The 57671-nt window shown below is 45.1% G+C and carries 48 protein-coding genes (1 of these 48 running past the window's edge); 24 read left to right on the forward strand and 24 right to left on the reverse strand.

What is annotated here, in order from left to right; translation table 11 throughout:
- Window positions 1-479: 479 nt before the first annotated feature.
- On the forward strand, window positions 480-1283 hold the full coding sequence (locus tag R8N28_RS13585) for a MetQ/NlpA family ABC transporter substrate-binding protein (protein ID WP_017633488.1): 804 nt from the start codon (window positions 480-482) through the stop codon (window positions 1281-1283).
- 95 nt (window positions 1284-1378) lie between these two features.
- Here R8N28_RS13585 and R8N28_RS13590 read toward each other — a convergent pair whose 3' ends face one another.
- Window positions 1379-1654 carry a hypothetical protein gene (locus R8N28_RS13590; protein ID WP_005379716.1) on the reverse strand — a complete coding sequence of 92 codons (276 nt, stop codon included), beginning with the start codon at window positions 1652-1654 and terminating at the stop codon, window positions 1379-1381.
- A 223-nt stretch (window positions 1655-1877) separates the two neighbouring features.
- Entirely contained in the window at window positions 1878-2597 is a 720-nt protein-coding gene (locus R8N28_RS13595; protein ID WP_005379714.1) for an SIMPL domain-containing protein, read from the reverse strand.
- Window positions 2598-2830: 233 nt separating this feature from the next.
- On the opposite strand from R8N28_RS13595, the gene R8N28_RS13600 reads away from it, so the two are divergent.
- The 5 genes from R8N28_RS13600 to dhaR all read left to right on the forward strand — a co-directional run bounded on the left by R8N28_RS13600 (window position 2831) and on the right by dhaR (window position 11090).
- Window positions 2831-4594 carry a lysophospholipid acyltransferase family protein gene (locus R8N28_RS13600; RefSeq protein ID WP_170893671.1) on the forward strand — a complete coding sequence of 588 codons (1764 nt, stop codon included), beginning with the start codon at window positions 2831-2833 and terminating at the stop codon, window positions 4592-4594.
- Between the two features lie 595 nt (window positions 4595-5189).
- Window positions 5190-7142 (forward strand): PTS mannitol transporter subunit IICBA, encoded by a 1953-nt coding sequence (locus R8N28_RS13605; protein ID WP_005379710.1) that lies wholly within the window; start codon window positions 5190-5192, stop codon window positions 7140-7142.
- A gap of 111 nt (window positions 7143-7253) precedes the next feature.
- Window positions 7254-8402, forward strand: coding sequence for a mannitol-1-phosphate 5-dehydrogenase (locus R8N28_RS13610; protein WP_062730758.1), 1149 nt, complete (start codon window positions 7254-7256; stop codon window positions 8400-8402).
- An 86-nt stretch (window positions 8403-8488) separates the two neighbouring features.
- Complete coding sequence (locus R8N28_RS13615; RefSeq protein WP_206959309.1) at window positions 8489-9019, forward strand: MltR family transcriptional regulator; 531 nt, start codon at window positions 8489-8491, stop codon at window positions 9017-9019.
- A gap of 145 nt (window positions 9020-9164) precedes the next feature.
- Window positions 9165-11090 (forward strand): dihydroxyacetone kinase operon transcriptional regulator DhaR, encoded by a 1926-nt coding sequence (gene dhaR / locus R8N28_RS13620; protein WP_262635426.1) that lies wholly within the window; start codon window positions 9165-9167, stop codon window positions 11088-11090.
- Between the two features lie 80 nt (window positions 11091-11170).
- On the opposite strand, the gene ptsP is transcribed toward dhaR, so the two are convergent.
- From ptsP to dhaK, 3 genes are read right to left on the reverse strand one after another with little or no spacing between them, the layout of a single operon-like run.
- Window positions 11171-13570, reverse strand: coding sequence for a phosphoenolpyruvate--protein phosphotransferase (ptsP, locus tag R8N28_RS13625; protein ID WP_262635427.1), 2400 nt, complete (start codon window positions 13568-13570; stop codon window positions 11171-11173).
- Between the two features lies 1 nt (window position 13571).
- Entirely contained in the window at window positions 13572-14207 is a 636-nt protein-coding gene (gene dhaL / locus R8N28_RS13630; RefSeq protein WP_258457429.1) for a dihydroxyacetone kinase subunit DhaL, read from the reverse strand.
- 15 nt (window positions 14208-14222) lie between these two features.
- A complete protein-coding gene (gene dhaK, locus R8N28_RS13635) occupies window positions 14223-15281 on the reverse strand; it encodes a dihydroxyacetone kinase subunit DhaK (protein WP_258457430.1) in 1059 nt (352 codons plus the stop codon).
- Between the two features lie 352 nt (window positions 15282-15633).
- On the opposite strand from dhaK, the gene R8N28_RS13640 reads away from it, so the two are divergent.
- Window positions 15634-16716 carry a glycerol dehydrogenase gene (locus R8N28_RS13640; protein ID WP_005379703.1) on the forward strand — a complete coding sequence of 361 codons (1083 nt, stop codon included), beginning with the start codon at window positions 15634-15636 and terminating at the stop codon, window positions 16714-16716.
- Window positions 16717-16798: 82 nt separating this feature from the next.
- On the opposite strand, the gene glmS is transcribed toward R8N28_RS13640, so the two are convergent.
- A complete protein-coding gene (gene glmS / locus R8N28_RS13645) occupies window positions 16799-18631 on the reverse strand; it encodes a glutamine--fructose-6-phosphate transaminase (isomerizing) (RefSeq protein WP_033906046.1) in 1833 nt (610 codons plus the stop codon).
- A gap of 110 nt (window positions 18632-18741) precedes the next feature.
- Window positions 18742-19503, reverse strand: a complete 762-nt coding sequence (locus tag R8N28_RS13650) for a DeoR/GlpR family DNA-binding transcription regulator (protein ID WP_005379701.1) — start codon at window positions 19501-19503, stop codon at window positions 18742-18744.
- A gap of 433 nt (window positions 19504-19936) precedes the next feature.
- Between R8N28_RS13650 and pykF the strand changes: the two genes are divergently transcribed.
- Window positions 19937-21349, forward strand: a complete 1413-nt coding sequence (gene pykF / locus R8N28_RS13655) for a pyruvate kinase PykF (protein WP_005392243.1) — start codon at window positions 19937-19939, stop codon at window positions 21347-21349.
- A gap of 157 nt (window positions 21350-21506) precedes the next feature.
- Window positions 21507-22193 carry a GntR family transcriptional regulator gene (locus tag R8N28_RS13660; protein WP_206959325.1) on the forward strand — a complete coding sequence of 229 codons (687 nt, stop codon included), beginning with the start codon at window positions 21507-21509 and terminating at the stop codon, window positions 22191-22193.
- 54 nt (window positions 22194-22247) lie between these two features.
- Here R8N28_RS13660 and R8N28_RS13665 read toward each other — a convergent pair whose 3' ends face one another.
- From R8N28_RS13665 to R8N28_RS13700, 8 genes are all read right to left on the reverse strand, one after another.
- Window positions 22248-24128 (reverse strand): GGDEF domain-containing protein, encoded by a 1881-nt coding sequence (locus R8N28_RS13665; protein WP_005379698.1) that lies wholly within the window; start codon window positions 24126-24128, stop codon window positions 22248-22250.
- Between the two features lie 110 nt (window positions 24129-24238).
- Entirely contained in the window at window positions 24239-24733 is a 495-nt protein-coding gene (gene ilvN, locus R8N28_RS13670; protein ID WP_005379697.1) for an acetolactate synthase small subunit, read from the reverse strand.
- 1 nt (window position 24734) lies between these two features.
- Entirely contained in the window at window positions 24735-26459 is a 1725-nt protein-coding gene (locus tag R8N28_RS13675; protein ID WP_005379695.1) for an acetolactate synthase 3 large subunit, read from the reverse strand.
- A gap of 449 nt (window positions 26460-26908) precedes the next feature.
- Window positions 26909-28717: an AMP-dependent synthetase/ligase gene (locus R8N28_RS13680; protein ID WP_005379694.1), complete on the reverse strand. Its 1809-nt coding sequence runs from the start codon at window positions 28715-28717 to the stop codon at window positions 26909-26911.
- Between the two features lie 293 nt (window positions 28718-29010).
- On the reverse strand, window positions 29011-29970 hold the full coding sequence (gene calR, locus R8N28_RS13685) for a LysR family transcriptional regulator CalR (protein ID WP_005379693.1): 960 nt from the start codon (window positions 29968-29970) through the stop codon (window positions 29011-29013).
- 555 nt (window positions 29971-30525) lie between these two features.
- Complete coding sequence (locus R8N28_RS13690; RefSeq protein ID WP_005379691.1) at window positions 30526-31572, reverse strand: MJ1255/VC2487 family glycosyltransferase; 1047 nt, start codon at window positions 31570-31572, stop codon at window positions 30526-30528.
- Between the two features lie 3 nt (window positions 31573-31575).
- Window positions 31576-32124, reverse strand: coding sequence for a phosphatase PAP2 family protein (locus R8N28_RS13695; RefSeq protein WP_033906038.1), 549 nt, complete (start codon window positions 32122-32124; stop codon window positions 31576-31578).
- A 152-nt stretch (window positions 32125-32276) separates the two neighbouring features.
- Entirely contained in the window at window positions 32277-33074 is a 798-nt protein-coding gene (locus tag R8N28_RS13700; RefSeq protein WP_203345701.1) for an SH3 domain-containing protein, read from the reverse strand.
- A 519-nt stretch (window positions 33075-33593) separates the two neighbouring features.
- Here R8N28_RS13700 and leuA point away from each other — a divergent pair.
- From leuA to R8N28_RS13725, 5 genes are all read left to right on the forward strand, one after another.
- Complete coding sequence (gene leuA / locus R8N28_RS13705) at window positions 33594-35141, forward strand: 2-isopropylmalate synthase (RefSeq protein WP_005379685.1); 1548 nt, start codon at window positions 33594-33596, stop codon at window positions 35139-35141.
- Window positions 35142-35223: 82 nt separating this feature from the next.
- On the forward strand, window positions 35224-36315 hold the full coding sequence (gene leuB / locus R8N28_RS13710) for a 3-isopropylmalate dehydrogenase (RefSeq protein ID WP_005383068.1): 1092 nt from the start codon (window positions 35224-35226) through the stop codon (window positions 36313-36315).
- Between the two features lie 110 nt (window positions 36316-36425).
- Window positions 36426-37826 carry a 3-isopropylmalate dehydratase large subunit gene (leuC, locus tag R8N28_RS13715; protein WP_167415662.1) on the forward strand — a complete coding sequence of 467 codons (1401 nt, stop codon included), beginning with the start codon at window positions 36426-36428 and terminating at the stop codon, window positions 37824-37826.
- Between the two features lie 11 nt (window positions 37827-37837).
- The gene (gene leuD, locus R8N28_RS13720; protein WP_318183386.1) at window positions 37838-38440 is read left to right on the forward strand and encodes a 3-isopropylmalate dehydratase small subunit; all 603 of its coding nucleotides are present in this window, start codon (window positions 37838-37840) and stop codon (window positions 38438-38440) included.
- Window positions 38441-38775: 335 nt separating this feature from the next.
- On the forward strand, window positions 38776-39558 hold the full coding sequence (locus tag R8N28_RS13725) for a DUF547 domain-containing protein (RefSeq protein WP_170893667.1): 783 nt from the start codon (window positions 38776-38778) through the stop codon (window positions 39556-39558).
- Window positions 39559-39699: 141 nt separating this feature from the next.
- Here R8N28_RS13725 and djlA read toward each other — a convergent pair whose 3' ends face one another.
- Window positions 39700-40554: a co-chaperone DjlA gene (djlA, locus tag R8N28_RS13730; protein ID WP_005383076.1), complete on the reverse strand. Its 855-nt coding sequence runs from the start codon at window positions 40552-40554 to the stop codon at window positions 39700-39702.
- A 266-nt stretch (window positions 40555-40820) separates the two neighbouring features.
- Between djlA and lptD the strand changes: the two genes are divergently transcribed.
- From lptD to apaH, 6 genes are all read left to right on the forward strand, one after another.
- Entirely contained in the window at window positions 40821-43166 is a 2346-nt protein-coding gene (gene lptD / locus R8N28_RS13735) for an LPS assembly protein LptD (protein WP_005379673.1), read from the forward strand.
- A gap of 59 nt (window positions 43167-43225) precedes the next feature.
- The gene (gene surA / locus R8N28_RS13740) at window positions 43226-44509 is read left to right on the forward strand and encodes a peptidylprolyl isomerase SurA (protein ID WP_053306855.1); all 1284 of its coding nucleotides are present in this window, start codon (window positions 43226-43228) and stop codon (window positions 44507-44509) included.
- Window positions 44499-45497 (forward strand): 4-hydroxythreonine-4-phosphate dehydrogenase PdxA, encoded by a 999-nt coding sequence (gene pdxA, locus R8N28_RS13745; RefSeq protein ID WP_262635428.1) that lies wholly within the window; start codon window positions 44499-44501, stop codon window positions 45495-45497. Before surA ends, pdxA begins: the two co-directional genes overlap by 11 nt.
- Window positions 45494-46303, forward strand: coding sequence for a 16S rRNA (adenine(1518)-N(6)/adenine(1519)-N(6))-dimethyltransferase RsmA (gene rsmA / locus R8N28_RS13750; protein WP_005379669.1), 810 nt, complete (start codon window positions 45494-45496; stop codon window positions 46301-46303). The genes pdxA and rsmA overlap by 4 nt, the downstream gene beginning before the upstream one ends.
- 75 nt (window positions 46304-46378) lie before the next feature.
- Complete coding sequence (gene apaG, locus R8N28_RS13755; protein ID WP_005379668.1) at window positions 46379-46759, forward strand: Co2+/Mg2+ efflux protein ApaG; 381 nt, start codon at window positions 46379-46381, stop codon at window positions 46757-46759.
- A 15-nt stretch (window positions 46760-46774) separates the two neighbouring features.
- On the forward strand, window positions 46775-47575 hold the full coding sequence (gene apaH, locus R8N28_RS13760) for a bis(5'-nucleosyl)-tetraphosphatase (symmetrical) ApaH (protein WP_262602495.1): 801 nt from the start codon (window positions 46775-46777) through the stop codon (window positions 47573-47575).
- 269 nt (window positions 47576-47844) lie between these two features.
- Here the strand turns inward: apaH and folA are convergent, their stop codons facing one another.
- From folA to rplU, 6 genes are all read right to left on the reverse strand, one after another.
- Window positions 47845-48324, reverse strand: a complete 480-nt coding sequence (gene folA / locus R8N28_RS13765) for a type 3 dihydrofolate reductase (RefSeq protein ID WP_053349694.1) — start codon at window positions 48322-48324, stop codon at window positions 47845-47847.
- Window positions 48325-48333: 9 nt separating this feature from the next.
- On the reverse strand, window positions 48334-48807 hold the full coding sequence (locus tag R8N28_RS13770; protein ID WP_005379665.1) for a threonine/serine exporter family protein: 474 nt from the start codon (window positions 48805-48807) through the stop codon (window positions 48334-48336).
- A complete protein-coding gene (locus R8N28_RS13775; protein WP_005379664.1) occupies window positions 48807-49607 on the reverse strand; it encodes a threonine/serine exporter family protein in 801 nt (266 codons plus the stop codon). Before R8N28_RS13775 ends, R8N28_RS13770 begins: the two co-directional genes overlap by 1 nt.
- Before the next feature lie 196 nt (window positions 49608-49803).
- Window positions 49804-50979 (reverse strand): Obg family GTPase CgtA, encoded by a 1176-nt coding sequence (gene cgtA / locus R8N28_RS13780; protein WP_262602494.1) that lies wholly within the window; start codon window positions 50977-50979, stop codon window positions 49804-49806.
- A gap of 212 nt (window positions 50980-51191) precedes the next feature.
- Window positions 51192-51449 (reverse strand): 50S ribosomal protein L27, encoded by a 258-nt coding sequence (gene rpmA, locus R8N28_RS13785; RefSeq protein WP_005383095.1) that lies wholly within the window; start codon window positions 51447-51449, stop codon window positions 51192-51194.
- A gap of 20 nt (window positions 51450-51469) precedes the next feature.
- Window positions 51470-51781 carry a 50S ribosomal protein L21 gene (rplU, locus tag R8N28_RS13790; RefSeq protein WP_005383096.1) on the reverse strand — a complete coding sequence of 104 codons (312 nt, stop codon included), beginning with the start codon at window positions 51779-51781 and terminating at the stop codon, window positions 51470-51472.
- A 256-nt stretch (window positions 51782-52037) separates the two neighbouring features.
- Here rplU and ispB point away from each other — a divergent pair, with 256 nt between their 5' ends.
- On the forward strand, window positions 52038-53009 hold the full coding sequence (gene ispB / locus R8N28_RS13795) for an octaprenyl diphosphate synthase (protein ID WP_262635429.1): 972 nt from the start codon (window positions 52038-52040) through the stop codon (window positions 53007-53009).
- Window positions 53010-53102: 93 nt separating this feature from the next.
- Here the strand turns inward: ispB and R8N28_RS13800 are convergent, their stop codons facing one another.
- Entirely contained in the window at window positions 53103-53294 is a 192-nt protein-coding gene (locus R8N28_RS13800; protein ID WP_005379661.1) for a hypothetical protein, read from the reverse strand.
- A gap of 113 nt (window positions 53295-53407) precedes the next feature.
- Window positions 53408-54343 (reverse strand): malate dehydrogenase, encoded by a 936-nt coding sequence (gene mdh, locus R8N28_RS13805; protein WP_005379660.1) that lies wholly within the window; start codon window positions 54341-54343, stop codon window positions 53408-53410.
- Between the two features lie 359 nt (window positions 54344-54702).
- On the opposite strand from mdh, the gene argR reads away from it, so the two are divergent.
- From argR to R8N28_RS13820, 3 genes are all read left to right on the forward strand, one after another.
- Complete coding sequence (argR, locus tag R8N28_RS13810; RefSeq protein WP_005379659.1) at window positions 54703-55173, forward strand: transcriptional regulator ArgR; 471 nt, start codon at window positions 54703-54705, stop codon at window positions 55171-55173.
- Between the two features lie 405 nt (window positions 55174-55578).
- On the forward strand, window positions 55579-56547 hold the full coding sequence (locus R8N28_RS13815) for a TAXI family TRAP transporter solute-binding subunit (RefSeq protein WP_005379657.1): 969 nt from the start codon (window positions 55579-55581) through the stop codon (window positions 56545-56547).
- A 291-nt stretch (window positions 56548-56838) separates the two neighbouring features.
- Window positions 56839-57671, forward strand: the 5' portion of a protein-coding gene (locus tag R8N28_RS13820) for a TRAP transporter permease (protein WP_262602493.1). It continues 1747 nt past the right edge of the window; only the first 833 of its 2580 coding nucleotides appear in the window; it begins with the start codon at window positions 56839-56841; the stop codon falls past the right edge of the window.

Genomic DNA, 57671 nt, shown 5'->3' on the forward strand with positions numbered 1-57671 from the left:
TCTACATTTTCTCGTCGGCGTCGTCGTACTAATCACAGCCAACAATTCCCGACGGTGACGTCAGTAAAATCATGCGGGTAATCAGGTGGTGTGATTTTGCTGGTGGATTTAGGCGTGATTCGGAGCAGGGTTTCTATGTTGATTGTGCAGTGATATTGCGTCAGACCTTCGCTCATAATCGATTGGTCCGCAGTTCAAGTCTGCGAGGGGCCACCATATTCCGAAAGGCGTAGCAGGTTAATACCTACTACGCTTTTTTTGTATCTTATATCTTTGGGTACAATTTCGGTTGCGGTAACTCGTCATTAACCTCGTAATAGCTTTTCCTCTTCCCCTTTTCTTTAACTATTATCTGGCTTTCTATATGTAGCAATGAAACAAAATGTCCGCTCGTGATTTAAACCATTGACCCTCAGACAACTTCTGATAGGATGGACATACAAACGTATGGACGTCTAAAACAAAAAAATGGAGCTACAATGAAAAGTATTGGTCACTTAAAGAAACTAGCTTTGATTCTCACGGCAGTAGTCGGCTTAAGCGCTTGTGGAGAAAAAGATGACTCTGTCATTAAAGTGGGCGCGACAGTTGGGCCACATGCACAAGTAGTCGAGGCGGTAGCGAAGGAGGCAGCGAAGCAAGGTTTGAATGTCGAAGTCATTGAGTTTTCTGACTACGTGACACCTAATGCCGCTCTTAGCGATGGTAGCATCGATATTAATAGCTATCAGCACCAGCCATTTTTAGACAACTTCAACAGTAGCCATAACGCCCAATTAGTATCAATTGGTCAGTCCATTCTTATGCGTATGGGGCTTTATTCCAATAAGTATCGCTCACTGCAAGAGCTTCCAAACAATGCACGTATAGCGCTTCCAAATGACCCTACCAACGGTGGTCGTGGTCTGTTGCTACTCGCCGATGCAGGTTTAATTGAGCTGAAACAGGGTGTTGGCCATAAAGCCGCCCTAACTGATATCACAAAAAACGCAAAATCATTTGAATTTGTCGAGGTAGATGCCGCTCAGCTACCAAGAACATTAGATGATGTGGACGCGGCTGCGATTACAATGAACTACGTAATGTCTTCTGGTTTAGATCCGAAGAAACAAAGTATCTATCTTGAAGCAAAAGACGCCCCATTAGCAGTCATGGTCATCGCCACTCGTGACGCAGACAAAAATAATGAAGCGTATAAAAAGTTCGTTTCTATTTATCAATCTCAAGCGATTCGTGATTATCTCGATCGCACTTTCAAAGGCACAATCGAAGCAGCTTTTTAATCAATAAAGCAGCGAATACTTTGCCCCACGAATCAGATAGAAAAGAGGCTAATGTTTTCTCATAGCCTCTTCTTTTCATTACTCACTAAATCGACTCATTGTCGACTTTCAGCCTCTAACTTCATTGCCAAATAAGCTTGATCAGCAGAAACCAATTCAGGGCGGTTAATCAACTTCCAGAGGAAGTATGGTGGGATTAAAAATACGATGAAGTAGAGAGATTCATGGAAAAAAACATCGGCTATCGTTTGCTGATGCTCCCAAAGTGCCGTCAGTGCGAAGAGCTCTAACATCACGCCTAATACGCCAAAGACGACAGAGACAACAATCGCTAAACCCAGTAGTTCTCTAACAAAGTGCTTGTATGCCATGATACTAATTCCTTCTAGCAATAAGTCATACTAACTTACGCTCATAAGAAACAAGTGAGCTTGATTATTATCAAACTCACCTCATCACTGTTAAGAACTTAGTTTTATAAAAAAGTACTTGTATATAGCGTCAGCGAAGACTGATTTCCCTATCACAGAGCATAGATACCTCTACAAATAGAAGGTGATGGAACGACCAACTATTGACTATATGAGCGCAACTTTAATCAGATAAGTAATATTGAACCGTCGATACCACTCGTACTTTCTTAATGTAAGGCGTGTTGCTGTCTCGGTCATAAATCGAGAACTGCCCTTGAGTTGCACGTTTGATCTTACCCAGTGAACTCTGTGAGTCTTTCGCAAATTTCTCAGCCACTTCACGCGCATTCTTAGTCGCTTCTTCGATCATGTCTGGCTTCACATCATTCAGCTTAGTAAAGCTGTACTCAACACGATTTGCATAAGGATCTTGGTTAAGCAAAACACCTTGTTTTCCTAGCTCACCTATTTCATTGATTGCCGCTCGAACAACATCAACACTCTGGCTGTAAACCGTAACGGTTCGCGAGGCCAAATAACGATACTCAATGTCTTGCTCGCTCCCATATTGCTGTGCTTTTCTGTCAATGACCGCTGGGGAAGAAAGGGAAACGCTGGTTTCAGGAAGCCCTTTGGCACTTAGAAAGTCCAAAATCAAACGGGTTTGCTGGTCAATTTCATCAAACATGGCTCCCATATCATTACTCGCCAGAGTAAATTGAATCGGCCAAATCACCGTATCAGCAGGATACTCACGCTCCGACAAACCTTTTACTGTAACGACTCTTTCATAGGCTCGGTATTTCACCGCCGTCTGCTGCATAAAATAGCCAAGGATGCCAAGACCAAGTATCAAACTTAGCCCAATCCAAAGTGCTGCTTTATTGGAAACTCGTTCCATTATTTCCCCCTGATAAATATCAACTTAGCTTAATCTTTGTTCTAGATAAGATAGCCTATCTATTGTTTTAAGAGGGAGACATAACGCGAGTTTTGATTCATAGCACAGTGATATACCGTTTTCTTTAGTCAATAAAGCTTCATTAGTTTGTCACCAAAGGCTCATGCTTTTGCCTCTGAACTGTCATCTGTAATTTCTACTATCCAATCAGCAACTTGTACGCTGAGGTAAATATGGATAGTTCAACCCCTTTTCGTCTCCCTCGTAAAACGCCGTTTGGCATTGGTGAAAACGTTGCTGAATGGGCAACCGGTTTAAACCAACTTGATAAGTTCTACGCTCAACGCCCCGTTAATGCCGATATCAAAACTTTTCTCCGCTTCACGCTGGATATCTTAGGTATCGATTATCGCATTGCTCATGGTTCACTCGACTCAGTACCTAAACAAGGAGCTACCGTCATTGTGGCGAACCACCCGCTTGGTTGTGTGGAAGGCGTCATCTTGGCCGAACTCTTGTTGATGGTACGAGACGATATCCAAATTCTAGCCAATCAATACCTGAAAACCGTACCAGAGTTAGATCAGCTCTTCATTGGTGTCGATGTGTTTGAAGGCAGAGACGCCGTCAAATCGAATATGAAGGCCCTCAGAGCGGCTAATAAACACCTCGCAAGTGGCGGCTTATTGCTTGTCTTTCCTGCCGGTGAGGTTTCCCAGTTAGTCGATGCCAAACAGCAACGCTTGGAAGACAAAGCGTGGAGTCGAAGCGTAAGTAGCCTGATCCGCAAAAACAAAGCAACGACAGTTCCAGTATTCATCAGTGGTCAGAACTCGAAACGCTTCTATATGGCAGGGAAAATCCATCCACTTTTGCGTACCCTAATGCTCGGGCGGGAGCTACTGAACAAACATGCACAAACCATCAACTTGTCTTTTGGCCAAGCGATTAAATTCAAAGAGCTCAACACACTTAACGATGATCAAGTGGTGAACTATTTGCGGCTCAACACTTACTTGCTCAATCGTGAAACCCAATCAGTTAAGCCTTCTTCTTCATCAGAACTGCTCTCTCCAATAGCGGCAGGGTTACCCGTAGGCGAATTGCTTGAAGAGCTGAACAACTTACCAAAAGAGTCCAAGCTGCTAACAAGTGGTGAGTTCGATGTTTACTGCACGGAGTCGCAGAGTATCCCTTCCCTACTGCATGAAATTGGTCGCCTACGTGAGCTCAATTTCCGACAAGTTGGCGAAGGGACTGGACTAGCAATAGACATTGACCATTTCGATCATGATTACCTGCATCTGTTTGTGTGGGACAGAGAGAACCAATGCTTGGTGGGCGCGTATCGTTTAGGTCTGGTTGATCAACTGATTGAAAAGCGCGGCGTAGCAGGTCTGTATTCACGAACGTTGTTTAACTATGACCAACGCTTTATCGACCAAATGGGTAAATCCATTGAGATGGGGCGCTCTGTGATTGCACAGCAATATCAAAAGAGCATGAGCGCGCTACTGCTACTGTGGAAAGGCATCGCAACGTTCGTTCATCAAAACCCAGATTACACGCACCTATTTGGTCCGGTAAGCATTAGCAACGATTATAGCGATACTGCACGTCAATTACTGGCTCAATCAATGACACTGCACCACTACGACAACAATTGCGCAGAGTACGTCACACCTTCTAACCCACTTCCTGAGCACCACCGTGACTGGAACACCAGCATGCTCACTGCTCTGGGTGATTTACAGCTATTGTCACGTGTCATTGCCAGAATCGATGAAGGGAAAGGAGTGCCCGTTTTGCTGCGTCAGTACTTAAGCCTCAATGGCAAGCTGGTATGCTTCAACGTCGACCCTGCATTCAATAACGCTCTAGATGGATTGATTATGGTGGATTTGCGCGATGTTCAAGAAAAGACGTTGGCAAGGTATATGGGACGCGAGCAAGCTCATGACTACCTCGTCTATCATACTAATAGCAACGATGATTAAGAACAGTGATTAAGTAGAGAGTTGGGAATCACAAGAAGAACCGTGTGGCGACTCTCTTTATTTACCCTTTAATCAACTAATTAGGCGTGCTCCGTGAAGTGCGCCGAAAAGACTCTTATAGATACAATCTATCGAAAGATCTAGATAGCATTTATCTCACCAATTCCGTCACAAACTTTCACAAAAAACAAAAGCAGACCCAAGTCACACTTTAAATCCACCACAACTCAACACAAAACGTGATATTGATCATCGCAAGTATTTAATTCGAATTTCAAAAAAAATCAAAAGTGATCAAAGTCACAAAGTATTTTGATTTTAAATTTGTCAGAAGATCGGATTGATCACTAATATTTTTATTGACAGATTTAAAAGTGGCTTTTTGTTATTAAGTTACAAGTTAATAAGTTGAACTTGGTCACTTAAAAACCGTTTCTCAGCCTAAGAAATGCGGGCGTAGATCACGAAAAACCCGTTGTCAGTTCCAATTGGAAAATGTGTGGTAAATTGATTGGGTACTAAGCAATCAAACAAACGGTTTTGGCGAACCGTTTACTACAACAAGATTCATCAGAACATCGAACGGGGAATTGTTATGATATCACCAGATGCCAAGATCAAGATACAAAATTTTGGTCGTTTTCTGTCAAACATGGTAATGCCAAACATCGGCGCGTTTATCGCGTGGGGCTTTATCACTGCTCTATTTATCCCAACTGGATGGCTACCAAACGAAACGTTAGCCTCTATGGTTGGCCCAATGATTACCTACTTGCTGCCACTACTTATCGGTTACACCGGTGGTAAATTAGTTGGTGGCGATCGTGGTGCGGTAGTCGGTGCAATCACAACAATGGGTGTGATTGTCGGCACAGACATCCCAATGTTTATGGGGGCAATGATGGTCGGCCCAATGGGCGGCTGGGCTATCAAGAAATTCGATAACTACATCGATGGTAAAGTAAAAAGTGGCTTCGAGATGTTGGTTAACAACTTCTCTGCGGGCATCATCGGCATGCTATGTGCGATCCTTGCTTTCATCTTTATCGGTCCATTCGTAAAAATTCTTTCTGGTGGCTTGGCGGCCGGCGTTAACTTCCTAGTTTCTGCTCACCTACTACCACTGACTTCAATCTTCGTTGAACCTGCGAAGATCCTTTTCCTAAACAATGCGATCAACCACGGTATTTTCTCTCCACTGGGTATCCAGCAAGCGTCTGAAACAGGTCAGTCGATCTTCTTCCTAATCGAAGCAAACCCAGGTCCTGGTCTAGGTATCCTGCTAGCTTACATGGTGTTTGGTAAAGGTACGGCTCGTCAAACTGCAGGTGGTGCATCAATCATCCACTTCTTCGGCGGTATCCACGAGATTTACTTCCCATACATCCTAATGAACCCTCGCCTAATCCTTGCGGCTATCGCAGGTGGTATGACTGGCGTATTCGTTCTAACTATCTTTAACGCAGGTATCGTTTCTCCAGCATCACCAGGTTCAATCTTTGCAATCTTGTTGATGACTCAGAAAGGCTCAATCGTTGGTGTTCTAGCGTCTATCGCAGCAGCAACAGGCGTGTCATTCGCCGTAGCAGCACTGCTAATGAAGACTCAAACGTCAACAGAAGAAGACGGTGATGAAGCAGCACTAGAAAAAGCAACATCACAAATGAAAGACATGAAATCTGCATCTAAAAACGATGCGGTGGTAAACAGCCAAAGCAAAGGTGACGTAGACCTAGCGACAGTACAAAGCATCATTGTCGCTTGTGATGCGGGCATGGGCTCGAGTGCAATGGGCGCGAGCATGCTACGCAAAAAGGTTCAAGACGCAGGTCTGAACATCCACGTAACCAACCTTGCCATTAACAGCTTACCAGAGAGTGCAGATATCGTGATTACTCATAAAGACTTAACGGATCGTGCACGTAAGCATGCTCCAAACGCACACCACATTTCATTGACTAACTTCCTAGACAGCGAGATGTACAACCAGCTAGTCACCAAACTACTAGCAGCGCAAAACCAATCCGCAGCCAATGACGACCAAATGGTAAAAGTTTCGCTCGTGGCAGCAAACGACGACAACTTCGAGCCACAGCAAACGTCGGTGTTCCAAATCCAGCGTGAAAACATTCACCTAGGTTTGAAAGCTGCCAACAAAGAAGAAGCGATTCGCTTCGCGGGCAACAAGTTGGTCGAACTTGGCTACGCAGAACCAGAATACGTAGACGCGATGTTTGAGCGTGAAGCATTGGTTCCAACTTACCTAGGCGAATCTATCGCAGTGCCTCACGGCACGGTAGAAGCGAAAGACCGCGTGAAGAAAACCGGCATTGTAATCTGCCAATACCCATCGGGTATCCAATTTACTGAAGACGACGATGATGTAGCGAAACTGGTTATCGGCATTGCCGCTAAGAACGATGAGCACATCCAGGTGATTACCACCATTACGAACGCGCTCGATGAGCCGGAGGCAATTGAGAAGCTAACCAGCACCAACGATGTGGAAGAGATTCTGAACATCCTTGGCGGTCAACAAGCGGCTTAATTACCCCTTTAATTTGCTCCTGAGGCAAATGAGGTCAGCTGTCACCCCCTATGCGGTTGGCCTCCCCCTAGTTTCGTAAGTCAACATTTTAGACATTGGTAGGTAAGAATTATGAAAAACGCAGTTCATTTTGGCGCAGGTAACATTGGTCGTGGCTTCATCGGAAAACTCTTAGCAGATGCAGAAGTCGAGGTCACATTTGCAGACGTTGACGCTCCACTCGTCGACCAACTGAGTCACAAGCAAGAATACAAAGTAAAAGTGGTCGGTACTGAGTGCCAAATCGACACAGTAACTCACGTCACCGCGGTAAACTCAGCCAGTGAAGATGTCATTGACCGCATTGTAAAAACCGACTTGGTCACAACAGCGGTTGGCCCTAACGTACTGGACATCATTGCAAAAACCATCGCTACCGGCATTGCTAAGCGCTTTGCAGCAGGTAACGATAAGCCATTGAACATCATCGCGTGTGAAAACATGGTTCGTGGCACCACACACCTAAAAGGTGAAGTGTACAAACACTTGGATGAATCATTGCACGCGAAAGCAGACGAATTGGTTGGCTTTGTCGATTCAGCGGTAGACCGCATCGTGCCACCAGCAGAAGCAGCGAACGATGACCCACTAGAAGTGACGGTAGAGAGCTTTAGCGAATGGATTGTGGATGAGCAGCAATTCAAGGGCGAAATCCCTGACATAGCTGGCATGGAAAGAACCAACAACCTAATGGCATTCGTAGAACGCAAGCTATTCACTCTCAATACAGGCCACTGCATTACCGCTTACCTAGGTTGCTTGAAAGGCCATCGCACCATTCGTGAAGCAATTGAAGACCCTAGCATTCACGCTGAAGTAAAACAGGCGATGCAAGAGAGTGGTGAAGTGCTGATCAAACGCTACGGCTTCGACCGTGACATGCACAACGCCTACATCGAGAAGATTTTAGGACGCTTTGCCAACCCATACTTAGTGGATGAGGTGGATCGCGTAGGTCGTCAACCAATTCGAAAATTGGGTGCAAACGATAGATTAGTGAAGCCTTTACTCGGTACAATTGAGTATGGCACTGAAAATCAAACACTTTTGAAAGGCATTGCCGCTGCGTTGAAGTACACTAACGACACTGACCCACAAGCCGTAGAGCTACAAAACTCATTAAAAGAAGTGGGTGTGAAGAAGACGCTAGCGACATACACAGGTCTTGCAGAAGACAGTGCTGAAGTGGCTCAAATCGAGACACTTTACAACCAACTTTGATTTACCTAGGGGAGCTCGGCTCCCCTTCTATGCCCTTCTCTGCTTGAAGAGTTGGGATAGCTAATAATTAGAAATGTATTCAGTATATGGCAGATAACATCAACGAAACCGAGATCATTGAGCGATTAAACAGCGCCCCATCGGTACGAGGCTTTTTCATTGCAGCAGTCGACGTTTTTAACGATTCGATCGACGGGTTGGTGCAAAGAATCTTTCGTAAAGATAACTTCGCTGTTCAATCGGTTGTCGGTCCGCTGCTACAAGACTCTGGACCGCTGGGCGATCTGTCTGTTCGTTTGAAGTTATTGTTTGGCTTGGGGGTGCTCCCCGATGACATTTACCACGACATCGAAGACATCATCAAACTCAAAAACCAACTCAATAATGACGCTTCAGATTACGAATTCACTGACCCGAATATTCTAGAACCAATTAAGAAACTGCACTTGGTGAAGAAAATGGGCATGGTACAACTGGAAGTCAGCGAACCAGATGACGACATCGACCTTGAGTTTTATCAGCTACAACTGCAACGTCAACAACAAATCATTAAGTCAGGGCTCTCACTTGCCATTGTCGAGATTTGCAATGAGCTCGGCAAAGACAGCCCTTTTTAATCGAAAAACTGGCAAGGAAGCCTCCTCAACTCGCCCCTCTTTTGGCACATTCTTCTATACAACGTGCGTGAAAGCCATCACAGTCCATATTCCGATGTCTCTGTAACATCAGACCAATCTATCGCTAGTATTGAAACGGTATCGCATGCTTTCAATCGAAGACACTAAAACTAAGTGGGAGTTTTTCCAGAAACACCACTGGGTATCTCCAGAATTTTCCCGCACTCCCGTCCTCGAGTCGTGGGAGCGTTGCATAAAGCAATGCAGCCCTTACACCTGGTCAAAACCACATATTGCCTCTGGATTTACCTTCTCATCTCTAATGAAGCGCAACGAACATCTCATCGAATGCGCCACGACCGTACTTGAAGACACTTACGACATGCTAGGGGACGAAGACCTGGTATTGATGGTAACCGATGGCAACGGCTGTATTCTCTCCACCGTCGGGCACGACTCTATGCGACAAGAGATGCAAACGCTCGGCATAAAACAAGGCTGTTTTCTCTCCGAAGGAAAGATAGGCACAAATGCAGTCAATCTCTGTATCAATACTCATATCCCGTGTGAAGTTTTTGCCGCCGAACATTTCAATCGCCACTTGCACTCTTATGCCTCTGTAGCGGCGCCTGTTTTTGACCAATTTGGCAAATTACGCGGTACAACATGCCTTTTCAGAAAAGCGGAAAGCTATAAGAAAGAAGACTTAGTCATCATCGCGTCGAGCGCGAAAGAAGTCAGCTTGCAAATCCACATTCAGTCGGAACAAGAAAACATGAACCGCCTCACTTGTGCGCATAACGCAACGTTAGAGTGCATGGATGACGGCCTTCTGGCCTGGGATGAAGAAAGCCGTATAACAATGGTAAATCACCAGTCCGAGCGCTTGTTAAACATTGAAGCCAGTCAGGTCTTGGATAAAGAAGTCTTTTCTGTTTTACGCTTCCCACCGAATGTCCTTACTAGTATTGAGTCAGGTGCGAGCATAAACCGTAAACTCACAACGGTAGAGGTTCGTGGCGAGTTTGTTGAGGCGATCATCACCTTGCGTCCACTCAATGACGGCACACACTTATTGTTCTTGCACCCTATCGATAAAATTCGCGAACTTGCTCAACAACAAATAGGTGGCAGTGCGCGCTATACGTTCAGCACTTTGCCCGTCATTTCACGAAAAATGAAGCATGTCATTACCGTGGCAAAACGGGCCATAAAGTCCAAATCACCGATTCTAATTACGGGTGAAGAAGGTGTAGGAAAAGCCACTCTCGCCATGGCGATTCATAACGAAAGCACCTACAAAGAAGGGCCGTTCATTACGCTCAACTGCCGCTCCATCAATACAGAGCAACTGGTCAAAGAAACCCTGGGGTATGACGAAGGGCAAGGCATGCCTTCAAAGTTTGAGCTCGCCCATGGCGGTACGCTCTTTTTAGAAAAGGTGGAATATCTGTCGCCCGATTTACAAGCCGTGCTACTTAAGTTGTTAAAAACTGGGCTCGTCAGCCGCAGCGACAGTTTGCGATTGATCCCCGTAGATTTTCAACTTATTACCAGCACCGCTTCAGAGATCAGCGAGTATGTCACTCAGCGCTCATTTGGTCGGCAACTTTATTATGAAATCTCCTCGAACGAGCTGCATATTCCACCACTACGAAAGCGTAAAGAAGACATTGAATTTCTCGTCCAGCAACTTATCAGCCATTATGAACGCCGCCACAATGTGACGATCTCGATAGAGCCAGTCGCACTGGAAGCGTTGATGAATTTTCGTTGGTCAGGCAACAACTCTGAATTAAGAAATCGAACTGAGCGAATTTTGCTTAACCGCAGTTCCAACTTAATCAAGCTGAACGATATTCCTGAAGACATTAAACTGAATTCTCGCCATACCGCAGAAAATACGCCAGTAATCACGTTAGAAGAAGCCGAGAGAAGAGCGATTGTTCAGGCTTGGAATCAGTGTGATGGCAAAATGCATGATATGGCGAAAGCATTGCAAATTGGCCGCACGACCTTATGGAGAAAAATTAATAAGTTTGGGCTGCAGGAGCAAATGAAGCTGTATTAAGTCGTGAATTGGCGTTCCTATAACAAAAGTAAAACCGGCGTAAGCACGCCGGTACAGGTGTACTAACGATAAGGTATCGATTAAACATCGACAGACAACTGACGAATCTGCGCTTTTAGTCCCGGTAGCATGCTCGAACTGGCGCTGAATTTTCGCAACCCCACGCGGAGCAATGTTTCTGTGGCATTTGGATCGCCAGCCATCTCACCACACATACTAACCGGTATGCCCGCGCGATCGCCTGCTGCACACGTGAGCTCAATGGCTTTTAGTACCGATGGTTCAAAGTAGTTCACCAATTCAGCAACAGCGGCGTTACCTCGATCGGCAGCCATAACATATTGAGTCAAATCATTGGTGCCGATAGAGAAAAAGTCGACTTCTCGAGCTAACGCATCAGCATTCAACACCGCGGCTGGCACCTCAATCATAATACCAACGCGCAAATGAGTCGCATCCAAGCCGAGTTGGTTTGCTTGATGCGCCAACAGCACTTTTACTTTTCTCACTTCTTCAACCTGAGCCACCATCGGTATCATCAATTGAATATTCGGTTGCTCGTGAAAGGCTCTCAGAATGGCTCGAAGTTGAGCGGTAAACAATGACTCATGTTGAAGACACAACCGCACCCCTCTCAAACCTAAAAATGGATTATCTTCTGCTGGCATAGGATAAGCGGCTAAAGGCTTGTCACCGCCAACATCTAGACTACGAATCGTAAGTGGCTTATCACCAAGTGCGGCGGCAATATCACGATACACTTGGTATTGCGCTTCCTCAGTTGGCAACTCATCACTGTTTTGAAATAGAAACTCAGTCCGAAATAGACCAACGCCCTCAGCTCCTGATGTTAGTGCATCATCAATATCTTTCGGTCCACCAATATTGGCGAGTACTGGAATATGGACACCATCACAGGTGACTGCGGCTTGCTGAGCACTCGCTAATGCACGTTGTCGGATGCTTTGCCACTCAATTTGCTGAGCTTCTAATTCCTGCTGTACGGCATCTGAAGGAGAGAACCATAAATGCCCTCGGAAGCCATCAATAGTCACCACTTGACCAGCACGCACAGCATCAAGGCAGCCCTGAGCTTTAACGATGGCAGTAATCCCCATCGCACGAGCAAGAATCGCACTGTGAGAGGTTTTCCCTCCCTCACTCAAACAGATACCAAGCACTTTCGATTTATCAAGCCCGGCCACATCAGAAGGCATCAGGTCGCGGGCCAACAAAATACTCGGTTCCTGAATGTCGATGGCATTAGGCGTTACGCCTGTCATTTCGACCATAACTTGGCGTGCGATATCATGTACATCTGCTTCGCGTTCCCGCATGTACTGACTTTCTGCCTGGCGAAACTCTTCGGCCAACGTTTGCAGTGATTCTACCCAAGCTTGCTCGGCTATCATGCCCGTTTGAATTCGCGACTCGACCGATGCCCATAATTCTGGGTCACTGAGCATCATGCTATGAGCAGCAAATATTTCCCCTTTCGGCTGCTTCGCTTGCTCCTGCAAATGTTGAACAACCACGCCTATCGCACGCTTAACCCGTTCAATTTCATCTTGTTCACTTTGGAAATCACGTTCAGGCACAGCTGGCATTTCATGAGTAAAAAGGACAGCAGGAGCAGTAGCGATACCGTCATTAACTCGAATACCAACAACAGCACCTTCAATCTGACTTGAGGCCATGCCATCGAGCAGAGTATCCGAGCTTTCTTCAGGTTCGACAATGCCTTGCTCAACCGCCTCTTTTTCTCCGAAGTGCTCATAAGCTAAGGCTTCAAATGCCTTGATTGCTTCACTGGATTGAGAGCCGAGTGCGCACAGCGTGATCGTCTCTTGACTACGAACGCCAAGTTTCGCAATGCTGTTTAAGCTTTTCGCGTTCACACGGCGCTCGCCTTTTTTCAACCATAATTGGCAGTCAAAAGGCGCGAGTGTACCAACAATGGCCGCAGCGGGACGAGCATGTAATCCATGCGGATTTTGCACCACCCAATCAAATGTCCGTTCTTGCTCAAAGTTCTCTGATACTGGCGCTATCTCAGCGGATGTTAGTGGCTGATCACCAAGGTGCTCTTGTTTTACGCTTAACGCATTCTGTGCCTCTTCGACTACCGTCGATAAAGGCAGTCCGGCGGCGGCAGCCACCGACGCCGCCATGGTTCCTTCAACAATAGGTGCCGAGATAAGGGTGACATTTTCCCTCACATGATCATCAATCAGATCCAGAGCCATTTCCGTGCTAAGCAACGCGCTGCCAAGATCCATCAACACAACAACCCCTTGTTGACCTTGTACCTGCTCAATCGCTTCCATCACGGCAATGGCATCGGTTCCGATCGGGTTCTCTGGATCATCAATCCCAGCCGCAATCGCAAGCTTGGCTTTGCCTTGCGTCATTTGGGTGGCAAGTTCGGCCACCCCTTCTGCAAGTCGACGACTATGAGATACGACTACAATTCCCACCATCTTAATTACCTGCTATTGCCTGCTGTAGTGCTTTAATCATTAACAAAGAAGAGGTTGCACCGGGATCTTGGTGACCAATACTACGTTCCCCCAGATAGCTTGCTCGCCCTTTTTTCGCCAACATTTCAATCGTGGCAACCGCGTTCGTTTCTGCTAGCTCAACCATTTCATTCAGTAAGTGATCGGCGCTCATGCCATTTTCTAACGACGCCTTCACGCTAACTAAAACGGGTAACCAAACATCACACATGGTTTTATCACCCAGTTCCGCTTTACCACGAGACACCACGCCATCCACACCGCTTTTTAGTGCATCCACTAACTCTTCAAACGTTAATTGCTCTCGAGTTCCGACAGCGGCAGCCGTACGAATAAACAGCGTGCCATACAGCGGGCCACTTGCCCCACCGACACTAGAAAGCAAGGTCATGCCCGTATTCTTGAGAATGCTGCCGATATTTTGGTCCGCAAATTGCGGCAGTTTTTCAGCAACTTTTTTAAAGCCACGGCTCATATTGAGACCGTGGTCGGCGTCACCAATATCACGATCAAGGTCGGTCAGAAAATCTTGATTCTCTTGATACGTTTTTGCACATAACTCTAGCCAGTGAACGATATGTTGTTTTTCAATTTGCATGTTTGCTCTCCCCTGTTACCACTTGATCGCGGCCGTATCGACAGGAGCATCAAACAGCTCCAACATCTCTTTGTCTGCCTTCAGCAACGTAATCGAAACGCCTTCCATATCGAGTGACGTACAGAAGTTGCCAACCATATTACGCACGATACGGAACCCTGCTTGCTCGCAGTTATGAGCCAGACGGCGGTACACTCCGTAAAGCTCTGAAGTTGGCGTACCACCCATACCATTCACCATCACGATGTAGTCATGTTCAGCGACGAAAGGCTCAATGCTGGATTCCACTTCATCCCATTCACCTTCGTCACGATTCCAAATACGCAATGTGCGCTGATAAGGTGTGTTTTCAGCAACTTCAGCAAACATTTCATCCACTAACGTATCGACGTCAGTGTATTTCACTCGCTTGATACCTGGTTCACCATGGATACCAACACCAAACTCCACTTCATCATCTTCCAGAACAAAAGATGGTTTACCTGCTGCGGGTACAACACAAGCATTAAGCGCCACGCCAAATGAACGACAGTGATTATTAACGCGACGAGCCAGTGCTTCACATTGCTCCAACGAATAACCTTTGCTCGCGGCAGCCCCAACTAACTTTTCAACCAATACCGTTCCAGCTACGCCACGGCGACCAGCGGTATACAGGCTGTCTTTGACTGCAACATCGTCATCCACCAACACCGACCCAACTTTGATGCCATCGGTATGAAGCAGCTCCACAGCCGTTTCAAAGTTCAACACGTCTCCGGTGTAGTTTTTAATGATAAATAGCACGCCTTCACCAGTATTCACTTGGTTGCCACATTCGTACATTTGATCTGGCGTTGGTGAAGTAAATACCTCTCCAGGGCAGGCGCCTGTCAGCATGCCTTTACCAATAAAACCTGCGTGCAAAGGTTCATGACCACAGCCACCACCAGAAACCAATGCCACTTGCCCCGGCGTTTCCTCATGCCACATGTAACGAGGTTCGTAGTTCGCTTTTAGCTCAGGGCGGGACAATGCCAGGCCTTCCATTTGCTGCAATACAACATCATCAACTTGGTTAATTAATTTTTTCATCGTTCTATCTCATTCCATTTATATTTTTATGTAGGGTATGAATTCATCTTAAACAGAGAAAAAGCGTGCTCAACAAAAATCAATCCGTTTCATATTGAAACGAAATCTTCGGCATTTTTGTTTCAATATGAAACGTAAAACGACAAATTTTCCTGAATAGTGATCGTCGCCATAAAGCATGCTGATGCTTATTACTTCTGACAGTCGGTTTGACACAGAGGTCATAAAAGCATGGAACAAAAGCAGAGATATCCTTCACCACTTACCACACCAAACCTAATATAAACCTTATCCCTACAATGGATATTCATTGCAGTCCAAAACACACATAAAAAGGTTAAAGGTTTGAATTATGGACAAAATTATTATCAGCCCAAGCAAATACGTCCAAGGTGAACAAGTACTTACATCTATCGCTCACTATGTGAAAACATTGGGTGAACGTCCGTTAGTAATTGCCGATGAGTTCGTGACTAACCTGGTTGGTGATGACGTCAAGCAAAGTTTTGCTGACGAAAAGCTTCCACTCACTATGAACATTTTTGGTGGCGAATGTTCGCGCGTTGAGATTGAACGCATCACGGACATTTGTGCGACTCAAAAACACGATGTCATTGTCGGTATTGGTGGTGGTAAAACGTTAGATACAGCAAAGGCTGTTGCGTTTTACACCAAAATTCCTGTCGTGGTGGTTCCTACCATTGCCTCGACAGATGCACCAACCTCAGCGCTTGCGGTGATATACACACCTGAAGGTGAATTTGCAGAATATTTGATGATCCCTAAAAACCCAGACATGGTCATCATGGATACGTCAGTCATCGCCAAAGCCCCTGTTCGCTTACTTGTATCGGGGATGGGCGACGCGCTTTCCACCTACTTTGAAGCTCGTGCCAACATGACTTCTGGTAAGGCAACAATGGCTGGTGGGTTAGCGACGCGTTCAGCACAAGCGCTTGCGAAACTTTGCTATGAAACCTTGCTTGAAGATGGTGTAAAAGCAAAAGCTGCGGTAGAAAATGGTGTGAGCACCAAAGCGGTAGAAAACATTATTGAAGCCAATACATACCTAAGCGGTATCGGTTTTGAAAGCAGTGGTCTAGCGGGTGCTCACGCTATTCATAACGGCCTAACTAAGCTTGAAGAGTGTCATCATCTCTATCATGGTGAGAAAGTCGCGTTCGGCACACTAGTTCAGCTGGTACTAGAAAACGCAGCGATGGAAGAGATTAATACGGTTCTTGCATTCTGCCGCTCTGTAGGTCTACCAACCAACTTATTTGATATGGGCGTTAAAGAGCTTAACCACGCTAAGTTGCGCGAGGTCGCCGAAGCCTCAACGGCCGAGGGAGAAACCATCCACAATATGCCATTCCCAGTGACGGCAGAAAATGTCTACTCTGCAATTCTAACCGCTCACCAGTTGGGTCAATAACTCACCCCCTTAAAGTGGGCTTAAATAAAAAAGCGGCACATACTCTCGCATGTGCCGCTTGGATTTTTGCTGTTAAGCGTAATTACTCAACCGTTACCGCTTTCGCCAGGTTACGTGGTTGGTCTACGTCCGTACCTTTGATCAGTGCTACGTAGTAAGACAGCAATTGCATTGGGATGGTGTAGTAGATCGCCGCCGTGATTTCACTAACGTGAGGCATCGTGATGATCTTCATTGTTTCATCGCCTTCGAAGCCTGCGTCTGCATCTGCGAATACATACAGAAGACCGCCACGCGCACGCACTTCTTCAACGTTTGATTTTAGCTTTTCAAGTAGGTCGTTGCTTGGTGCAACCACAACAACAGGCATGTCAGCATCAATTAGAGCCAGAGGACCGTGTTTTAGTTCACCCGCCGCGTACGCTTCTGCGTGGATGTAAGAGATCTCTTTCAGTTTTAGAGACGCTTCCATCGCGATTGGGTAGAACTCGCCACGGCCTAGGAACAATGTGTGGTGCTTGTCTGCAAAATCCGTTGCTAGTGCTTCAATTTCTTTCTCGAAAGAAAGTGCCGCGTTGATTTGCTTAGGAAGTGCGTGTAGCGCTTCAACAATCTCTTTTTCTTTCTCTTTGCTAATGCGACCTTGCTCTTTACCCAGTGCCGTTACCAACATAAGTAGTGCAGAAAGTTGAGTCGTGAACGCTTTGGTTGAAGCCACACCGATTTCAACACCAGCGCGAGTCATGAACGCAAAATCTGATTCACGAACCAGAGAAGAGCCCGCTACGTTACAGATGGTCATCGCCGCCATGTAACCTTTCTCTTTTGCTAGGCGAAGTGCTGCTAGGGTATCAGCGGTTTCACCAGACTGAGACAACGTGATCAATAGGCTGTTTGGACGAGTCACAAACTTGCGGTAACGGAATTCAGACGCAATTTCTACATCACAGCTAACGCCTGCAATGTCTTCAAACCAGTAACGTGCCGTCATACCTGCGTTGTAAGACGTACCACACGCCACGATTTGTACGTGTTCTACTTTGCTTAGAATGTCTGCCGCGTGCACACCGATCGCGTCTGTCACAACAGAGTCTGCCGTGATACGACCTTCCATTGTGTTGATCAACGCTTTAGGTTGCTCATAGATTTCTTTTTGCATGAAGTGACGGTATTGGCCTTTATCACCTGCATCATGCTCTGCGTTAGATTCAACAATTTCACGCTCAACTGGCTCACCCGTTGCATCAAACACAGTGACTTCACGGCGAGTAATTTCTGCTACGTCACCTTCTTCTAAGTACATGAAACGGCGCGTAACGTTAAGTAATGCAAGTTGGTCAGACGCTAGGAAGTTTTCACCTACACCAAAACCGATCACGATCGGGCTGCCTGAACGCGCTACTACGATGCGTGAAGGATCTTTGCGATCCAACGCTACCGTGCCGTATGCGCCTTCAAGTTGTTTTGCTGTTTTTTGTACCGCTTCTAATAACGTTTCTGAAGTACGAAGTTCCCACTCAACCATGTGTGCGATAACTTCTGTATCCGTTTGCGATTCAAACACGTAGCCACGAGATTGAAGCAGCTCACGCAGCTCTTCATGGTTTTCGATGATGCCGTTATGTACCACTGCGATATCACCAGACATGTGTGGGTGAGCATTGATTTCAGAAGGTTCACCGTGCGTCGCCCAACGAGTGTGCGCAATACCAGTTCCGCCGATCACTTTTGCTTCTTCTACTGCATCAGCCAATTCTTGTACTTTACCCAAGCGACGAACGCGCGTTAGGTTTGATTCGCCATCAACAACCGCAACGCCAGCAGAGTCGTAACCGCGGTACTCTAAGCGGCGTAGACCTTCAACCAAAATTTCTGCAACATCTCGTTGTGCTACTGCACCTACGATTCCACACATGTGTTTATCTCCGTTTGTAGTTTTGTTCTTCCCTAGCCATGATTTCAAATAGAGGCAGCAAGCAAAGGCCTTTATCCAGAGGGAAGTGAAATATGAAACTGATTACATTATTAGGCGCAAATGACTTTCACGCCATGTTGTTCAATCTGTACTTTATGCTCTGCTTGGATATCTGCATCGGTCACCAACACATCAACTTGATGCCAAGCGAGCTCTAAGTTTGGGATCTTACGGCCGATTTTTTCGGACTCGATCATTACGATCACTTCACGTGACGCTTCTGCCATTACCTTACTTAAGCCAACCAATTCATTAAATGTCGTGGTTCCACGCTCGAGATCGATGCCATCCGCACCGATGAATAGTTGGTCAAAGTCGTAAGCTCGTAATACAGATTCGGCTACTTTGCCTTGAAAGGACTCTGAGTGCGTATCCCAAGTACCGCCAGTCATCAGCAGTGTCGGTTCGCTCTCTAATTCATTAAGAGCGTTAGCAACATGCAACGAGTTGGTCATGACCACTAAGCCACGTTTATCATTCAACTGTTGAATCAGCGCGGCAGTCGTGCTGCCACTGTCGATCACGATGCGATTATGATCGCGAATCAATGATGCTGCTGCTTTTGCTAAGCTTAACTTTCGAGTCGAAACATTAGCGCCCAATTCTTCGTGAATGACTTCCTTTGGGATAGCAATCGCACCGCCATAGCGGCGTAGAAGTTGGCCGTTTTTCTCTAAAGAAGCTAAATCCTTTCTAATCGTGACCTCTGAGGTTTCGAATTTCTGAGCAAGTTCATCAACGCTGACTTCTCCTAGTTCAGAAACCAAGTTAGAAATGGCGTGTCTTCTTAATTGAGTATTTCGTTTCGACATTTAAGTTTTGATTTTAAGTTTCGATGTGAAACTTATTATAGTCAAACCGAAACTTTTAAGTCCATTTATTTCGATCCAAAAAATTAATATTTCTCGATAAAACCTTGTCCTAAGACAATTCTTAAACAGTGATATTGGATTCATTCAGTGGTAGAATTCGCCACCGAAAAGAAAAAAAATTACAGAATTGAAGGCTATTTTTTTGCAACTTTCTGCATATAAAGTGGGATTAGTCACAAAAAGGTAACCAAAATCGCCGATCTTTTAGTCATAAAATGACTAAACTTGGTGAAAGACTTTCAGAATCTGAAGTTCTAATAATGAGACGAAAAATCGGTGGGTGACAGGTACTAAATGTCATCAAAAACGTCCTGACTTCAGAGTAAATAACCGACTTTCAAATTGTAACTATACTTACCGGAGAGTATCTTCCATGAAAAAGACCAAAATCGTATGTACGATTGGCCCTAAAACAGAATCTGTAGAGAAGCTAACTGAACTAGTTAACGCAGGCATGAACGTAATGCGCCTTAACTTCTCTCACGGTGACTACGAAGAACACGGCACTCGTATCGCGAACTTCCGTAAAGTAATGGAAGCTACTGGCAAACCACTAGCAATTCTTCTAGATACTAAAGGTCCAGAAATCCGCACTATCAAGCTAGAAGGCGGTAACGATGTTGATCTAGTAGCAGGTCAAGAATTCACTTTCACAACTGACACTTCAGTTGTAGGTAACAAAGATAAAGTTGCAGTAACTTACGCTGGTTTCGCAGCAGACCTAAACGTAGGTAACACTATCCTAGTAGACGACGGTCTAATCGAGATGGAAGTTATCTCTAAGACTGAAACTGAAGTTAAATGTAAAGTTCTTAACAACGGTGCACTAGGCGAAAACAAAGGTGTTAACCTTCCTGGCGTTTCTGTAAACCTACCTGCACTATCTGAAAAAGATAAGAACGACCTTAAGTTTGGTTGTGAGCAAGGCGTTGACTTCGTAGCAGCTTCTTTCATCCGTAAAGCGTCTGACGTTCAAGAAATCCGTGAAGTACTTGCTGCAAACGGCGGCGAGAACATCCACATCATCTCTAAGATCGAAAACCAAGAAGGTGTTGATAACTTCGACGAGATCCTAGAGCTTTCTGACGGCATCATGGTTGCTCGTGGTGACCTAGGTGTTGAAATCCCAGCTGAAGAAGTAATCTTCGCTCAGAAAATGATGATCGAGAAGTGTAACCGTGCACGTAAGATGGTTATCACTGCAACTCAAATGCTTGATTCTATGATCAACAACCCACGTCCTACTCGTGCGGAAGCAGGCGACGTTGCTAACGCAGTAATGGACGGTACTGACGCAGTAATGCTTTCTGGTGAAACGGCGAAAGGTAAATACCCTGTTGAAGCGGTAACTATCATGGCTCAAATCGCGAACCGTACTGACTCAGCGCTAAAAGCTGAACTAGGTTCTCGTCTAGACAGCCCACGTCTTCGTATCACTGAAGCAGTATGTAAAGGCGCTGTAGACACAGCTGAGAAACTAGCTGCTCCACTTATCGTTGTTGCAACTGAAGGCGGTAAGTCTGCACGTTCAGTACGTAAGTACTTCCCAACTGCAAACATTCTAGCGCTAACAACTAACAAGAAAACTGCTGCACAGCTAGTTCTAACTAAAGGTGTTACTCCTGTAGTTGTTGATTCAATCGAAAGCACTGACGCATTCTACGTAGCGGGTAAAGAACTTGCTCTAGAATCAGGTCTAGGTAACAAAGGCGATATCGTTGTTATGGTTTCTGGCGCTCTAGTTGCTTCAGGTACTACGAACACAGCTTCTGTACACGTGCTATAAGACTGAACTTTTAACACTTCAGTTTCTTGAGAAGGAGGGCTTATGCCCTCCTTTTTTATATGGCTTTCTTGCTCTCATAATAGGCTAATTGTATTATTTACCTCTATCAGAATTTCGTACTGTTTAATTTTATCGTCACGATTAAAGTTTCTATGAGGTGTATGTGTCTAGTCCCACTCTTACCGACAAAGTATTAAGAATGATCCGTCAGGATATTCTCGATGGCGAGCTTAAACCAGGTCAAAAACTCGTGGTTGCCGAACTCAAAGAGAAGTACAACGTAGGAGCGTCACCCATTCGAGAAGCATTGGTGCAATTATCTTGGAGCAAGTACGTCAAACTCGAGCCGCAAAAAGGCTGCTGGGTTGCACCTGTATGTAAAGATGAGTTACATGACTTGTACGAAAGCCTGCAAATGGTCTCCGCATACTTACTCAGTAAGGCAATTATGATTGGCGATGAAAAATGGGAACTGGATGTACTAACTGCTTATCACAAGTTATCCCGAGTAAAACCTGGCGAAAGCTTTTGTTGGAGGGAATGGGAAGAGCGCCAAAATCAGTTTCTTACTGCGCTGTTTGAAGGTGCTGGCTCTGTCAATATGTTTGGGTTTTTCCGCGATCTACTCACGCAAATTAAACGCTACCAATACTTCGCGATGCAGATTTTAGGCACAGGGAACCCTGGGCACTGTAATCTCGATGAGCAAGAAATACTGATGAAGGCATCGCTAGACAAAAAGAGTCAGGATGCTTTAGGTTATCTAGAGCGTTATTTGAGACAGTCAATACAGTGTATCGAAGCCGCCATCGACAACCAATGTCGCATACTGGCTAGCGAATAACGCTGAGACTAAAAAGCGGGGGTCTATCCCCGTTTTTTCGTTTTTGTAAAAGCACTAAGCAATATCATCATAACTATGACATAGCGATACGCAGTTACGCCCTGCACTTTTTGACTCATACAAAGCAATATCAGCACATTTATACGTTCTTGTACGATCAGAGGTTAAATCACTATACCCAGCACTGACAGTAATGCCTCTATCACTACGCATTTGAACCGCGACACGTAGCCTGTTCAATACAATTTCAGCCTCTTCTAGTGTTGTATGCGGCATAATCACTGCAAATTCCTCACCACCGACACGAGATACAAAGTCTGTGCTGCGGACTTCTTCTAGGAGGGTTTCTGCGACACTACAAATCACCTTGTCTCCTTCGTCGTGGCCAAGCTCGTCATTAATACGTTTAAAGTGGTCAATATCAAACAACGCCAAACAAGCAGGAGGGCTATCAGGATAGCGTTCAATAATCCCCGCATATTGCGCCAATTGCTCTTCAAATTTTCGGCGGTTCCACAACCCCGTCAAGCCATCTTTTTCGCTTAGGTTTCGTAATTTTTCTTCTAACTCTTTTTGCCCAGAGATATCCACCAGCGACGTAATGTAATAACTCACTTTACCTGACTTGGTTAAATTCGCCTGAATACGCATTATTGCAGTAAAGACTTGATTAAACTTAGTTCGACAACGAATCTCCCCTTCCCATACGTGTTCACTCTTCAGTGTTTTCCAGATACTCAGGTTTGCTTCGAGATCTTCAGGTAAGAGAATTAAATGATGTGCACTCCAACCTTGGGCATGCTTGGTTGAGTAACCCATCATGTTTTCAAACTCTTGATTAACCATGATGATTCTATGTGAAGCATCCGAGATCATCACCGCAGTCATACCATCAAGAGCAGCTCGAGCCAACTTCGATTCCATACTATGACGCCGATAATGCAGAGCAAGGGCTGCCGTCGGCAAAGTGAAGCCGAGCACCAAACTTAAAACAAAAAACGCTTCTTGGATTAAGTCATCAATATCCCTCTGAGCTCGGGATAATAACTGCTCATTGGTAAGATCAATAACCAGATGAAGAGGTTCGCTAGAAACAAACTGGATGGTGCGATACGCGACCAAATTCGAACCATTGTAAGCATAGCCCGAATCTTTTGAATTTAAACTACGCCAAATGTTTGGGTACATCCGGCCAAAATTAAATTGAGAGCGAGCGGGAATTATATGGCCATACAAACGAGCTGATTTAGGGCTATCAATGTAAAATCCGTCACTCTTAATCAGCTCAATATGGAAATCAAGCACTGACGAATAGTTGAGTCGAGAGGATAAATAGTCAATATCAACATTAAGCACAAGATACCCTTCGCGCTTTCCGTTAAGCGAAATAGGCATCAAAATACGCAGTGACGGGCTATAGGGATAGACTAACTCGCCATACTCTCGTTCTAAACCTATCCCCCACGAAGCGATTTCGCCATCGTCTAAGTTCTTAGCGAATTGAAAGTAATCTCGCTCTGACTTATTTTGCAATTTGATCGCGGGCAACGCAGCGCCTGTTTCAATCTCATAATTAATCCTAACTTTTTCTCGACCAGAAACATCAAGAAAGCGAATTTGCTTATACAACTTTTGATTGATTGCGACCGAGATCCACATGTCTTCTAAGATGGAACGGTTCACCCGGTTAGGTTGGCGCAGATATTCATACAGACTTTGGCTGTGACCAAGTAGGTCACTGATCGTTTCGATTTGATCCTGAATATTGCTGTATTCACGGCCAGTATAGGCCAATTGATGTAACGCTTCTTGAGCGGTGTTCTCAACATTGTTTTCTAACAACGTCAGATATTTCTGATAGTAGTAAGCGGCAGTGAGTGCACTAAAAAATAGTGCTGTCGCCAATAAGGTGCCGACTCGCTTAGGTACTTTCACACGTCTAATGCCTATCATGCTTACTAAAACGACAATTATATCATTAATTGTTATTTTCTAAACAAAAAAGCCACTTAGATTAAGTGGCTTTTCTATATGCAATCAGAGAGTTAAGGTTTGAGGGCTCGCTCTCCTCGCGCAATGCCAACGACACCACTACGAGCAACTTCGACAACCTCGGTCACTTCGGATATCGCTTGAATGAAGGCATCTAGCTTTTCACTCGTACCCGCAAGTTGTACGGTGTATTGAGAAGCCGTGACATCCACGATCTGGCCACGAAAGATGTCTGCCGTCCGCTTCACTTCTGCTCGCGCAAAACCACTGGCTTTCACTTTCACCATCATCAGTTCACGTTCAATGTGCTCATACTCGGTGACTTCTTGTACTTTCAGCACATCGATCAATTTGTGTAACTGCTTCTGAATTTGTTCCAACTGCATCTCATCAGATGTCGTGGTAATGTTCATTCGCGACAGGGTTTCATCATCAGTCGGTGATACCGTCAAAGATTCAATGTTGTAACCACGTTGAGAGAACAAACCAACAACACGAGACAACGCACCCGGTTGGTTTTCCAATAGCAATGAAATAATGTGTCTCATATTAAGTTCTCTCCGTTTTGCTTAGCCACATTTTATCCATACCCTCACCTTTGATTTGCATCGGGTATACGTGTTCGGTTTCGTCTACGTTGATGTCCACAAACACCAGACGATCTTTCATATCCAACGCTTTTTGTAGCCCTTCTTCGAGCTGATCAGGCGTTTCGATACGAATACCGACGTGACCATAAGCTTCTGCAATCGCTGCAAAGTCAGGAACAGAACTCATGTAAGAATTAGAGTGACGACCTTGATAAATAATGTCTTGCCACTGTTTTACCATGCCTAAGAATCGGTTGTTCAGGTTGATGATCTTCACCGGAATGTCGTATTGCATGGCTGTCGACAATTCTTGAATATTCATCTGAATACTGCCGTCACCAGTCACAACCACGACCTCTTCTTGTGGCATGGCAAACTTCACGCCCATGCCAGCCGGAAGACCAAATCCCATGGTGCCAAGACCACCAGAGTTTATCCAACGGCGCGGCTTATTGAATGGGTAGTACAACGCCGCAAACATCTGATGCTGGCCCACATCAGACGCCACATATGCGTCACCATTAGTTAGCTTGTGCAGCGTTTCAATTACTTGCTGTGGCTTGATTCGTTCTGGAGACGTTTCATAAGACAAGCAGTTACGGTCACGCCATACTTGAATGTCATCCCACCATGCGGTGATAGCATCTTGATCATTTCCACTACCTTGCTCTGCAAGCAGCCCGAGCATGGTTGTCAGCACTTTTTCCGCAGAACCTACGATCGGCAAATCCACTTTCACGTTTTTCGAGATCGATGACGGATCGATATCAATATGCATCACTTTTGCGTTTGGGCAGTACTTTTCAAGGTTGTTGGTTGTACGGTCATCAAAACGCACACCGATACCAAAAATAAGATCCGCTTCATGCATTGCCATATTAGCTTCGTAAGTGCCGTGCATACCCAACATGCCCAGTGAGTTTTTATGTGTACCCGGGAATGCCCCCAAGCCCATCAAAGTACTCACAACGGGTAGGTTCAGTTTGTCGGAAAGCTCTAAAATATGTTCATGGGCGCCAGAAATCACCGCACCACCACCGATATAAAGCACTGGTTTTTTCGCTTCTAATAGCGATTTAAGCGCTTTTTTAATCTGGCCTTTATGGCCCGAAGTTGTCGGCTTGTAAGAGCGCATTGAAAGCGTTTCTGGATATTGATAAGGCAGTTTGATTTGCGGGTTCATTACATCTTTTGGCAAATCAATCACAACTGGACCAGGTCGACCTGTAGTCGCGATATAAAACGCTTTTTTGATTGTTTCAGGAATATCTTCCGCTTTTTTTACTAAAAAGCTGTGTTTGACCACTGGGCGGGAGACACCGACGATGTCACACTCTTGGAAAGCATCATTACCAATTAGGCTATTCGGTACGTTACCCGAGATAACGATCATTGGGATAGAGTCCATATACGCTGTTGCAATACCCGTAATGGTATTGGTCGCGCCCGGCCCCGAGCACACAAGTACGACACCCGGTTTACCGGTAGCTCGAGCGTAACCATCTGCCATATGAGTGGCGGCTTGCTCATGCCTTACAAGTACGTGTTTGATTTGATCGGTTTTGGCATGCAGTGCATCGTAGATATCCAAAACAGAGCCACCTGGGTAGCCAAAGATCTGCTCTACGTGCTCTTCTATCAGAGATTGAACCACCATCTCTGCGCCTGACAACATTGCTGTCATAATTGCTCTCCTTAGCCAGTTTCCTCACCGTAAGGTCAACGGATTGGTCTGGTTTTACATAGTCTAGGTCTTATTCGTAGCCTAATCGAAATACTTCCACGTTTTCGGCTATGTCTTGCGTTCGTCATAACATCCCGCAAGGTTACCCAACAAATGTAACGTTTTATTATCAAAGGGTCTAATGAGAGATTGATCTACTTTTTAAACAAGATACTAGTAATTAGAATGTTAGTAGGAATAGCAGCCACACATCTCCTATTTCACAGTACAACCTAAAAACTCAACGCTCAAAAAAAGAACATTATTTCATAAGCTTTTAGCTACAGAGGGCGAAATAGCGTTATTTGACGAGCAGAGCAGAAAAAATCAATACAAACAAAAATCCCCAGCAATGCGCGATCACATCACTGGGGATTTTTTCATCAATATAAAATCTAAGTCAGCTTAAGTTACTTTTTATCCGACTTTTCCTTATACATTTCTTCAATTTCATCTTGGTATTTGTCATTGATGACTTTACGACGAAGTTTTTGAGTTGGCGTTAACTCACCATCATCCATAGAGAAAGCTCTTGGTAACAATTTAAACTTCTTCACTTGTTCAAACTTTGCCAACTCTTTTTGAAGATCGTTCACCCGCTTCTCAAGCATTTCGACCACCTGGTGGTGCTTAATCAACTCAACGCGATCGTGATATTTGATATTCAGCTCTTTCGCGTACTCTTCTAGCGAGTCATAACAAGGCACGATAAGCGCAGAAACAAACTTACGAGTATCCGCAATGACTGCGATTTGCTCGATGAAGTGGTCTTTACCAATCGCACCTTCAATCATTTGTGGAGCGATGTATTTACCACCTGAAGTTTTCATCAACTCTTTGATACGATCGGTGATGAACAAGTTGCCATTTTCATCAATGTAACCAGCGTCGCCCGTTTTTAGGAAACCGTGCTCATCAAAGGTCTTTTCCGTCTCTTCTGGCATTTTGTAATAGCCACGCATCACCATTGGACCACGAACCAGAATCTCGTTGTTTTCGCCGATCTTAACCTGTGCGCCAGGCATCGACATACCAATAGAGTCGGGGTTAAAACATTTATCATCCCAACACGATACTGTCGCCGTGGTTTCAGTCATACCGTAGCCCAACTTAACGTTGATACCAATCGCATGGAAGAATCGACCGATGGTTTCATCCAACTTTGCACCGCCACAAGGCATAAAGTTGATTTGCCCGCCAAGTAGCGCACGCAGTTTGCTCAGAACCAACTTATCCGCCAAAGCGTATGACTTACGCAGCAAGAGCGATGGCTGACGTTTTTCTTGATGACAAGCGGCCATTTTTGCGCCCATGTTGACTGCCCAAGTAAACATGATCTTACGGTGAATCGGCGCGCGAGACACTTTCTCGTGAATCGCAGAGAAGATCTTCTCATAGAAACGCGGTACGGCACACATCACGGTAGGTCGCACCTGGCTCAGTGCATCACGTACTTGCATGGTGTCTTGCAAATAGCAGTTGGTCGCCCCTTTGTACAATACATAAAAGGTCCAAGCGCGCTCAAATACGTGTGACAACGGAAGGAAACATAATGACACGTCACTTTGAGAAAGGCTCAAGCGCTGATCGTGCCCTTCCAATTGCGCCGCAATGTTTGCGTAGTCCAACATAACGCCTTTTGGCTGGCCTGTTGTACCCGAGGTGTAGATCAGCGTGAGTAGATCATCTTCTTTTGCCTGATCTAAACGCGCGTCCAATTCAACTTGATATGTAGCGTCGCCTTTGGCAACAAATGCTTGCCAAGAGATAACGAAATCATGATCGCCAAGTTCTATATCATCAGACATCGCAACAATGAGCTCTAACTGTTCGCACTGGTCGAAAATGCTCACTGCTGCATCAAATTGAGGCTGTTCACCAACAAACAGAACTTTGACGTCTGCATTGTTAATGATGTACGCCGACTGGGCGGCAGTATTGGTTGGGTAAATAGGTACTGTCACGCTGCGTAATTGCAGTGCTGCGATATCAGCGATCGTCCATTGCGGCATGTTGTTCGAGAAAATGCCGATCTTATCTTGGACTCCTAATCCCTGAGCCAAAAGTGCAAGTGATAAAGCATCAACTTGCTGACCAAATTGCGTCCACGTAATACCTTGCCACTCCTCACCCACTTTATGCTTGAGTGCAACGCGTGTACCACCGTTCGCAATTTGTTCACGAATACGTTTAACGATATGAAAATCTAACTTGGCCATTCTTTTACTTACCTTTTGGCTTACAGGCGTAAGCTAATTGAGCGAACAAGTGTACTCACGGCTTGCTAAAACGCAACTGACCAGTATCAAACTTATCACTAATAAGAGACAACTATCACTTATACGTCGCGAACGTACCTCAAATTGCTGAATGATTACTCTATTTAACTTACTGTTTAGATTGTTTATTACGAAAACAAAAAGCCCCGAGAGACAAAAATCGCTCGGGGACCAATGAATTGTAAAAATTGATGATTACCAATATGGTCTAATCGAGAAGACCAAACGTCATCTTATTTTGCGGCAACGACTTCACCACAAGTGATCATCAGTTGATCGCGCAGCCAAATGTGGCCTTTATCTTTTTCGCTTGATTCATGCCAGCTTAAGAAGCCGCTGATTTCTTTGTTCGCAAATGGGAAATCAAGAATTTGCAGTTGATCGCTGTTTACCGCATTTTCCGCCATCCAACGTGGTGCAATAGTCACAAGCTCAGATTGACCCACCACGTATAGTAGGTTGCTTAAACTAGAACCTTCATACGCCGCTTGGCAATCCAGTTCACGGTACGCTTGCTCTGAGAAACTACGTTGGCCATGCACTTTCGATAACTTCGCATGCTTTTCGTTAAGCAGTTGCTCAGCCGTCACACCACCTTGAATGCGTGGGTGTGTTTTTGATGCGATAACCACTAATTCATCTTTGAAGATTTCAGTACTTGAGAAACCTTGCTCATCAAAACGAGCGTAGTCGATCACGAAATCAATTTCTTGGTAGCGCATACGCTCAGACAACAAACGGTCAAATTCTGCATCTAGGTGAAGCTGAACGTTTGGTGCTTGTTGATTCACTTTTGCCATGATCTTCGGAGCAAAACGCATGTCACAAGGGCTGCAAATCGCAAGCTTGAATAAGCGAGTCGAAGATTCTGGTTGGAATACAGAGCTAGGAAGTTCATTGCGAATCAGCTGTAGTGCTTGGCGAATAGGGCCAAACAGTTGACGAGCTCGTTGCGTAGGCTGAATACCACGGCCTTGGCGCATGAATAGCTCGTCGTTAAACATCACTTTTAAGCGTGCCACGGCGTTACTTACTGCCGGTTGAGACATGCCTAGGTTATGTGCTGCACGAGTAATATTTTGCTCTTGCATTACAGCATCAAATACAGTCAGTAGGTTTAAATCTACACCACGCAAAGTGCTTTCCATACGGTAGCTAGCAATTGCGCTCATCGCGTCTTTCTTCTCTAACATTGAGTGCGCCTCTTTTGTAATCGTCAACTTTGTTCATTAAATTCATAACGAATAGAATCCCATCTCGCACAAAAGACGGCGGCTGGATTCGAATCATTTTACGAATAGATAACCTAACTTTTTATTATATTTATCGTCCGGATACTTCCGGCTCGAACTGTACTATCAACTAATCGATTGCGGTTTCGCAACTAGATTGATATTTAATCAGTAAATTTTAGCCAATTAGGTATTTATTTGTTAAATAACAAATACTTGATAAAAACATAAAAAACTATAAAACACGTAAAAATGCATTCTTTGAGGACGTATTTAGCAAATTGATAGGACAGGCGGTCAACACAAGCATGCATTTAGCTCAGTTATTAGTTGGAATAAGAACAACAGATGACAGCTATATCTCTGATTGAATTTTGCACTTATCAGTCAAATTATCAGCAAATACACACTGAATAGAAATGAGAGAGGAAGAATAAAAATGCAGCCTTCCAAACAGAAAGGCTGCAACAAAATCGTGTCAAAAATGGAAGGAACAATGTACTTAGAACAACGTACTTAAATGTTCGACACGTAACTTGGAAAATCAACCTGCTCCCACAGCTGTCTGGATAACTCTGCTTTTGAATCCCATGCACCTTGCAGTACCCAATGAACAATAGCCTGAGCAACATCTGGGTATTTCACACTTTCGGCTTGTTGCTCCTTTAGCCACTGGCGTACTGCGGAAATGTCTAAGCTCTCCATCGACATCGCAAGCCCTAAATCTTCTAAGGTCGCAACATTGCTCTGCTGCTCGAATTGACCCGCGAGTGGCTTTAGTAACAATTTTTTCCCCAAAGACAAGGCTTCTGAAGGAAGCTCAAACCCACCATTAGCAATGACACCACTACAGCGATGCAAATGATGCTGGAAGTTGCTGTGGCATAAAGGGCGCAGTTCTATGTTTTCTACCTGCTCACATTCGATCACATCCGGGTGATAACAGATAAACGCTTGTTGATTAAAGTGGAACAATAAGTCCGAGATATCTTCAATCGATTCGAACGGTAGATACACCAACACGAAGTCGTCGTTTTCTGCTTGGCTATCGACGGTATGCACTATCGGTGGTAACAAAGGTTGATCAAAATGATGCCAATGCAAACCAAGGTGATGTTGAGAAGGCGCAAAGTATTCAATGACGGATTTATCTAACCAACTTGCTCCCTTTAGTGGCACTGGATAACGGAAAGCATTTTGGTGGCTGATACCAATAGAAGGCTTATTTTGTTGTCTCGCTGCCCACGCAGTCACAGGTTCGAAATCATTAATGATAAGATCGTAGGACGACAGATCGAGTTGCTTAACTTCTTTGAAAAACTGCACCAAATTGTTATTCAATGCTGTTTTCGCGTAGTTTACAGAGCCTTTTTCGGTAATAAAGGTGAAGCCTCGGCGAGTCTGGTAATCGCCAAATGCTTCCATTGAAAAGTATTTTTCCGGCGCTCGCCCAGAAAACAAAAAGTCGACCTCAACATCGTGCTCTTTAAACGCATGACTCATCGCCCTTGCGCGTGCAATATGTCCGTTTCCTGTCCCTTGAACACCGTACAAGATTTTCATCAATTAGCCTCCTAACATCGCAATCGCTAATCCACCACAAAGACTGCCAAGCAGTGCACCAATGATGACATCGGTAAAAAAGTGCACACCCAATAAGATTCGCGCGGTTCCAATTAAACTTGCCCAAAAGAATGCAGCAACGCCTAGGCTCGGATAGAAATGGTCAATCAGCGTCGCCATGACAAACGCAGCGGCAGTGTGTCCTGAAGGAAGACTGTAGCGATCAGAGGGGGTAATAAAAGCAGGAAGGAGTGCATTAAGCTCTTCAGGGCGACGACGCTTAAAACTATTTTTCAGCGTCCAATAAATTGGTAGCTCGATAGCAAAAGCAAGTAAACCCGCCAGTAAAAACCAGACTCCTTGCTCCTTATCTAAATACCAAGCTAATAACCCCAACACCAAGTAAAGATGCCCGTCACCACTGTGGGAAACTCCTTTACTGATATTGGCGACTTGTTGATTAAAACGGTGCTTAAGACAAACACTAGAGAGCGCTAAATCAAACTTAGCAATGGTTGCAATTGGCTGTGTAATTGTCTCTATGGTTCGCATGTGACCTTTCCTTACTTTGACAACGCCTTTGTGTGAAAAGTAGGAGGTTTAGGTGACAACAGCATGACGGGAGTTTGGACAATTAATGACAAAGGCCAAATTAAGGTGCGCCCAACAATTTATCTATTGGGCATAACCATAAAAATAGAACATTAAGAAGGGTTTGATAGTTGCGGTTGAGGGGTGTCTATATACCAGACTTTTCTCTTCTTGCGGCAGGCGCGCAAAGAGCCCGTCGTCATGTCGCCATCTTTTGTAAGCTCATAGCTCAGTGAGCGGCAAGTATAGTTTCCCGACAGTTCATGCTCTATACTCGTTTGCTCCGTTTTACTCGAGTTAGGCTCTAGTAGAGGGTTAGGCTGAGTAGATAAAATGTCACGATTTATCACATTGCTGCGCGCATAATCCTTATGGACATAACCTTTTATCACTCCTTTCTGTTCAACGAGAAACCAAGGTTGATCAACCACTTTTGCTAGCACATTAAAGACTTCCCCTTTCGATAATACGCCAAGCTTTGCCCCTTCAAGACTCGGTTTGGAGCGTAGGTTTAATGTGGTCTTAGAGCGGTAAGAGACATCCATAAACTCTACTGGGTTTGAGGTATCGACACCTTCAGTGGTTGGTCGGAAAACTTCCGCTTGCTGTTTCTCACTAGGCTGGACACGGATCTTCCACCAAGAATACGTTTCCGGATCTTTACCTTTAAACTTATTTCGGCTGTCAGACTCAAGGGCAACAAGCATCTGATTCAAGAACGATTCGCGTCCTTCATAACTCAAAAATCGGTCCATTTGATCATTGATGACCATGACGCTCTGTGAGTGATCATTCATAACAACGGGGGAAGCCACTTCCACATAGGTCTGCGATTGAAACAGCTGACAACCCGACAAGCTGACCAGAGTAAATACTATGGCTGAACGTCCAAATTGTTTTGTTAACCTCATTCTTTCCCTAACCCTTATATTTCTTTTACCTAGTGCAACTGCACTACTATAAATGGTCATTCAAAACTTTTGCCAAACAATTCGAACCTTTGTGTGACAAGTCGCAATCCCGATGCTTGTTTTGGTAATGAAACGTCGCAAACTTGATGAGAACTTACTTCTTCTAGCACGTTTCTATCGCATCATGTCGTTTCACTTAGTGCATCATTTTTTTCAAGCAAACGAAAAGACTCATCCGATATGAATAAAAAATCGACTTTAGGGTTGACGCGCTTCATGGAGTGCGGTACTAATTTGTTAACTTAATTATGTGGAAAGCTTAACAACTATGTCAGCTCATTTTTCTATCCTGCTTAGCCTCCTCCTGATCGTGACCAGTTCGCGCGGGTAGGCTGTGGAAGAAAAATAACCACACCAATTTCTAAGAACCCGCATGAGAATGCGGGTTTTTTTATATCTAAATACTGGAAGTAAACGATTCACTTGCGCAAAAGTGCAGAAATCAGGAAGGAAGCAAACATGAACGATCAGGTCATTATATTCGACACCACATTGCGTGATGGCGAGCAAGCGTTGTCAGCAAGCTTGACGGTTAAAGAAAAACTGCAGATTGCCTATGCGCTGGAAAGACTCGGCGTTGATGTTATCGAAGCTGGCTTCCCAATCTCTTCACCAGGTGATTTCGAGTCTGTACAAACTATCGCAAAAAACATAAAAAACAGTCGAGTTTGTGCCCTTTCGCGTGCCGTTGCGAAAGACATTGATGCTGCCGCTGAAGCATTAAAAGTGGCTGACCAATTCCGTATTCACACGTTTTTAGCCACTTCCACCATTCACGTAGAAGACAAACTACGCCGCAGCTACGACGATGTACTAGAAATGGCAGTCAACGCCGTTAAACATGCACGTAACTACACTGATGATGTCGAGTTTTCTTGTGAAGATGCTGGTCGTACTCCAATCGACAACCTATGTCGCATGGTAGAAGCCGCCATCAATGCAGGTGCGAGTACAATCAACATTCCAGATACCGTTGGCTACACCGTACCAAGTGAGTTTGGTGGGATTATTGAAACTCTATTTAACCGCGTTCCGAACATTGATAAAGCGATCATCTCCGTTCACTGTCACGACGATTTGGGGATGTCAGTTGCCAACTCTATTGCCGCCGTTCAAGCTGGCGCACGTCAGATAGAAGGCACGATCAATGGCATTGGAGAGCGAGCGGGTAACTGTTCACTTGAAGAGATCGCAATGATCATCAAGACTCGTCAAGAGTTTTTGGGCGTTCACACTGGCATTAAGCATGATGAAATTCACCGCACCAGTAAGTTGGTTAGCCAGCTATGCAATATGCCTATTCAAAGCAACAAAGCAATTGTGGGTGCAAATGCGTTTAGCCACTCTTCAGGCATCCACCAAGATGGCATGTTGAAGAATAAGAATACCTACGAAATCATGACCCCTGAGTCTATTGGCCTAAAAAACCAAGCTCTGAACCTAACCAGCCGCAGCGGTCGCGCTGCCGTGAAGAGCCATATGGACACCATGGGTTACAACGAAGACGAGTACAACCTAGACGCACTGTATGCGGATTTCTTGAAACTTGCTGACCGCAAAGGCCAAGTGTTCGATTACGACCTAGAAGCCCTAATGCACTTCTCGAACTTGCGTGAAGAAGATGACTTCTACAAATTGAGCTACCTAAGCGTGCAGTCTGGCAGCGTAATGGCTACCACCAGCATCAAAATGCAATGCGGTGATGAAGAAATGTGTGAAGCAGCGGTCGGTAATGGCCCAGTTGATGCGCTATACCAATGTATCTACCGCGTGACAGGCTACGACATCGTTCTGGATAAATTCGACCTAACCGCGAAAGGTGAAGGTGAAGATGGTTTGGGTCAAGCAGACATCATTGCCAACTACAAAGGTCGCAAATACCACGGTACGGGTGTTTCCACCGACATCGTTGAGGCTTCCGGCCAAGCATTATTGCACGTTATTAACAGCATTCATCGTGCAGATAAAATCGAAGAAATGAAGCAGAAAAAGATTGCGACTGTGTAATAACAACCGGGCTACACGGCTCAGGAAAGAACACGCTCGTTGAAATAATTAAGCTCAAAATTAGAAAACTTAAAGGATTAACATGACAGACAAATCGTACAAAATTGCCGTCCTACCCGGTGACGGCATTGGCCCGGAAGTAATGGCGCAGGCACATAAAGTATTGGATGCAATCGAAAAGAAACATGGTATTGCGTTTGAGCGTGACGAGCATGATGTCGGTGGTATCGCGATCGACAATCACGGTTGTCCACTTCCGGAGAGCACAATAAAAGCATGTGAAGAGTCTGATGCAGTCTTATTCGGCTCGGTTGGCGGCCCTAAGTGGGAGCACTTACCACCAAATGACCAACCTGAACGCGGTGCCCTACTGCCACTACGCAAACACTTCCAACTGTTCTGTAACTTACGTCCAGCGCAAATTCACTCAGGTCTTGAAGCTTTCTCACCGCTACGTGCAGACATCTCGGGTCGCGGCTTTGACATCGTGGTAGTCCGTGAACTGACGGGTGGTATCTACTTCGGCCAACCGAAAGGTCGTGAAGGTGAAGGCGCAACAGAAAAAGCATTTGATACTGAGGTGTACCACCGCTTTGAGATCGAACGTATTGCAAAAATCGCTTTTGAATCTGCTCGTCTACGTCGCAAGAAAGTGTGCTCTATCGACAAAGCGAACGTTCTACAAAGCTCTATCTTATGGCGTGAAGTAGTCGAAGAAATCGCAAAAGACTACCCAGATGTCGAGTTGTCACATATGTACATTGATAACGCGACTATGCAGCTTATCAAAGACCCTGCTCAGTTCGACGTAATGCTGTGTTCAAACATCTTCGGCGACATCATTTCTGATGAATGCGCGATGATCACAGGCTCTATGGGTATGTTGCCATCAGCAAGTCTAAACGAAAGCAAATTCGGTCTGTACGAGCCAGCAGGCGGCAGTGCACCAGATATCGCAGGTAAGAACATCGCTAACCCTGTGGCACAAATCCTATCTGCTGCACTGATGCTGCGTTATAGCCTAGGTGAGGAAACAGCGGCACAAGACATCGAAACGGCAGTTTCAAAAGCACTATCAGCGGGTGAGCTAACGGGTGACCTTGCTGGTGACAACCCTGCACTTTCGACGTCTGAGATGGGCGATAAGATCGCTGAGTACATCTTAAACTCTTAATACAAAACAGATTCATAATAAATACTAAATCCTCTATCCACCAATGACTTACCTCTAAGTCATTGGTGCTAAAACAAAGCAACAAGGATAACGAGGAAAGGAAGCAAACAATGGGCAAAACATTATACGAAAAAGTCTACGACGCACACGTTGCCGTCGCAGCAGAAGGGGAAAACCCAATCTTGTACATCGACCGTCACTTGGTACATGAAGTGACGTCTCCGCAAGCATTTGACGGCTTGCGTGAAAAAGGTCGTAAAGTGCGTCAGGTCAGCAAAACTTTTGCCACCATGGACCACAACGTTTCGACAACCACCAAAGACATCAACGCATCGGGTGAGATGGCTCGTATCCAGATGGAAACGCTATCGAAAAACTGTGAAGAGTTTGGCGTTACGCTTTACGACATCAACCACAAATACCAAGGTATTGTGCATGTTATGGGCCCAGAGCTTGGTATTACCCTACCGGGCATGACCATTGTTTGTGGTGACTCACACACTGCTACACACGGTGCATTCGGCTCGCTAGCTTTTGGTATTGGTACATCTGAAGTTGAGCACGTATTAGCGACTCAAACGCTAAAACAAGCGCGCGCTAAAACGATGAAGATCGAAGTGAAAGGCAAAGTAGCTCCGGGCATTACTGCGAAAGACATTGTGCTAGCAATCATCGGTGAAACCACAGCAGCAGGCGGTACCGGTTACGTAGTTGAATTCTGTGGTGAAGCGATCACTGACCTTTCAATGGAAGGTCGTATGACCGTATGTAATATGGCGATTGAGTTAGGTGCAAAAGCCGGTTTGATTGCACCAGATGAAACCACATTCGAATACATTAAAGGCCGTAAATTCTCCCCTCAAGGTGCGGACTTTGATGCAGCAGTAGAATACTGGAAGACGTTAAAAACTGACGATGATGCTCAGTTTGATGCCGTAGTAACGCTGAACGGTGCAGACATCAAACCACAAGTCACTTGGGGCACAAACCCAGGTCAAGTAATCGCGGTAGACCAGCCGATCCCAGCACCAGAGAGCTTTGCGGACCCAGTAGAAAAAGCCTCGGCAGAAAAAGCATTGGCTTACATGGGTCTAGAAGCGGGCAAGTCATTGTCTGATTACAACGTCGATAAAGTCTTCGTTGGTTCTTGTACTAACTCACGTATCGAAGACATGCGCGCAGCCGCTGAAGTAGCGAAAGGTCGCAAAGTCGCGTCTCACGTTCAAGCGCTCATCGTTCCTGGCTCTGAGCAAGTAAAAGCGCAAGCAGAAGCGGAAGGTTTGGACGTGATCTTTAAAGAAGCGGGCTTTGAATGGCGCCTACCAGGTTGTTCAATGTGTCTAGCAATGAACAACGACCGTTTAGGTCCACATGAACGTTGTGCGTCTACTTCAAACCGTAACTTTGAAGGCCGCCAAGGTCGTGATGGCCGTACCCACCTAGTGAGCCCTGCGATGGCAGCGGCGGCAGCAATTGCTGGTCACTTTGTAGATATTCGTGAACTAGACTAAGGAGCAAACAAATGTCAGGCTTTAAACAACACACAGGCTTAGTTGTTCCTCTAGATGCAGCGAACGTAGATACTGATGCCATCATTCCAAAGCAGTTCCTGCAAAAGGTCTCTCGCCTAGGGTTTGGTAAGCACCTATTTCATGACTGGCGCTTCCTAGACGATGCTGGCGAACAGCCAAACCCAGAGTTCGTGATGAACGCACCTCGCTACCAAGGTGCTTCTATCTTGCTCGCGCGTGAAAACTTCGGTTGTGGTTCTTCTCGTGAGCACGCACCGTGGGCACTGGCGGATTACGGCATCAAAGCGATGATCGCACCAAGCTTTGCCGATATTTTTTACGGTAACTCGATCAACAACCAAATGGTGCCAGTTCGTTTGACTGAGCAAGAAGTGGATGAAATCTTCCAGTTTGTTGAGGCGAATGAAGGCGCAGAAATCGAGGTCGACCTAGAAGCGAATGTGGTTCGCGCCAACGGCAAAGAATATAGTTTTGAAATCGATTCGTTCCGTCGTCACTGCCTGCTAAACGGTTTGGACAACATTGGTCTAACCCTTCAGCACAAAGATAAGATTGCCGAGTACGAAGCGAATATTCCAAGCTTCTTGTGTTAAGACGCGTTAGTAAATACACAAATCAAGGGCTGGCAATTGTCGGCCCTTTTAATTATTTAGACAACTGATTTTATATCGCTTTGCTTACGGAATACCGAACGCCTCTGTTGAAATTCGTCATCCTGAACAGCGACGAAGGAGTGTAATTCAGGATCTACTGCCAGAGCGCACTGTGCAGATTCATACTGTCTTTACTCAAGAGTTTGTGGGTATTAGATTCCTGATATCGCTTATGCTCCTCAGAATGACGGCGAATAAAGACCACTGATTACTGAAAGAAAACAAGCACTAAACTGGTCTACACTATCAACAATATCTCATTCAAAGGTATCTCTATGAAGCGTCTGTTATTGCTGTTGTGTGCTCTGGTTTCTTTCTCGACATTTTCCGCTCCAAAATCCGACTTATGGCCATATTGGAAACAATCGAATCAAGCCAACCAAACCCAAATTTCTCATCAAGAATGGCAACAACTACTCGATACTTATTTAGTTGAACAAGGCGAGAATACCTTGTTTCGTTACAGCCAAGTCTCCTCTGTCGATAAAACCAAGCTGAAACAATACATCCAGCGTTTGGCAAAACTAGACCCTCTACAATACAGCCAAGCAGAGCAATATGCCTATTGGGTAAACCTTTACAACGCCATCACGGTAGATCTTATTTTGGATAACTATCCAGTCGAATCAATCACCAAGCTAGGTGGTTTATTTAGCTTTGGTCCTTGGGGAGACGATGTGGTCGTGGTCAACGGGAAGGATCTAACTTTAAACGATATTGAACATCGAATTTTGCGTCCAATTTGGAATGACCCAAGAACGCATTACGCCGTAAATTGTGCAAGTTTGGGATGCCCTAACCTACAAGCTCAAGCATTCACTGCTGACAACACGCAAGCTCTACTGGATAGTGCCGCCAAAACATTTATCAACAGCAGCAAAGGCGTATCTATCCAAGGTAACACGGCACAGCTGTCTTCTATTTATGATTGGTTTGCAACGGACTTTGGTGGAGAAAAACAAATCTTCAAACACATCGCAAAGTACGCACCGCAATACAAAAACTTCTCTGGCAAAGTGAAATACGAATACGATTGGGACTTGAATCAAGCCAACTAAACTGGGGGGATGTGAGGTCAATTAGCATTAGGGACATAATAGGCCAAAAGCTAAAGACACCGGCAACTCAAAGACTAAGACATGAAAAAAGGGCACTGAGTACCCTTTTTTACATCCAAATGTTTGATAGAAAACGTCCGGCTACTTAAAGCCTTTAACCTTCTTAATAAGATCGTAAGCGTTTTGAATCTCTTGAGATTTCTCTTTCGCGACGTTCATCATCTCTGGTGGTAAACCTTTAGCCATCAATTTGTCCGGGTGATGCTCGTTCATCAGTTTACGATAAGCACGCTTAACGGTTTTACTGTCTGCATCTGAAGACACATCCAGAATTTTGTACGCGTCGGCCAACTGATCCGCTTGTGAAGCTTGTTGCCAGCTACCACCTGAAGATTGGCCTTGATGCTGACCATGAAAACCGCCCTGGCTTTGGAAACGAAATGCGGCTTCTTGCATTTGCAAACGACGCTCTAATTGCTCAGAAGAGAAACCCAAACCACGTGCAATTTTGTGTAGTACATTTCGTTCACTCGGGTGGATTGAGCCATCTGCAAAAGCCGCCGAGATTTGCAGCTCTAAGAAAAATTGCAACAAGTCAAAGCGACCAGCTGTCGAAATTTTCACACGAACAAGAACATCTTCTAACGGAAAGTCGCTGTCTTTACCTTCACGAAACGCGTCTTGCGCTGCGCGACGCTGTTCGCCATGCAAATTCATGCGGTCCATCATGGCTGAAGCCAGTTGGATTTCCTCTTTGGTGACTTGGCCTTTCGCTTTTGCCACATGTCCCATTACCGCAAACGCCGCTTTAAAAAACTCTTCTTGGCGCTGAGCTTGACTTGGCCCTTTTCCAAAGCCGCCAGTAGAGAACCCGGCTTGACTCAAGCGACGTGCTTTATCGAATTGATGGCCAATAAATAAGCCAAAGAGTAAACCTAGCGGCCCGCCAAGTAACAAGCCAAAAAAGGCACCCAGAATTTTGCCAAAAATATGCATTATGTGTTCTCTATCAATGAATTTTTATCGACGACGGCGGTCTTATAGTGCCGGATGCAACGATTTCCTTTATGATAATGGAATTAGTTTTATTTCGGCTAGGCCATTTCGCCTGCTTATCTTTGCAGCTATTTTGTCGTCATTATGCCACAGTGAATCAATACGCTGGGATAAATGCGACTATAGTTGATTCATTTGGCTATTACGCTAGGGTACAACAAGCCCTATAGCCATCGAGTAGTAGTGACACAGGAAAGTTCAATTCAATGCAACATTTCTCCCGCACATTTTTAGCGGCCTCTATCAGCACCGCCTTGTTTGTACCCACCACTCAAGCTGAAGCGAATATCCATGATAGTGTGCAGGAAATGCCCGCCACAGATCAATGTTTGGTCGATACAAGTGGCGAGGAGGACGCTCTTAATACCCCAGTAGTGGTAGAAGCTGACACCCTGCAAGCCATCAATGGTGACAAAGCTCAGTACTCAGGTAATGTACAAGTCACCCAAGGCCAGAAGAAAATTACCGCAGATAGCGTAACGCTGCACCAACAAGACAACGTCGTGGTTGCCGAAGGCAACGTGACTTTCAATGACGGCCAAGTCAAAGCTCGATCTGATCGTGTTACTAACGACATTAATCAAGATACGTTTTCACTTGAGAACACCGATTATCAGTTCCTTTGCCAACAAGGCCGAGGCACTGCAGCCTATATCGCTCGCACAGGTCAGTCGGTTTATGAACTCGAAGATGGCTCTATCACATCGTGCCCTCAAGGCGATAATTCATGGCGATTGGTTGCGTCAGGCATCGATGTTGACCAAGATGAAGAGACAGCGACGCTGCACCATCCTCGATTTGAAGTGTTAGATGTGCCTGTTTTCTATGTGCCGTATCTAACCATGCCAATTGGAGATACGCGTAAAACGGGTTTCCTCTTCCCTTCTTTATCGTACGGTTCTAGTGATGGTATGGAAGTCGAGGTGCCATTCTATTGGAACATCGCGCCTCAATATGACATGACACTCACCACGCTCTATATGCAGCAACGTGGTACAAAACTCGATACTGATTTCCGCTACCTAACAGATGGTTGGGGAAATGGGGAAATCAAAGGCGAATACCTCAATAGTGATCGCAAATATCAGGACGAGTCTCGTTGGGGCTACCAAGTTAAACACGACGGTATCATCAATAAACAGTGGATAGTCAAAGTTGATTACTCAAAAGTGAGTGATATTGATTACTTCCTTGATCTCGACTCCGATATTGGTAACCGTGAAGATGGTCAACTGGTTCAAGAAGGACAAGTACAATATCGTTCTGACTTCTGGGATGCCTCGTTAACCGTTCGTGACTTCCAAATCTTATTGAAAGAAGAGAACCGCCCTTATCGCCTGCTTCCTCAGTTAGACTTGAACTACTACACGCCGTTGTGGGGAGACTACCTTAACTTTGACGTGAAGAGCCAAGTCAGCCGCTTCGATACCAGCGATGCTGCGCGACCAAATGCGACCCGTGTTCACATTGAACCAGGGCTTACATTACCACTCTCAAACTCATGGGCAACGTGGACAACAGAAGCGCGTGTGCTCTCTACGTATTACTCTCAAGACTTAACGGGTTTGACAGATGTAAACTTGCAAAACCAGTTGGATGATGAAGTTTCTCGTGTTATTCCTGAGTTCCGTACGCATGCGCAACTTTACTTAGAGCGAGATACAAGCTGGATCAAGGGCTACACACAAACACTGGAGCCTCAGCTGCAGTACTTGTACGTACCTGAAGAAGATCAAACCAACATCTACAACTACGATACCACCTTGCTACAAACCGACTACTACGGGCTATTCCGCAGTCGTAAGTACAGTGGCATTGATAAAATCGCCTCGGCGAACCAGTTAAGCTACGGTGCGAGTACTCGCTTCTTTGATGATGACTATAAAGAGCGTCTTAACGTTTCATTTGGTCAGATTTACTACTTCGATAAAAAGACCAAACTGAGCAACAGCCCAAATCTTCCGGATGAGACAACCAATTACTCATCATGGGCGATTGAAGCTGATTTCAACTACAACGATTACTTGTTCTATCACGGTGGAATTCAATACGATATTGATTTGAGCTCCATGCAGTTGGCAAACAGTACCTTGGAATACCAATTCAACGGCGGCTTTATTCAGGGTAACTATCGCTACGTTACGCGTGAATACATCGAAGATACGATCATTCTCGAAAACCTAGACACAATTACTCGTAAAGGTATTTCTCAAGCAGGTATTGTAGCGGCCTACGAGTTCAACCCGAACTGGTCTGCGAGTGGTCAATACTACTACGACCTCAATGAAAATGCGGACCTAGAATGGTTAGCGAGCCTACGTTACCAATCTGACTGTTGGTACATTGGCGTCACTTACTCAAACCAATTGCTTGGTTGGGAAGACCAAGCTATCGGCAGCACCGGGGCATCACCTGAATACGAAAATAACTTCAGCGTTAACTTCGGTATTCAAGGCTTTGCGACCAACCAGCGTGAAGACACTGCTGTCAAAGAACTGGATGGTTCTGACAACGCGATTAAGTACGGCCGCCCATTCTATCTGAACAATTAATCAAAATAGGCGTCTTAAATGAATAAGACGCCTATTCAAAAATACTGACGGAATTTTAAATGAAAATTTGGAAATCAATCTTATTCACGACCCTACTCTCTTGCGGAGCGGTTGCAGCACCAGTAGAGATCGATAAGGTTGCGGTCATCGTGAACGACGGTGTAGTTCTACAAAGCGACATCGAAACAGCGATGAAAACGCTGCAAGCCAACGCACGTCAAAGTGGAAAGAGCTTACCTTCTACCAGCGTATTAAAAGAACAAGTTGTTGAAAAACTTATCATTGACACGTTGCAAGGCCAAGAAGCAGACCGTATTGGTGTGCGTATTGACGACAACCGTTTAAACCAAGCGATTGCAGAGATCGCACGTAATAATGAGCAAACAGTAGAACAACTCGCCGCTTCTGTAGAAAGTGAAGGTTTAAGTTACCCAGAATTCCGCGAACAAATTCGTAAGGAAATCGCCGCATCAGAAGCCCGCAATGCACTGGTTCGTCGCCGTATTAATATCCTTCCAGCAGAGGTAGATAGCCTTGCTGAGCAACTATCACAAGAAACCAATGCGACTGTTCAATACAAAATTGGACACATTCAACTGCGCTTCTCTGACGATAAAGAAAAATCTGCTGTAGAAGCAGAAGCTAAAGCGCTCGCGAAAAAGCTAAACGAAGGTGCAGATTTTACGGAGATGGCCTACACCTACTCTAAAGGTCCTAAAGCTTTACAAGGTGGTGACTGGGGCTGGATGCGTAAAGAAGAGATGCCAACCATCTTTGCTGATCAGATCAAGATGCAAAACAAAGGCAGCATTATTGGTCCATTCCGTAGTGGCGTTGGTTTCCACATCCTAAAAATAGAGGATGTAAAAGGCCTAGAAACGGTTGCGGTAACGGAAGTAAATGCGCGTCATATTTTGATTAAACCAACAGTGATTCTGAGCGACGAAGGGGCGAAGAAGCAACTGAATGAATTTGTACGCCGCATCAAAGCCGGTGAAGCAACGTTCGCTCAATTGGCAACACAATACAGTCAAGATCCTGGCTCGGCAGCACAAGACGGTGAACTAGGTTATCAAACACCAGATCTTTACGTGCCAGAATTCAAGCACCAAGTAGAAACTCTGCCAGTTGGCTCAATCAGCGAACCGTTCAAAACCGTTCACGGCTGGCATATCGTTGAAGTGTTGGATCGTCGCCAAGTTGACCGTACTGACTCAGCGATGAAGAACAAAGCTTACCGTATTCTATTTAACCGTAAATTTAATGAAGAAGCGGGCGCATGGATGCAAGAGCTACGCGCAAGTGCGTTTGTTGAAATCGTGGATGACAACAATGACAACTAATACAATTCGTAGAATTGTCGTAACCGCAGGGGAACCTGCGGGTATCGGCCCAGACTTAGTGCTTGCCCTATCGAAAGAAGATTGGGCGCACCAAATTGTCGTCTGTGCCGATAAGAATATGCTGACGGAGCGAGCCAAGCAGCTTGGCATCGAAGTCCAACTGTCTGATTACAAACCAGAAGAAGCACCTAAAGCACAAAAAGCGGGCACGCTTATCGTTGACCATATCCAAATATCGGAACCTGCGGTCGCAGGCGAGCTCAATGAAGCGAATGGCCACTATGTACTAAAAACGCTAGAAAGAGCGGCTTTAGGCTGTATGAATGATGAATTTGATGCTATTGTCACCGGCCCTGTTCATAAGGGGGTGATTAATCGCGCAGGTGTTGCATTCAGTGGTCATACTGAATTTTTCGCCGAGAAGTCACAAACGCCGCTAGTCGTAATGATGCTAGCAACGGAAGGACTACGCGTGGCGCTGGTTACAACACATATTCCTTTAGCTTATGTGTCCAAAGCTGTCACCGAAGAGCGATTAGAAAAAATCATCGATATTCTTCATAAAGACCTTGTAGAAAAGTTTGCTATCGCACAACCAAACATCTACGTTTGCGGGCTTAACCCTCATGCTGGCGAAGATGGCTGCTTAGGTCGTGAAGAGATCGAAACCATCACTCCGACACTGGAAAAAATTCGACAAGAAAAAGGTATCAACCTGATCGGCCCTCTGCCGGCTGATACCATTTTCAATGAAAAATATTTAAATGATGCTGATGCTGTTTTAGGCATGTACCATGATCAAGTGTTGCCAGTATTGAAATACAAAGGCTTTGGTCGTTCAGTAAACATTACTCTTGGTCTACCTTTTATTAGAACATCGGTGGACCACGGTACTGCATTAGATCTGGCAGGGACAGGTCAAGCGGATACAGGGAGTTTCCGAACAGCGCTCACGCATGCGATAGATTTGGTAGAGAAGAAACAATGAGAAATGATGTCCATTTAGGACACAAAGCGCGTAAACGTTTTGGTCAAAACTTCCTGAACGATCCATACATTATTGATGGAATCGTATCAGCGATTAACCCAAAACCAGGTCAAAACCTGGTTGAAATCGGTCCTGGTCTTGGAGCAATTACTGAGCCAGTAGGTCGTGAAGTAGATAAGTTCACAGTTATCGAATTAGACCGCGATCTGGCGGAACGCCTACGTACTCACCCTGAACTGGCAGATAAGTTGACCATCCATGAGGGTGACGCTATGCGTTTTGACTTCACTCAACTAGTGAAGCCAAACAACAAGCTGCGCATTTTTGGTAACTTGCCGTACAACATCTCTACACCATTGATGTTCCACCTTTTTGAGTTCCATAAAGACATTCAAGACATGCACTTTATGTTGCAAAAAGAAGTGGTAAACCGCTTAGCCGCCGGCCCTGGCAGCAAAGCTTACGGCCGTTTAACGGTAATGGCTCAGTACTACTGTAAAGTGGTACCGGTACTGGAAGTACCGCCAACGGCATTCGTTCCACCACCGAAAGTGGATTCTGCCGTTGTTCGTTTAGTACCTTACGAAGAGCTGCCATGCCCGGCGAAAGATCTGCGTTTGCTCGATCGCGTTTGTCGTGAAGGCTTTAACCAACGTCGTAAAACAGTTCGTAACTGCTACAAATCGTTGTTAAGCACAGAAGTACTAGAAGAACTAGGTGTTAATCCAAGCATGCGTCCAGAGAACCTGACGCTAGAACAATTCGTCGCAATGGCGAACTGGCTTGCGGATAACCCGCAGCACTAAGAACTCAAACAATGAGCCAAACCCTTGTAGGTTTGGCTTATTATTATTGGGATATTACGTTTCTGAGGAGTGCACATGGACGTCATTCAACCTTGCATCAAAATTCAAGTTCACACCAAATACATCGAAGAACAGTCCAACCCAGAGCTACAACGCTACGTTTTCGCTTATATCATCACCATCAAAAACCTTAGCCAGCAAACCGTACAGTTAGTGAGCCGCCGCTGGCTAATCACAGACTCGAATGGCAAGCAAATGACGGTTGAAGGTGACGGAGTGGTAGGCCAGCAGCCCTTTATTCCAAGCAATGATGAATACACGTACAGTAGCGGAACCGCGTTAGAAACCCCTGTCGGCGTTATGCAAGGACACTACAAAATGCTGGATGAGAAAGGGCAAGAGTTCATCACCGAAATCGAACCATTTCGCTTGGCTGTTCCAAATGTTTTAAATTAGTAAATTGGAGATTCAGTGGCTACCTATATTGTTGGTGACATCCAAGGCTGTTTTGATGAATTGCAGCGACTACTAGAAAAAGTATCTTTCTCTGCGAAAAAAGACCAACTTTGGCTTGCTGGTGATTTGGTCGCCAGAGGGCCTAAATCACTAGAAACGTTACGCTTTGTGAAGTCACTTGGCGCAATCGTGGTGCTTGGTAATCACGACCTTCACCTTCTCGCAGTGGCTCACGGGATAAAAAAGGTCAAAGACAAAGATAGAACCGCACCTATTTTCACGGCCCCTGACAAAGAGGAATTACTGACATGGCTAGCTCAGCAACCTCTATTGGCCGAGCATGACGAGTTCGTGATGTGTCACGCTGGCATATCACCGCAGTGGAATCTAAAAACAGCGAGAAAGTGTGCCCGTGAAGTTGAGCGCATCATCCAAAGTGAAGAGCTGCCTTGGCTATTAAAAAACATGTACAGCAATCAACCGGATTCCTGGGATGACTATCTACAGGGTTTGGACCGATACCGTTATATTATCAATGCTTTTACGCGGATGCGCTTTTGTTTCCCTGATGGTCGTTTGGATATGGATTGTAAATTGCCACCGCAACAAGTTTCCGGTAACGAACTTATTCCATGGTTTGAGGTGCCTAAACGTATCCACTTAAACAAAGCGGTGCTCTTTGGGCACTGGGCTGCACTGCAAGGTTATATGAACAGCGAAGTCATCGGGCTAGATACTGGCTGTGTTTGGGGCGGAAGCCTAACCATGATCCGTTGGGAAGATAAGAAAATTTTTACTCAGGATGCGTTAAGTTAAACACTGAATAACAGTCGATAATCCATAGTAGGAGGAATACCTGTCACTTAACACCTCCTGTAGGGTCATTCCAACGAGCCTTAACGAGACTAGAAATCTAATATCCTCGCGCTGCGAATAGATAGAAATACCTTTGACAACAAAGTACTCGTATAGAGGCTCCTGAATCTCGCTCTTTCGTCGCTTTTCAGGATGACGGTAGGTTGGGATGGCCGCTCGCTGTTATACGAACGGCATTACCGTATTAACTACGCGGTGTTAATCTCGAATTACTTTTCTAACACAGTAAAGCGCATGTTGTAGGCGTTCTTCTCATCGGCTTGATACATTTCTGAGTAAGTTTCCTTAAACTCGTCTCCCCAATCTGGGAACTGAGTATCACCATCAATGGCCGCTTCAATGTGTGTTACATACAGTTTATTGGCCATAGGCAGACAAGTGGTGTAAATCGCACCACCACCAATGATCATCACTTCTTCCACGTCACCAGCCACGTCCAAAGCTTGCTCAATCGATGTTACGGTAGTGACGCCTTCGATCTTTAGTGTCTCATCACGGCTAATAACAATATTCAAGCGACCTGGTAAAGGGCGACCAATAGACTCGTACGTTTTACGTCCCATAATAACCGGTTTACCCATGGTACAACGCTTAAACCAAGCAAAATCAGCGGGAAGGTGCCAAGGCATTTGATTGTCTTTGCCAATGATGCGATTGTCGGCCATCGCGGCAATCATACTAATGATCATGTTAGGTCCTTATACAATTGGTCTGCGGCGATAGAATAACAGCCCTGGAACCGCAAGACCAACAGCTAAACCTGCAATAATAAACATGGCCTTAAGAAAGTTTTCCATACAGGTTGCGACAAGCTCGGGTGAGTAGCCAACATGATTGATCTCTACCATAGCGATCATTGCTTTGTACGCAAACACACCCGGCACCATCGGGATCAAAGCAGCCACAGTAAACACTTTTGGATGCGCGAGAAAACGGTGAGACCAGTACACACCAATCATCCCAACTAACGTCGCAGCAAAAAAGGTTGCCCACTCAATAGGAATGCCAAACTGCATCATCAAGTAGCGGCTACCATGACCAATCGCGCCACCAACAGCGCAATACACTAAAGCTCTTTGTGGTACGTTAAAAACCAATGCAAATCCTACGGCGGGAATCGCCGCAAAAAACATGTCATTCAAAAGGCCAAACATCAAATCAAATAAACTCATTAGATAGCCCACCCCCAAATTCCAGTTACACTCATCGCAGCAACGATCCCCAAACATGTCGCCAACGTTAGTAAACTAGCCATCACAAATCGAGCAATGCCCATATTAATGTGGCCTTTCAACATATCTGCGACAGAGTTAATGAGTGGGAAACCAGGTACAAGCATTAATACTGACGATGCCATTGCTACGGTAGGTAGATTACCGATTTGGTAAATTTCCGCCTGTGCTGAAATTAAGGTAGTCACAAAAGCGGTCGCAGCAAAGTTCAATAGAGGGTTGAAATGACGATGACCAATTTCTTGGCGAACGATCATGCCACCAGCTGAAGCTAAAAAGGTCATGATGAAGACTCCCCAATCACCACCAGCTAGATGACTGAATGCCGCACAAGACAAGCCAATCATAAACACCACCAACCAGCGGTTATAACGCTCTGGACTGATAGCGTTCAGCTTTTTCTGCGCCATGGTTGAATCGAGCAAACCACGTTCCATCATGATACAGATTCGTTGAATTTGCGTAATAACGCGCATATTGATGCCACGATCAGCGCAGCTTCGGGTGGTGGTGATGCAATGCCCATCCATTACCGTCGTCACAACCAATGCATTAGCTGATAGTGCTACCGCAACTTCATTCACCCCACAAGCAAGGCCAATACGACGCATAATATCGCTCACAAGAGTACTTTCAGCACCATGAGCAAGTAGCATTTGTCCGGCTTGGGCGACAAGACGAGAAATCGATCGTTGAGTAGATACCGCCAACTCTCTAGGCGGTATGGTTTCTAGAGTCATAAATAAGTCTAATTCCTTTTAGGGTGTTACTCATTCATACGCGCGAGGGCCAAACTAACCCTCAAAAAAACACGACGTATCAGTTATTGTGCCGTAAATCACATCACCTAAATATGATTTAGATACAAAAAAAGCCGCAATAGATAATTGCGGCTTAATGAATTATAGGCAAACAGGCATTGTTTGACCGTTCTGATTAGTCACGAACGTAGACAACGTGACCGTCATCTTCTTCATCGTCCCAGTCATCCCAATCGTCGTCGTCATCTTCAGTGATAACGTCTTTACCCGCCATCGCATCTTTATGGTAATCATCCCACATGAAGTTAACTTTATCTTCTTCAGCCACTTCTTCCTCTTCGCGAGGTAGGTTATCCATAAAGTCAGCCAGTTTGTAACAAAGCTCTTTAGTACCGTTACGATTGATCGCCGAGATCTTAAAGTACTCGTCTTCCCAACCTAGTGCGTCTAAGATTTCTTGGATCTTCTCATTCACTTCTTCTTCAGGCATTAGATCAACTTTGTTGAACACTAACCAACGCGGCTTACTTGCCAGTTTTTCGCTGTATTGTTCTAGTTCATCAATGATCGTCAATGCATTTTGCACCGGATCGGACTGATCAATTGGCATAATATCGATCATGTGCAGCAATACTCGACAACGCTCTAAGTGCTTCAAGAATCGAATACCAAGGCCAGCGCCATCTGCTGCACCCTCGATCAAACCAGGGATGTCTGCAACAACAAAACTTTTCTCTGGTACGACACTTACGACACCCAAGCTTGGGATCAAAGTCGTGAATGGGTAATCAGCGACTTTCGGTTTTGCTGCTGATACTGCGCGGATAAAGGTTGATTTACCAGCATTAGGTAGACCAAGCATACCCACATCAGCAAGAAGCAATAGCTCAAGGCGAATTTCGCGTACTTCACCTTTTGTACCCAATGTTCTCTGACGAGGCGCGCGGTTTACTGAAGATTTGAAACGCGTGTTACCTAGACCGTGCCAACCGCCTTTTGCGATCATCACTTTCTTACCGTGTTCAGCAACTTCCGCCACGATTTCATTTGTGTGGATATCCACAGCGCGCGTACCCACAGGTACACGAAGAACGATGTCTTTACCACGCTTACCTGTACAGTTACCACCGCGACCGTTTTCACCACGCTCAGCTTCGTAGAAGCGCTGGAAACGGTAATCAATCAGGGTATTTAGGTTTTCATCGGCTTGGATATAAACATCACCACCGTCACCGCCATCACCGCCATCAGGGCCACCTTTAGTGATGAATTTTTCACGCCAGAAACTGACAACGCCACTACCGCCATCACCAGCCTGAACTTTTACTACCGCTTCATCTACGAACTTCATCTTTTACTCCGACTACTTCGTGCGTGGATTAAATCTTACTATGTCATCCGACAATTTTAGCAGATGACAGATCTAAGCTCCCAGATTCAAATCGCTTAGGATCTTAGCGAGAAACTTCGATATGTCGACTGCCACAAATAAAAAACCCCGCCGATTCGGCAGGGCTTTTGAATTCAGCTTAAAGCTATTAAGTAATTTGGTTAAAAACCTAATTACTCAGCTTCGATGCTTACAAACTTACGGTTCTTAGGACCTTTCACTTCGAACTTCACTTTACCTTCAGTAAGAGCGAATAGAGTGTGGTCTTTACCGATACCTACGTTGTTACCAGCGTGGAACTTAGTACCACGTTGACGAACGATGATGTTACCTGCAAGTACAGATTCACCACCGAAACGCTTAACACCTAGACGTTTGCTTTCTGAATCGCGGCCGTTACGAGTAGAACCACCAGCTTTTTTGTGTGCCATTGTTAAACTCTCCTAATAGATTAAGCGTTGATACCAGTGATCTTCACTTCAGTGAACCACTGACGGTGACCCTGTTGCTTACGAGAGTGCTTACGACGACGGAACTTAACGATTTTAACTTTATCGCCACGACCGTGTTGTACAACTTCAGCAACAATTTTGCCGCCCTCTACAAGAGGAGCACCAACTTTGATGTCTTCGCCGTTAGCAACAAGAAGAACTTTATCAAATTCTACAGTTGCACCAGTTTCAACGTCTAATTTCTCTAAACGAAGAGTTTGACCTTCGCTTACACGGTGTTGTTTACCACCAGATTGGAAAACAGCGTACATATTTTACTCCGCTTTTTCCGCACAGCCTTTCTTGAGGGTGTGCGCTAAACTAATCATCAATAGGGCGCAGATTCTACAGAATAGATGCTCCTATGACAAGCCATATTTTGAAAAAATTGGCGAAAAGCTAATCGCCAAAGAAAAGTGCGGCAATCATGCCCTTTAGTAATGTATTAATCAACGTTTTTTAGTGTATTATTCGACAATTATATAAATCGAATAAGCCTTGCAGGGTCTAACTTCAGCCGGATATACGATGGATTTTAAAACTATCCAAGCGCTTACTGCCGATGACATGGCAAAAGTGAATGAAACAATTCAAGCCCAACTTAATTCTGATGTCTCTTTAATCAACCAGCTCGGTTTTTATATCGTGAGTGGTGGAGGCAAACGTCTAAGACCGCTTTTAGCGATACTGTCAGCCCGTGCACTTGGTTACCAAGGCAATGGTCATACAATGGCAGCTGCGTTTATTGAGTTCATCCATACAGCGACTTTGCTGCATGATGACGTGGTAGATGAATCAGACATGCGCCGTGGTAAAGCCACTGCGAATGCAGCATTTGGCAATGCGGCTAGCGTATTAGTTGGGGATTTTATCTATACACGCTCATTTCAGATGATGACGGAACTAGGATCCATGAAGATCCTTAAACTAATGAGCAATGCCGTAAACGTGATCGCCGAAGGTGAAGTACAGCAGTTGATGAACTGTAACGACCCTAACACGACAGAAGAAAGCTACATGCAAGTCATCTACTCTAAGACTGCGCGCTTATTTGAATCCGCAACTCAAATCGGTGCAATCTTAAATGATGCTCCTGAGCATGTTGAAATCGCAATGCAAAATTACGGTAAGTATCTAGGCACTGCGTTTCAGCTCATTGATGACGTCATGGATTACACTTCTGATGGCGAAGACATGGGTAAAAATGTGGGTGATGACTTGGCTGAAGGCAAGCCAACTTTACCTCTACTCCATGCTATGCGTAATACCACACCAGAAAACGCAATCATGATTCGTGAAGCGATTGAGAAAGCGAATGGCATGGATCGCTTAGAAGAAATTCTTGCGGTCATGAAAAAAGCAGGCTCTCTGGAGTACACAACGCAAAAAGCTCTAGAAGAAGCAGACAAAGCAATCGCAGAACTATCAGTGTTGCCAGAGTCTGAATACAAACAAGCTCTTGTTACTTTGGCTCATGTCGCAGTACAACGCACGAAGTAATCAATAGCTACCCATAACGCAAGGCTTATAGCTAAAAGGAAGAGCATGCTCTTCCTTTTTTACGTTTGATACCTAATGACGACGCCCGAGACGCTAGTAATATCTGTCACTACCGCCATGCAGTTGTGGATCATCTTCTATTTCATCAAAGCTAACGGCGAGCTGCTGTTCAGTCCCTTGTTTGGACAACAATACCGTCTCTGCTTCATGGTCGACCACTAATATCGTACCGACGCCTTGTTGGCACTCAACAACCATGCCTTTACGGATTCGACTCGCTTCCATCATCTTCTCCTTCACTACGTCGTTTTATTCGATCATTTTTACGAAGTTGAGAAATCAAGGATCAAAAAAGCCGATCAAAATGATCGGCTTTCTTCTTATATAGGCTTTCTAGATTACTTTGCGAATTCAACACCAATGTTGATGTCGCCATTTAGTGTTTCTAGCATACCGTCTAATGCAGACTTTTCGTAATCGCTGAGTTTGCCGTAGCTTAGTACTTCTTCAACGCCTTCTTTACCCAGTTTCACAGGTTGCGCGAAGTACGTCGCGTGTTCGCCGTCGCCTTCAACGTAAGCGCACTCAACTACGCCTTCTTCACCTTGAAGAGCACGAACCAGAGACAGACCAAAGCGACATGCAGCTTGGCCCATTGATAGTGTTGCACTACCACCACCCGCTTTCGCTTCTACAACTTCAGTACCTGCATTTTGAATACGTTTCGTTAATGCTTCTACTTCTTCAGCTGTAAACTCAACACCTTCTACTTGAGACAGTAGAGGTAAGATCGTTACGCCAGAGTGACCACCAATAACTGGCACGCGAACGTCACCTGGATCTTTGTCTTTTAGCTCAGCAACAAACGTTTCTGAACGGATAACATCCAACGTTGTTACACCAAATAGACGACGCTTATCATAAACACCCGCTTTTTTAAGAACTTCAGCAGCAATTGGCACTGTTGTATTTACAGGGTTTGTGATGATACCAACACAAGCTTTCGGACAAACAACCGCAATCTTCTCCGCTAGCGATTTAACGATACCAGCGTTTACATTAAATAGATCCGCACGATCCATACCTGGCTTACGCGCAACACCAGCAGAAATTAGCACAACATCCGCGCCTTCTAGTGCTGGAGTAGGATCTTCACCAGCGTAACCTTTGATAGAAACTGGCGTAGGGATGTGGCTAAGATCAGCGGCCACACCAGGAGTTACTGGAGCAATATCATATAGGGCTAGATCAGAACCAGCAGGAAGACGGTTCTTAAGTAGAAGGGCCAGGGCTTGACCGATGCCACCAGCGGCACCAATAACGGCTACTTTCATGTAGTTCTCCTTGAGAGTATTTCTCTTATAAACGTATTCGTAGGGTAGTTTGTAACCAACTTAAATAAAGCTATCGGAATCACAACTTGATTACAATCAATTAACGCTAGCTTTGCGACCTCGCGCAACTCGCTGTTACCGTGCTACAAATGGGGCTTGGATTATTCTTTTATTCTGTTGAAATGACAAGGAATTCAAGAAAACAGATACAGCCCTACTTCAGCGCGCTAAAGAATTCTATGTGGTATATAGTTTACAGTGACGCATCTAACATAATCCTGGGACTCTTTGGCACCGCCTGAATATATATGCGAGAATATGCAAAATTGCTGACCCGTAATAAGAGATTTGTAATGACTATGCGCAATTCAGAAAAACAAGACAACTTAGTTCGCGCCTTTAAAGCCCTGTTAAAAGAAGAAAGCTTTGGCTCACAGGGCGAGATTGTTGACGCACTCAAACAGCAAGGATTTGAGAGTATCAACCAATCTAAAGTCTCACGTATGCTGACTAAATTTGGCGCTGTCCGTACGCGCAATGCAAAAATGGAAATGGTTTACTGTCTTCCTGCTGAGCTAGGTGTCCCAACAGTCAGCAGCTCTCTGCGTGAACTAGTACTAGACATCGATCGTAACGCAGCGTTAGTGGTAATTCACACTGGCCCAGGTGCAGCACAGTTGATTGCTCGCTTGCTTGATTCACTCGGTAAATCCGAAGGTATTCTTGGTGTTGTCGCAGGTGACGATACCATTTTCATTACGCCAACCATGGCAATTACGACTGAGCAACTCTTCAAATCAGTGTGCGAGCTGTTCGAATATACTGGTTAAGTTCTATAAAGCTTCAATCAGCTAACTCATTGTGGGTTATAAAAGAAGTCTCATTTTGTAGCCCATAATTTATGTAAATTTTTTGCTTACTCCGCTCATTCTTCAACCATCCATTTTGTGATTAACATCACGCAATTGATCTTTTTCATTTCAGTCACTAAACGTTAATTAAGCAATTGTTTTAAAAAGAATTAAATCACAAATTGAATCCTATCCCCTGATACAAAATTCAGACTTATCAACTATAACATTTAACAATTGGATAATTTTCTGCCAATTTTTTGTTATGATTCGCTCGCTTTTTCAAACGATTGGATTGAAAAAGGTGCCGTTTCCAAATAGGAAACTCCAGAAGTGATTTATGGTTATTTCCGGGTAAATAATGAATATAAGGAAGGGAAATTCATGGCATTTAACAAACTTCTCAAAGTAGGCGCTATCGCTGCAGCCGTAATGGGCGCAGGCGCAGTTAACGCTCAAGAGTTTATTACCATCGGTACTGGCTCTGTGACAGGTGTTTACTACCCAACTGGTGGTGCTATCTGTAAGTTGGTAAATAAAGGTCGTAAAGACCACAACATCCGTTGTTCAGTAGAATCGACTGGTGGCTCAATTTACAACGTTAACACTATCCGTGCAGGCGAATTAGATTTTGGTATCGTGCAATCGGATTGGCAGTACCACGGCTACAACGGTACGAGCAAGTTTGAAGAACAAGGCCCGTACAAGAAGCTACGCGCAATGTTCTCTCTTCATACAGAACCTTTCAACATCATTGCGCGTGCAGATTCAGGTATTGAAAACGTTGAAGACCTGAAAGGTAAGCGCGTAAACATCGGTAATCCAGGCTCTGGTGACCGTGCAACGATGGGCGTTGTCATGGAAGCGATGGGTTGGACAAACGACAGCTTCAAGTTGGCGTCTGAGCTAAAAGGCTCTGAACGCTCTCAGGCACTTTGTGATAACAAAATTGACGCCTTCATTTACATGGTCGGCCACCCGAACGGTTCAATCAAAGAAGCAACCACATCATGTGATGCGAAGCTAGTTTCAGCAACAGGCCCTAAAATCGATAAAATTGTTGCCGACAACCCATACTACGCCTTTAGCTCAGTACCGGCTGGTATGTACCGCGGTACAGACAAAGACGTAAACAGCTTTGGTGTTGCAGCAACAATGGTAACGACCTCTGATGTTTCAGACGATGTCGCTTACAACGTGGCAAAAGCTGTGTTTGAAAACTTTGATACCTTCAAACGTCTACACCCTGCATTCGCAAACTTGAAGAAAGAAGACATGGTGAAAGCTGGTCTTTCTATTCCTCTTCACCCAGGTGCAGAAAAATACTACAAAGAAATGGGTCTAATTAAGTAATTTCCTCAGACTCTACATACAGGCAGGAAAGAATATTTTCTGCCTGTTTGAGCATACAGGTTGTAGCACGTTCTAACTGTATGCTTCATTCGCCAGTTTTCTTCTGAAAACTGCGAGCTCATACCCAAGAAAACTTAAACGCCGCCTAACAGAGTATCCAACAATCAACACTTTGAGTTCAGGCAGCAAAATACTCGAAAGCAAACTTCGCTCCATTCACTACACTGATAGAGGCGAAGTGTGGTTCTCGATAAAAATCAGACAGGACCATCAATAATAAGGAAAAAGTACATGGCGACGAATCAAGCTCCGTCACAAGATGTGCAAGAAATGGTGGCTCAGGCAGACACAGGTGCACGTAGCCCTTCGGGAATGCAAGGACGAATCCTTTGGTTTGTTCCTCTGTGTTGGTCACTATTTCAATTATGGTACGCATCCCCGTTACCATTTATTTTCAATTTTGGCGTACTGAACGACACGGAAGCGCGATCTATCCACCTTACTTTCGCGATCTTTTTGGCTTTCACTGCTTATCCAGCGATGAAGAATTCTCCTCGCGATCATATCCCTCTTGTTGATTGGATACTCGCGTTGGCTGGCAGCTTTTCAGCAGCCTATATATACCTTTTTTATACCGAGCTAGCAGGACGCTCAGGCGCACCGACAACGGTTGATATCGTTGTTGCTGTTATCGGTATGATCCTCCTTTTAGAAGCAACACGCCGAGCTCTTGGTCCACCATTAATGGTCGTGGCTGCTGTTTTCCTTACTTACACCTTTGCAGGCCCTTACATGCCTGACGTTATCGCGCACAAAGGGGCAAGCTTGAACAAGGCCATGTCTCACTTGTGGCTAACAACAGAAGGCGTATTTGGGGTTGCGCTAGGTGTTTCTACCTCTTTTGTCTTCTTGTTTGTATTGTTTGGAGCAATGCTGGAACGCGCTGGTGCTGGTGCTTACTTCATTAAAGTTGCCTTCTCGTTGCTTGGCCATATGAAAGGTGGTCCAGCTAAAGCGGCCGTTGTTGCATCAGGTTTATCTGGTCTGGTTTCTGGTTCTTCAATCGCAAACGTAGTAACAACTGGCACCTTTACCATTCCACTGATGAAGCGTGTTGGCTTTCC

This window comes from Vibrio sp. Vb1554 (assembly GCF_033344235.1).

Bases quoted from the DNA above. Each gene is read 5' to 3' on its own strand.
- R8N28_RS13585 (WP_017633488.1), top strand. From the start codon at position 480: ATGAAAAGTATTGGTCACTTAAAGAAACTAGCTTTGATTCTCACGGCA.
- R8N28_RS13590 (WP_005379716.1), bottom strand. From the start codon at position 1,654: ATGGCATACAAGCACTTTGTTAGAGAACTACTGGGTTTAGCGATTGTT.
- R8N28_RS13595 (WP_005379714.1), bottom strand. From the start codon at position 2,597: ATGGAACGAGTTTCCAATAAAGCAGCACTTTGGATTGGGCTAAGTTTG.
- R8N28_RS13600 (WP_170893671.1), top strand. From the start codon at position 2,831: ATGGATAGTTCAACCCCTTTTCGTCTCCCTCGTAAAACGCCGTTTGGC.
- R8N28_RS13605 (WP_005379710.1), top strand. From the start codon at position 5,190: ATGATATCACCAGATGCCAAGATCAAGATACAAAATTTTGGTCGTTTT.
- R8N28_RS13610 (WP_062730758.1), top strand. From the start codon at position 7,254: ATGAAAAACGCAGTTCATTTTGGCGCAGGTAACATTGGTCGTGGCTTC.
- R8N28_RS13615 (WP_206959309.1), top strand. From the start codon at position 8,489: ATGGCAGATAACATCAACGAAACCGAGATCATTGAGCGATTAAACAGC.
- dhaR (WP_262635426.1), top strand. From the start codon at position 9,165: ATGCTTTCAATCGAAGACACTAAAACTAAGTGGGAGTTTTTCCAGAAA.
- ptsP (WP_262635427.1), bottom strand. From the start codon at position 13,570: ATGGTGGGAATTGTAGTCGTATCTCATAGTCGTCGACTTGCAGAAGGG.
- dhaL (WP_258457429.1), bottom strand. From the start codon at position 14,207: ATGCAAATTGAAAAACAACATATCGTTCACTGGCTAGAGTTATGTGCA.
- dhaK (WP_258457430.1), bottom strand. From the start codon at position 15,281: ATGAAAAAATTAATTAACCAAGTTGATGATGTTGTATTGCAGCAAATG.
- R8N28_RS13640 (WP_005379703.1), top strand. From the start codon at position 15,634: ATGGACAAAATTATTATCAGCCCAAGCAAATACGTCCAAGGTGAACAA.
- glmS (WP_033906046.1), bottom strand. From the start codon at position 18,631: ATGTGTGGAATCGTAGGTGCAGTAGCACAACGAGATGTTGCAGAAATT.
- R8N28_RS13650 (WP_005379701.1), bottom strand. From the start codon at position 19,503: ATGTCGAAACGAAATACTCAATTAAGAAGACACGCCATTTCTAACTTG.
- pykF (WP_005392243.1), top strand. From the start codon at position 19,937: ATGAAAAAGACCAAAATCGTATGTACGATTGGCCCTAAAACAGAATCT.
- ilvN (WP_005379697.1), bottom strand. From the start codon at position 24,733: ATGAGACACATTATTTCATTGCTATTGGAAAACCAACCGGGTGCGTTG.
- R8N28_RS13675 (WP_005379695.1), bottom strand. From the start codon at position 26,459: ATGACAGCAATGTTGTCAGGCGCAGAGATGGTGGTTCAATCTCTGATA.
- R8N28_RS13680 (WP_005379694.1), bottom strand. From the start codon at position 28,717: ATGGCCAAGTTAGATTTTCATATCGTTAAACGTATTCGTGAACAAATT.
- calR (WP_005379693.1), bottom strand. From the start codon at position 29,970: ATGTTAGAGAAGAAAGACGCGATGAGCGCAATTGCTAGCTACCGTATG.
- R8N28_RS13690 (WP_005379691.1), bottom strand. From the start codon at position 31,572: ATGAAAATCTTGTACGGTGTTCAAGGGACAGGAAACGGACATATTGCA.
- R8N28_RS13695 (WP_033906038.1), bottom strand. From the start codon at position 32,124: ATGCGAACCATAGAGACAATTACACAGCCAATTGCAACCATTGCTAAG.
- R8N28_RS13700 (WP_203345701.1), bottom strand. From the start codon at position 33,074: ATGAGGTTAACAAAACAATTTGGACGTTCAGCCATAGTATTTACTCTG.
- leuA (WP_005379685.1), top strand. From the start codon at position 33,594: ATGAACGATCAGGTCATTATATTCGACACCACATTGCGTGATGGCGAG.
- leuB (WP_005383068.1), top strand. From the start codon at position 35,224: ATGACAGACAAATCGTACAAAATTGCCGTCCTACCCGGTGACGGCATT.
- leuC (WP_167415662.1), top strand. From the start codon at position 36,426: ATGGGCAAAACATTATACGAAAAAGTCTACGACGCACACGTTGCCGTC.
- leuD (WP_318183386.1), top strand. From the start codon at position 37,838: ATGTCAGGCTTTAAACAACACACAGGCTTAGTTGTTCCTCTAGATGCA.
- R8N28_RS13725 (WP_170893667.1), top strand. From the start codon at position 38,776: ATGAAGCGTCTGTTATTGCTGTTGTGTGCTCTGGTTTCTTTCTCGACA.
- djlA (WP_005383076.1), bottom strand. From the start codon at position 40,554: ATGCATATTTTTGGCAAAATTCTGGGTGCCTTTTTTGGCTTGTTACTT.
- lptD (WP_005379673.1), top strand. From the start codon at position 40,821: ATGCAACATTTCTCCCGCACATTTTTAGCGGCCTCTATCAGCACCGCC.
- surA (WP_053306855.1), top strand. From the start codon at position 43,226: ATGAAAATTTGGAAATCAATCTTATTCACGACCCTACTCTCTTGCGGA.
- pdxA (WP_262635428.1), top strand. From the start codon at position 44,499: ATGACAACTAATACAATTCGTAGAATTGTCGTAACCGCAGGGGAACCT.
- rsmA (WP_005379669.1), top strand. From the start codon at position 45,494: ATGAGAAATGATGTCCATTTAGGACACAAAGCGCGTAAACGTTTTGGT.
- apaG (WP_005379668.1), top strand. From the start codon at position 46,379: ATGGACGTCATTCAACCTTGCATCAAAATTCAAGTTCACACCAAATAC.
- folA (WP_053349694.1), bottom strand. From the start codon at position 48,324: ATGATCATTAGTATGATTGCCGCGATGGCCGACAATCGCATCATTGGC.
- R8N28_RS13770 (WP_005379665.1), bottom strand. From the start codon at position 48,807: ATGAGTTTATTTGATTTGATGTTTGGCCTTTTGAATGACATGTTTTTT.
- R8N28_RS13775 (WP_005379664.1), bottom strand. From the start codon at position 49,607: ATGACTCTAGAAACCATACCGCCTAGAGAGTTGGCGGTATCTACTCAA.
- cgtA (WP_262602494.1), bottom strand. From the start codon at position 50,979: ATGAAGTTCGTAGATGAAGCGGTAGTAAAAGTTCAGGCTGGTGATGGC.
- rpmA (WP_005383095.1), bottom strand. From the start codon at position 51,449: ATGGCACACAAAAAAGCTGGTGGTTCTACTCGTAACGGCCGCGATTCA.
- rplU (WP_005383096.1), bottom strand. From the start codon at position 51,781: ATGTACGCTGTTTTCCAATCTGGTGGTAAACAACACCGTGTAAGCGAA.
- ispB (WP_262635429.1), top strand. From the start codon at position 52,038: ATGGATTTTAAAACTATCCAAGCGCTTACTGCCGATGACATGGCAAAA.
- R8N28_RS13800 (WP_005379661.1), bottom strand. From the start codon at position 53,294: ATGGAAGCGAGTCGAATCCGTAAAGGCATGGTTGTTGAGTGCCAACAA.
- mdh (WP_005379660.1), bottom strand. From the start codon at position 54,343: ATGAAAGTAGCCGTTATTGGTGCCGCTGGTGGCATCGGTCAAGCCCTG.
- argR (WP_005379659.1), top strand. From the start codon at position 54,703: ATGCGCAATTCAGAAAAACAAGACAACTTAGTTCGCGCCTTTAAAGCC.
- R8N28_RS13815 (WP_005379657.1), top strand. From the start codon at position 55,579: ATGGCATTTAACAAACTTCTCAAAGTAGGCGCTATCGCTGCAGCCGTA.